At 56.2% G+C, this 57671-nt stretch carries 46 protein-coding genes and 1 tRNA gene (2 of these 47 running past the window's edge); 21 read left to right on the plus strand and 26 right to left on the minus strand.

Going from position 1 to position 57671, the window contains the following annotated elements:
- The 19 genes from EQG79_RS03805 to EQG79_RS03895 all read right to left on the minus strand — a co-directional run.
- On the minus strand, positions 1–740 hold the 5' portion of the coding sequence (locus EQG79_RS03805; protein WP_240699260.1) for an APC family permease. 691 nt of this gene lie to the left of the window's left edge; the window shows 740 of its 1431 coding nt (coding positions 1–740); it begins with the start codon at positions 738–740; the stop codon falls past the left edge of the window.
- A gap of 35 nt (positions 741–775) precedes the next feature.
- Positions 776–1981 carry a sulfite dehydrogenase gene (gene soxC, locus EQG79_RS03810; protein WP_129600027.1) on the minus strand — a complete coding sequence of 402 codons (1206 nt, stop codon included), beginning with the start codon at positions 1979–1981 and terminating at the stop codon, positions 776–778.
- A gap of 35 nt (positions 1982–2016) precedes the next feature.
- Positions 2017–2631 (minus strand): c-type cytochrome, encoded by a 615-nt coding sequence (locus tag EQG79_RS03815; protein ID WP_240699261.1) that lies wholly within the window; start codon positions 2629–2631, stop codon positions 2017–2019.
- The gene (locus tag EQG79_RS03820) at positions 2624–4300 is read right to left on the minus strand and encodes a hypothetical protein (RefSeq protein ID WP_240699262.1); all 1677 of its coding nucleotides are present in this window, start codon (positions 4298–4300) and stop codon (positions 2624–2626) included. Before EQG79_RS03820 ends, EQG79_RS03815 begins: the two co-directional genes overlap by 8 nt.
- Positions 4301–4346: 46 nt before the next feature.
- The gene (locus EQG79_RS03825; RefSeq protein WP_240699263.1) at positions 4347–5768 is read right to left on the minus strand and encodes a DoxX family protein; all 1422 of its coding nucleotides are present in this window, start codon (positions 5766–5768) and stop codon (positions 4347–4349) included.
- Between the two features lie 9 nt (positions 5769–5777).
- The gene (locus EQG79_RS03830) at positions 5778–6674 is read right to left on the minus strand and encodes a cyanophycinase (protein ID WP_129600029.1); all 897 of its coding nucleotides are present in this window, start codon (positions 6672–6674) and stop codon (positions 5778–5780) included.
- Between the two features lie 26 nt (positions 6675–6700).
- Entirely contained in the window at positions 6701–8053 is a 1353-nt protein-coding gene (locus EQG79_RS03835) for a RagB/SusD family nutrient uptake outer membrane protein (RefSeq protein WP_129600031.1), read from the minus strand.
- 18 nt (positions 8054–8071) lie between these two features.
- Positions 8072–11074, minus strand: a complete 3003-nt coding sequence (locus tag EQG79_RS03840; protein WP_129600033.1) for a SusC/RagA family TonB-linked outer membrane protein — start codon at positions 11072–11074, stop codon at positions 8072–8074.
- A gap of 294 nt (positions 11075–11368) precedes the next feature.
- Complete coding sequence (locus EQG79_RS03845; protein WP_077920366.1) at positions 11369–12187, minus strand: phytanoyl-CoA dioxygenase family protein; 819 nt, start codon at positions 12185–12187, stop codon at positions 11369–11371.
- Between the two features lie 13 nt (positions 12188–12200).
- Entirely contained in the window at positions 12201–12647 is a 447-nt protein-coding gene (locus EQG79_RS03850) for a DUF4395 domain-containing protein (protein ID WP_077920518.1), read from the minus strand.
- 63 nt (positions 12648–12710) lie between these two features.
- Positions 12711–13643 (minus strand): DUF1684 domain-containing protein, encoded by a 933-nt coding sequence (locus EQG79_RS03855; RefSeq protein WP_129600035.1) that lies wholly within the window; start codon positions 13641–13643, stop codon positions 12711–12713.
- 11 nt (positions 13644–13654) lie between these two features.
- A complete protein-coding gene (locus tag EQG79_RS03860; protein ID WP_129600037.1) occupies positions 13655–13918 on the minus strand; it encodes a hypothetical protein in 264 nt (87 codons plus the stop codon).
- 11 nt (positions 13919–13929) lie between these two features.
- Positions 13930–14565, minus strand: a complete 636-nt coding sequence (locus tag EQG79_RS03865) for a redoxin domain-containing protein (RefSeq protein WP_129600039.1) — start codon at positions 14563–14565, stop codon at positions 13930–13932.
- Positions 14566–14585: 20 nt separating this feature from the next.
- Positions 14586–15815: a sterol desaturase family protein gene (locus EQG79_RS03870; protein WP_077920369.1), complete on the minus strand. Its 1230-nt coding sequence runs from the start codon at positions 15813–15815 to the stop codon at positions 14586–14588.
- A 482-nt stretch (positions 15816–16297) separates the two neighbouring features.
- Positions 16298–17332, minus strand: coding sequence for an L-rhamnose/proton symporter RhaT (gene rhaT, locus EQG79_RS03875; RefSeq protein ID WP_129600041.1), 1035 nt, complete (start codon positions 17330–17332; stop codon positions 16298–16300).
- 131 nt (positions 17333–17463) lie between these two features.
- Positions 17464–18888 (minus strand): FGGY-family carbohydrate kinase, encoded by a 1425-nt coding sequence (locus tag EQG79_RS03880; protein WP_077920371.1) that lies wholly within the window; start codon positions 18886–18888, stop codon positions 17464–17466.
- Between the two features lie 91 nt (positions 18889–18979).
- Entirely contained in the window at positions 18980–20254 is a 1275-nt protein-coding gene (locus EQG79_RS03885) for a sugar isomerase (protein ID WP_129600043.1), read from the minus strand.
- A 29-nt stretch (positions 20255–20283) separates the two neighbouring features.
- A complete protein-coding gene (locus EQG79_RS03890; RefSeq protein ID WP_129600046.1) occupies positions 20284–22413 on the minus strand; it encodes a bifunctional aldolase/short-chain dehydrogenase in 2130 nt (709 codons plus the stop codon).
- Positions 22414–22535: 122 nt separating this feature from the next.
- On the minus strand, positions 22536–23576 hold the full coding sequence (locus EQG79_RS03895) for a GntR family transcriptional regulator (protein WP_240699264.1): 1041 nt from the start codon (positions 23574–23576) through the stop codon (positions 22536–22538).
- Positions 23577–23687: 111 nt separating this feature from the next.
- Here EQG79_RS03895 and EQG79_RS03900 point away from each other — a divergent pair, with 111 nt between their 5' ends.
- The gene (locus tag EQG79_RS03900; protein ID WP_129600049.1) at positions 23688–26435 is read left to right on the plus strand and encodes a glycoside hydrolase family 78 protein; all 2748 of its coding nucleotides are present in this window, start codon (positions 23688–23690) and stop codon (positions 26433–26435) included.
- Between the two features lie 186 nt (positions 26436–26621).
- Here the strand turns inward: EQG79_RS03900 and EQG79_RS03905 are convergent, their stop codons facing one another.
- Both EQG79_RS03905 and EQG79_RS03910 read right to left on the minus strand, forming a co-directional pair.
- A complete protein-coding gene (locus EQG79_RS03905; RefSeq protein ID WP_129600052.1) occupies positions 26622–27647 on the minus strand; it encodes an SPASM domain-containing protein in 1026 nt (341 codons plus the stop codon).
- A gap of 47 nt (positions 27648–27694) precedes the next feature.
- On the minus strand, positions 27695–29683 hold the full coding sequence (locus EQG79_RS03910) for an alpha-amylase family protein (RefSeq protein WP_129600056.1): 1989 nt from the start codon (positions 29681–29683) through the stop codon (positions 27695–27697).
- A gap of 60 nt (positions 29684–29743) precedes the next feature.
- Here EQG79_RS03910 and EQG79_RS03915 point away from each other — a divergent pair, with 60 nt between their 5' ends.
- The 7 genes from EQG79_RS03915 (at position 29744) to EQG79_RS03945 (ending at position 35840) form a co-directional block, all read left to right on the plus strand.
- On the plus strand, positions 29744–30859 hold the full coding sequence (locus EQG79_RS03915) for an NAD(P)/FAD-dependent oxidoreductase (protein ID WP_240699313.1): 1116 nt from the start codon (positions 29744–29746) through the stop codon (positions 30857–30859).
- Positions 30860–31000: 141 nt separating this feature from the next.
- Positions 31001–31417, plus strand: coding sequence for a hypothetical protein (locus tag EQG79_RS03920; RefSeq protein ID WP_077920378.1), 417 nt, complete (start codon positions 31001–31003; stop codon positions 31415–31417).
- A 130-nt stretch (positions 31418–31547) separates the two neighbouring features.
- On the plus strand, positions 31548–32150 hold the full coding sequence (locus EQG79_RS03925) for a hypothetical protein (protein WP_129600062.1): 603 nt from the start codon (positions 31548–31550) through the stop codon (positions 32148–32150).
- An 18-nt stretch (positions 32151–32168) separates the two neighbouring features.
- Positions 32169–33314, plus strand: a complete 1146-nt coding sequence (locus tag EQG79_RS03930; RefSeq protein WP_129600065.1) for a serine hydrolase domain-containing protein — start codon at positions 32169–32171, stop codon at positions 33312–33314.
- Positions 33311–34003 (plus strand): hypothetical protein, encoded by a 693-nt coding sequence (locus EQG79_RS03935; protein ID WP_129600068.1) that lies wholly within the window; start codon positions 33311–33313, stop codon positions 34001–34003. Before EQG79_RS03930 ends, EQG79_RS03935 begins: the two co-directional genes overlap by 4 nt.
- Before the next feature lie 8 nt (positions 34004–34011).
- A complete protein-coding gene (locus EQG79_RS03940) occupies positions 34012–35055 on the plus strand; it encodes a sensor histidine kinase (RefSeq protein WP_129600071.1) in 1044 nt (347 codons plus the stop codon).
- Between the two features lie 8 nt (positions 35056–35063).
- Positions 35064–35840, plus strand: a complete 777-nt coding sequence (locus EQG79_RS03945) for a LytR/AlgR family response regulator transcription factor (RefSeq protein WP_129600074.1) — start codon at positions 35064–35066, stop codon at positions 35838–35840.
- 12 nt (positions 35841–35852) lie between these two features.
- Here EQG79_RS03945 and EQG79_RS03950 read toward each other — a convergent pair whose 3' ends face one another.
- Positions 35853–40544: a translocation/assembly module TamB domain-containing protein gene (locus EQG79_RS03950; RefSeq protein ID WP_129600077.1), complete on the minus strand. Its 4692-nt coding sequence runs from the start codon at positions 40542–40544 to the stop codon at positions 35853–35855.
- 130 nt (positions 40545–40674) lie between these two features.
- On the opposite strand from EQG79_RS03950, the gene tsaD reads away from it, so the two are divergent.
- From tsaD to EQG79_RS03965, 3 genes are all read left to right on the plus strand, one after another.
- Entirely contained in the window at positions 40675–41673 is a 999-nt protein-coding gene (tsaD, locus tag EQG79_RS03955; protein WP_077920385.1) for a tRNA (adenosine(37)-N6)-threonylcarbamoyltransferase complex transferase subunit TsaD, read from the plus strand.
- Between the two features lie 63 nt (positions 41674–41736).
- A complete protein-coding gene (locus tag EQG79_RS03960; RefSeq protein ID WP_129600079.1) occupies positions 41737–42636 on the plus strand; it encodes an MOSC domain-containing protein in 900 nt (299 codons plus the stop codon).
- A gap of 33 nt (positions 42637–42669) precedes the next feature.
- Positions 42670–43497, plus strand: a complete 828-nt coding sequence (locus EQG79_RS03965; RefSeq protein WP_129600081.1) for a UbiA prenyltransferase family protein — start codon at positions 42670–42672, stop codon at positions 43495–43497.
- On the opposite strand, the gene EQG79_RS03970 is transcribed toward EQG79_RS03965, so the two are convergent.
- Positions 43486–44511, minus strand: coding sequence for an alpha/beta fold hydrolase (locus EQG79_RS03970; protein ID WP_129600083.1), 1026 nt, complete (start codon positions 44509–44511; stop codon positions 43486–43488). The genes EQG79_RS03965 and EQG79_RS03970 overlap by 12 nt on opposite strands.
- A 128-nt stretch (positions 44512–44639) precedes the next feature.
- On the opposite strand from EQG79_RS03970, the gene EQG79_RS03975 reads away from it, so the two are divergent.
- The gene (locus tag EQG79_RS03975) at positions 44640–44828 is read left to right on the plus strand and encodes a hypothetical protein (RefSeq protein ID WP_077920388.1); all 189 of its coding nucleotides are present in this window, start codon (positions 44640–44642) and stop codon (positions 44826–44828) included.
- 127 nt (positions 44829–44955) lie between these two features.
- On the opposite strand, the gene EQG79_RS03980 is transcribed toward EQG79_RS03975, so the two are convergent.
- Positions 44956–45498, minus strand: coding sequence for a PAS domain-containing protein (locus EQG79_RS03980; protein ID WP_077920522.1), 543 nt, complete (start codon positions 45496–45498; stop codon positions 44956–44958).
- A 256-nt stretch (positions 45499–45754) separates the two neighbouring features.
- On the opposite strand from EQG79_RS03980, the gene EQG79_RS03985 reads away from it, so the two are divergent.
- The 3 genes from EQG79_RS03985 to EQG79_RS03995 all read left to right on the plus strand — a co-directional run bounded on the left by EQG79_RS03985 (position 45755) and on the right by EQG79_RS03995 (position 48787).
- Positions 45755–45828 (plus strand) — tRNA-Asp (locus tag EQG79_RS03985).
- 212 nt (positions 45829–46040) lie between these two features.
- Positions 46041–47189, plus strand: a complete 1149-nt coding sequence (locus EQG79_RS03990) for a cysteine desulfurase family protein (RefSeq protein ID WP_129600085.1) — start codon at positions 46041–46043, stop codon at positions 47187–47189.
- Entirely contained in the window at positions 47186–48787 is a 1602-nt protein-coding gene (locus EQG79_RS03995; protein ID WP_129600088.1) for a DEAD/DEAH box helicase, read from the plus strand. Before EQG79_RS03990 ends, EQG79_RS03995 begins: the two co-directional genes overlap by 4 nt.
- A gap of 594 nt (positions 48788–49381) precedes the next feature.
- Here the strand turns inward: EQG79_RS03995 and EQG79_RS04005 are convergent.
- Positions 49382–50281 (minus strand): DUF4007 family protein, encoded by a 900-nt coding sequence (locus EQG79_RS04005; protein ID WP_240699265.1) that lies wholly within the window; start codon positions 50279–50281, stop codon positions 49382–49384.
- Between the two features lie 948 nt (positions 50282–51229).
- Between EQG79_RS04005 and EQG79_RS04010 the strand changes: the two genes are divergently transcribed.
- From EQG79_RS04010 to EQG79_RS04035, 6 genes are all read left to right on the plus strand, one after another.
- Complete coding sequence (locus EQG79_RS04010) at positions 51230–51778, plus strand: helix-turn-helix domain-containing protein (RefSeq protein ID WP_236648674.1); 549 nt, start codon at positions 51230–51232, stop codon at positions 51776–51778.
- An 85-nt stretch (positions 51779–51863) separates the two neighbouring features.
- Positions 51864–53096, plus strand: a complete 1233-nt coding sequence (locus EQG79_RS04015; protein WP_129600091.1) for an ice-binding family protein — start codon at positions 51864–51866, stop codon at positions 53094–53096.
- A gap of 281 nt (positions 53097–53377) precedes the next feature.
- The gene (locus tag EQG79_RS04020; protein ID WP_077920473.1) at positions 53378–53665 is read left to right on the plus strand and encodes a PqqD family peptide modification chaperone; all 288 of its coding nucleotides are present in this window, start codon (positions 53378–53380) and stop codon (positions 53663–53665) included.
- A complete protein-coding gene (locus EQG79_RS04025) occupies positions 53637–54083 on the plus strand; it encodes a lasso peptide biosynthesis B2 protein (RefSeq protein ID WP_129600093.1) in 447 nt (148 codons plus the stop codon). The genes EQG79_RS04020 and EQG79_RS04025 overlap by 29 nt, the downstream gene beginning before the upstream one ends.
- A gap of 131 nt (positions 54084–54214) precedes the next feature.
- Positions 54215–54997, plus strand: a complete 783-nt coding sequence (locus EQG79_RS04030) for a serine kinase (RefSeq protein WP_240699266.1) — start codon at positions 54215–54217, stop codon at positions 54995–54997.
- 1 nt (position 54998) lies between these two features.
- Positions 54999–56147, plus strand: coding sequence for a nucleotidyltransferase domain-containing protein (locus EQG79_RS04035; protein ID WP_129600097.1), 1149 nt, complete (start codon positions 54999–55001; stop codon positions 56145–56147).
- Positions 56148–56180: 33 nt separating this feature from the next.
- Here the strand turns inward: EQG79_RS04035 and EQG79_RS04040 are convergent, their stop codons facing one another.
- Positions 56181–57671 carry the 3' portion of an asparagine synthase-related protein gene (locus tag EQG79_RS04040; protein ID WP_240699267.1) on the minus strand. 405 nt of this gene lie beyond the right edge of the window, so the window shows 1491 of its 1896 coding nt (coding positions 406–1896); its start codon lies off the right edge, out of view — the gene reads right to left on this strand; it ends in the stop codon at positions 56181–56183.

Consider the following 57671-nt stretch of genomic DNA (forward strand, 5'->3'; position numbering starts at 1 on the left):
GCGGCATTCCAGCCGGTATAGGCGTAGGTTACATACAGCAGCGATACGGCAAAGCCCGACGTAAACACCTCGTCCGACACCCCCGCCCCGAACCGCAGCGCATTGGGCTCCGACGGCGCTACGGCAAACCCAACGGCCAGCAATACCGCTACAAACGCTATTTTCAGCAAGGTCGTGGCGTTCTGAAATACGCTGCTATGGCGCAGACTGACCGAGTGCATCAGCCCGATCAGCAGCACGAGGGCCACGGTGAGCCAGCGGCTGTTGGCCGTTCCGAGCCAGGTCTGATCGAACGGGCTCAGGTAGGCTTCCATGGCTTTGCCGGCAATGGCTACCGGAGCCGCGAATCCACCCACCAGCGATACCCAGGCCGACAGGTAACCCAGAAACGGATGCAGCCCGCGCGAAATAAAGATGTAGTCGCCCCCGTTCTCGCTGCGGTAGTGGGTACCGAGTTCGGCCATGGTAAAGGCGCCGATCAGCGCCAGCCCTCCGCCCAGCACCCATAGCAGCACGATCGACCAGGTGTTCTGCACCGTGGCCAGCTGAAAGCCCAGACTCGTGAACACACCCGTACCGACCATGTTGGCAATGACCAGTGAGGTGGCCGTTCGCCAGCCTATTTTATGAATTTCGCTCATAATCGCGCCAAAAATGCTGAACGAGCCGGTAGGCCAGCCCTCCCCGCAAGTTAGCCGTTCGCCCGTAAACACCGATGTTCTCGTATAGCAAATACTCATTTTCAGATGCACAACCTGTTTGACTCAACTGCCCATCAGCGACCGTAGTCGGGTTGATAGAGCACCCGCCCGTCGGGTTTGATCAGCCAGGCCGTAACCGGGTTCATGTGGTAGCCGCCCGTATCGGGGCCGCGCGCGTCGAGGAGTTGCTTCAACGTAGGTTGCACATAGCCCGTCTCGTCAACCACACGACTCGTAATTAGCGTCTCGCTACCCTCCCATCGCCAGAGGTGGCGAAAAACGGTATGGGCCTTGTCGAGGACCGGCGCCTGCAGCTCGGCCACCTGCCAGTGTTTACCGGCGTCGGTGCTGACTTCGACCCGGCTTACCTTTCCGCGGCCACTCCAGGCCAGCCCCCGAACCTCGACCCAACCGCGCTCAATCTGGGCTGGGTACGTCGGAAACGTAATGATGCTCCGGGCGTCGATGTCGAAACTGAACTGCCGGATGCGGCCATCCTTAATAGTTTCGGTGTATTTCGATGTTTCTTCGCGGGTGTGCCAGGGCGCGTCGCCAAGTTCGATCCGACGAAGCCATTTCACGCTGGTGTTACCTTCCCAGCCCGGCAGAAACAGCCGAACCGGATAACCCTGCTCCGGCCGGATGGCCTCGCCGTTCTGCGCATAGGCCACGATGGCGTCGTCCCAGCCTTTACGAACGGGGATGCTCCGCGTCATCAGGGCCGCGTCGCCCCCTTCGGCCAAAAACCAGCTGGCTTTCTCCCGCACGCCCACCTCCCGGAACAAGGTCGACAGCCGAACACCGGACCATTCACTCTGGCTGGTCAGGCCGCAAATATCCTGGGGCGTCATGGTCTCTTTGCCCGTCCGAAAATTACCCGAACACTCCAGAAACGCGATGCGCGACACCGACGGAAAACGTTTCAGATCGGCCAGCGTAAACACAGTTGGCCGATCAACCAGCCCATGAATCGTGAGGCTGTATGTAGCCGGATCGATCGTCGGCACGCCGTTGTGGTGCCGCTCGAAATGCAGGTCCGAGGGAGTGATCATGCCCTTGAAATCCTGCAACGGCGACCGCGACGATATGTCCGAGGGTGCTTTCGCCAGCGTCTCGAACCGCGACCGCGACCCCAGCTTTCCGGGTGGAGTGCCCATCTGTTTGGTCGGGTCGTCGGGCAAACCGACCTGTAGTCCGTTGGCCAGCGCAGTTTGCATGACCGTCGCGGCCATCGCTCCACCCAGCAGACTACGCCGGGTAATATTGGGGTTATTATTCATGGGGCTTGGATCAGGACAGGGGTATACCGGCTAGCTCAGCGGATTTCCGGACCACCGGTTCGGTCGTCGGGGACGTAACTGGCTTGAGCAGGCATACGGACAGCGGGTACTGTTTTCGCGTTCATGACCGTTTTTTCGTCGATGAGTTTGTTGCGGTGCAGCAGAAAAGCCGTCAGCGCATACACCTCGTCGTTCGTCAGCGAACCTGGCTCGTTAAAAGGCATGGCTCTGCGGATGTAATCAAATACAGTTGTCGCGTAAGGCCAGTAGTTACCGATGACTTTGGCAGGCCGCTTTCCGGGGGTCGCATCCGTGATGACCAGTGCGCCGTTGGGGCCACCCGTACCGCCAGCCCCATGACAAGCCGAGCATTTAGCCGCGAAAATTACCGCGCCGGTCGCTACCGTTCCCGAACCGGCAGGCAGCCCCGTACCGTCCGGTCTGACGTCGATGTCAAGGGTCGCCACCTGCGCGGGTTCGGCTGGCCTGCCGAACCCAAACGCCCCCGGCCCAAACCGCTCGGGCAGGGTATCGGTTTTGACAGCACTGGCCCCGGTGGGCGCTTCGGCTCTAAACCAATGCATCGATACGGCTTCCCAGCCATACCAATGCATCAGAAACACGGGTATCAGCCACCAGGGGTTAGTCATATCGACCGGCTTTGAGGGTGCTTTCGGTCAGAGCATAGGGCCGCGTAATCCGGTCCAGCACCACGTAGATGGAATCTTTCCGCTCGTCGATACCCGTCAGCACCACGCGCTGCCCGTCGGTGGTCTGGTAGCGAAGTATCATCCGTTTCCGCTCGGCGGGCTTGCTTTCTTCGACCAGTCCCCGCCGGCGCCGGGTAGTCTGTACCAGCGGGTGCACCTTCGTAAACTCATCGCCGATGGTAGCCCGCGCCGGCGCCGGAATCCACTGCTTCTCCGAAATCGCGTTAGGATTTTTTGCTCTTTCTTTCCGTCGCGTTCCACTCTCGCCGGGATTGCCCGCACCGGGTGCATCGTCGCGGGGGCCGTTCAGGCGCACTTTATCCTGCAAATAGAGCGTCTGGTTCAGCGTATCGGCATCGTAGTAGAACACGCGCTGTCCGCCCGCTACGCCCGTTACCTCGAACGTTCGGTTCAGGTCGCGCATGGGGGCTCCTCCCCCATTGCTAAGGTCCAGCCGCGCGGGTCGGTTGACTTTAAAGGTCAGGGTGCTCCAGTTTTCGAAAGTGGCCTCCTGCCAGCGCGTGGAGTCGGTCAGGCTGTAGGGTATGGGCTGGCCGTTCAGCCGGAAATCCGTTACGGCGTAGTTGCCCCGCAAGGCCCGGATACCGCGCTGGGCAGGTTGCTTATACGGATCATAGATGAAGTTGACAACCTGTAAATAGAAGAGCACTCCAATAAACAGGAACAGGGTAATCGCTTTGAGGCCGTAGCGGGTCCAGCGCTGCCAGACTTTGGAGAGATCAGGGTAATGGTAAACGGGCACCGTAAAGCGTTCGCGTACGAACAGGTTCCAGGCAAACGGCACATCGTACCACAGCAGAAAAGCCGACAGCAGCACGAAATACGAACTGTATACATGCACGCCCCCGTCGTAGGCCAGGTTGACATAGACGATGTCGGCCAGGGCACCGAACAGCAGGGCTGCGCCCAGAAACGTTGTTTTTCGGAAAAACAGCAGCGCCCCGGCCACCACTTCGACCACGCCCGTAAAGACTTCGTACCAGGGAACGATACCGATGGACAACCAGTAGAGCTTCTGCCCGGTCAGATCGCCGAAGTTGGTGTTCATCAGTCCCAGCGACGGATAGGGCAACTGCGTCGGCAGCAGTTTGGTGAAGCCAAATCCGATGATGCCGATCCCCGCCCGGTATCGCACCACCACGCGCAGCCAGTAATAGAGTAAGTTGTAATCAGCCGGATCGGCTTTCCGGAGTCGAACCAGGGCGGTCCAGACCAGCCCCCCGGCGCAGGCTACCAGCAGGGTGATGATCCAGGGAGCGTAACCGAGCAGCGAACTGCCAAACAGCGTATTCCCGAAAAATGTCAGCCCCGATCCGAACCGCGCAATGTCATACACATCCCGGTAGTGCAGATTTGTCCAGTCGAGGGCCAGCACATCGCGGTACCAGCCCAGGTTGTTGGGCAGCGACATGGCCAGGAAGAAAATAAACGCGATCCGAAACGCGATCTTCTGGGTCTGTGTCCAGTTTCTCGACCGGAACGACTTTGGATGGGGCCGCTCTGGATGGGGCCGCTGCGGCCGAAGCGACTCCGTCCGGGGCGACGAGTCTACCCGGTTCAGCCCGCCCGAGGGTTGGTTGCTAATCATAAGCGAATGTTGTTAGTAGTCATCAGGGCGAAGGGTACTCTCGGTTTTATAAGGTTAATCCTTTCCGCCGACCCACTCTGGCGGCTTCGTACAGCAGGTATTTCTTGTCGACACGTTCCAGCACGGCATAGACCGAGTCGCGCCGGGCGTTGATACCCGCCAGCACCAGCGTGCTGGAGTCCGGGCGTTCGTAGCGAAGCTGAAAGGTGTCGTCGGGGCGCTGCGGATTCCGGAGCTGTACGATCGGCACCGTCTGCCCCGGTGGGCTGGCTACGGGTTCGTAGCGGTAATAATGCCGGCCGATCTGCCCCGACCACTCGAAATGGCGCGCTGAATCGGGCCCGGCGATGTCTTCTGCGTTATGGCGGGTTAGCGGGGCCGCCCCCGGCCGACGGATGCTGATGGTGTTCCATTTCTCGACCACGACGTTATGCCAGCGTACCGAATCGGTCGGAGAAGGCGGCAGGCGCTGCCCGTTCAGGCTAAACTCGCGCACCGTATACAGCCCGGCCGCATCGGACAAACGGGCCCTTTCGGTCAGGCTCGGATACTGATGCCCACCCTGTCGCAGCGCTCCGTAGGCCGACAGCCCATACGCGCCAACCACCAGCACGACCAGTGCCTTGCCGGCCAGCCGGACCGACTGCTGCCAGCCCGGGTCGAACCGGAGCCGGTACCGGGCGGGTGCCGTGGGTTTGCCCAGCACCAGCAGGGTATAGAACCGCCACCCATCGTACGCGAGCAGATACAGCGCCAGTGTGATCAGAAACAGGCTGTACACGTATTCGCCCCCCCCGTAAGCGATATTCGACATGAAGACGTTACCCGTGAAAAAGATCGTGATGAACGCACCGATGGTAGCGGACCGGCGCGTGAGCAGCAGCAGCCCGGCAACGGTCTCGACCAGACCCAGAAAGGCCTGATACGAGGGCACTACGCCCAGCGTGAGCGCGAATAATTTCCACTCGGTCAGTTCGCCGTAGGGCGTGTTCAGATGGCTCAACGAAGGCTCCGGCGCCTGCAGGGGAAAGAGCTTGATAAGCCCAAATGCCAGCAGACCAGCCGCCAGCCGGTAGCGAATCAGAATCCGCAGCCAGGCGTTCAGCCGATCGTAATCAGGCAGTGCCCGACCCGAAACGATCCGTTGCCGCTCCCAAATCGACCAGCCCACCGCGCCCAGGCCAGCCAGTGCGGCTGCGATCCCCCAGTTCAGAAGCGAATCGGTATCTCCTACGAAGCGGGGTGTATACCTGGCCAGCTGAAACAGCGGCTGGTACAAACTGGACTGCCAGTCGGCGGTAACCAGCGTGCGCCAGAAAGACGGGCCTAGCGGTACGATCTGAATCAGAAAATAGAGCGACAGGAACCGGAACAGCCATTTTTCGTAGGGTCGCCATTCAGTTGTCGCGGGCAATCCAAACCGCCGGTCTTCCCAGGCCGGATGGGGTTCGTCCTGAAAGGGTGTCATAGGCATGGGTTATTTAGCGGGTTCGTTGGGTCGGGGCGCGGGCTGGTTGATCACCTTCCGGGCCTGCAGATCGAACTGCTGCCCCTTACCGAGAAAGTAAAACGGCCCACCCGTACTGTTCTGTCCCGAGGGGTATTTCTGGCTGCTGTTGATCTGGTTGATGTCGTAGATACCCACGAATGAGTTTCCCACAACCTCGAAGCTGTTCTTCCGCACCACAACGGCCGTACTTTCGTCGATGCCGATGCCGAGCAGATCAGGCCGGGCTTTGATGACGTCGATCAGGTCGAACTGACGATTCCGGCGCAGCACGTGCTGATCGATGGTCAGGTTACGCGCAAAGGCCAGCCCTTCGGTATGATCGCCGACCATGATGCTGTTTCCTTTGGTATCGCCCCGTACCATGAACGACCCCAGAATCGTGGCCCCCGCCGATGTTCCGCCGATGACCCCGCCCCGGTTCAGCAGAGCGTTAAACTCGTTATGCGCCAGTGTATTCAGGTACGAATCGGCCAGCCGCCAGTGCCGCCCGCCTTCAAACCAGACCGCCGTTGCCGTTTTGAGGGGCGCTACGAACGACGCCTGGTTGGCCTGTTTCGGATCGCGGGTGTGTAGCAGGGTCACGTTGGCAACGCCCAGCTCGGTAAGCCGTTTCTGGGTGCGCTGCCCGCTGGCGTTGAGCGTCGAGTCGTCGCCCGCCGTCGGGATCACCACGATCCGGGCGTTGGCCGCGCCCCCCGCCAGGTCGATAAAGCGGCTCCAGATATCGGGTGGAATGGCTCCCCCTCCCACAATAACCAGCGCCCCTTTGTCGGGACCGGTGGTTTGGGCAGCCGCCGTCTGGGTCAGGCTCCAGCTGGTCATAACGGCCAGCAACAGGGCCGTAAGTACTTGTTTCGTGTTCATGACGGATACGTTTGGGTGATGGGTGGTTAATAGCCCTGGTTTTGTGTCAGCGACTTATCGGCCAGTATTTCGCTGGTCGGGATGGGCAGTACGTATTTGTTGGGATCGGTGATACCCAGCACCGGCGCCACCCGACCCGTACGGATCAGGTCGAACCAGCGGTCGGTCTCGAAGGCAAACTCCAGTCGGCGTTCGTTTTCGATAGCCAGCAGTATAGCTTCGGTGGTAGGCGTCGTGGCTGTGGTCAGCGCAGCCAGATCGGCGCGGCTCCGCACAGCGTTCAGATCGGCCAGAGCGTCAGCGGGTTTGTTCAGCCGGGCGCGCGCTTCGGCCCGGATCAGGTACAGCTCGGCAATACGGATCAGGTAGGCCGGGTCGGTGCCGGTGGGCGTCCGGTAATAGAGCCGCCCGTACCAGAGGTTGCCCGGCGGGGCCGTCTGCGCAATCACCGCCGACCGATTACCGCCGATGGCCGGGTTATTCAGCAGCGATACCAGTTGGGCATTAGGTGCCCATTCACGCCGGCCGCTGAGCGCGGGTGGCAGCCACCAGTTGAAGTGACCGTTTTTGAACGAGTTCGAATACGCCAGTTCAAATACCGACTCGGTGGTATTAACGGCATTGTTGGCGAAGAACGCACTGTAGGGCTTCACCAGCCGGTAGTTGGTTGCATCGTCGATCAGCCGGGTCGCGTAGGATTCGGCCTCGGCCCACTCCTGCCGGTAGAGGTGGTAACGCGCCCGCAGGGCCCATACCGTTTTGCGGGTTACGCGGTTGCGGTTGGTTGTAGCCGCCAGCAGGGGCTCAGCGGCCGTCAGGTCTTTCAGCACCTGGGCGTAGGTATCGGCGGCACTGCTGCGCTGAATACCGGTATTGTCGCTGGGCGTACGGGTCGGCTTCAGGATGAGCTGCACCCCACCCCAGCCCCGCGCCAGGTCGAAGTACGACAAGGCCCGAATGGCCAGGGCCTCCCCCCGGATCTGATTCTTGCGGGCTTCGGTCAGTTGCGGATCTGTCAGCGCCGGTACCGTTTCGAGCAGGTAGTTGGCCGCCAGGATGGTCCGGTAGATAGCGCCCCAGGCCGAGCCTACGTAGCCGTTGTCGGCTGTCAGTTTGCGGGCCGTAATCTCCTGCGGAGCCCCCTGCGAACCAGTCCACTGGATATCGCCCCCGGAGAGGTAAGACAGAGCCGAAAAGTTGGACCCGTAATAGCCATCGTTGCCCAGCCGGTTGTAGAGGCCGTTCAGGGCTACTTCTGCCGTGGCTGCATTGGTAATGGCGCGTTGTTCATCGACCTGGAGTTCAGGCTGTACCTCCAGAAATTGGCTGCATCCCGAGAGCAGGACCAGCAGGGGTAGTATCAGTTTCAGCTTATTCATACTATCAGATGTCGTTGCTTATAAGGTTAGGTTCAGCCCAAACTGAGCGGTTCTCGGGATGGGGGGCGTACCCAGGTCCTGCGCCTGGGTACTCTGGTTGGCCGTTACGTTTACCTCCGGATCGGGACCCTGATAGTTGCTCAGCAGCCACAGGTTCGATCCGTTATAGTACACCCGCGCCGAGCTGATACCCACCCGACGCAACAGCGATTTGGGCAGCGTATAGCCAACCACCAGACTGCTGAGCCGCACAAACGACCCGTCTTCGAGGAAGCGGCTGCTGGGGTTCAGGTTGTAGTTATTGCCCAGGGTGGTGATACGTGGCACATCAGTGATGTCGCCGGGTTTCTGCCAGCGGTTGAGCTGGTTTTTGTTGATGGCCCGACGGTCGTCGCGGGTGCCCCCCGACTCGTGGAAGAACCGGTTGTTGTTGTTGACCAGATTACCCGAGGTGAAGTTGAGAAACACCGACAGGTCAAAGCCCCGGTAGGTGACGGTGTTGTTCAGCCCCCCCACGAACCGCGGCAGGGCCGTTCCGACGTACTGCCGGTCGGCCGCCGTGATAGCCCCGTCTTTATTAAAATCGTCGTAGATCGCATCACCGGTTTCGGGATTCACACCCAGCTGCCTGTATACGAAGTAGGCATGGTAGGGGTAGCCCTGCACCAGCCGCTGTACGTTGTAGCTGGCGTCGACCGGAATCGATAGTTTCTCGATGCGGTTGCGGTTAGAGGAAATGTTGAAGCTCGTATTCCAGGTCAGATTTTTGGTCTGTATGTTGATGGTATTCAGCCCAAACTCCAGCCCGCGGTTGCTGATCTCGCCGTCGTTACGGAAGATGCTCGAAAAGCCGGTACTCTGGGCCAGCGGCACCTGAATCAACAGATCATAGGTGTACTTCTCGTAGGCGTTGATCTCCAGACCGATGCGGTTGTTGTACAGCCCGATGTTCAGCCCGGCGTTGATCTGGCGAGTCGTTTCCCATTTCAGATCTGGATTGGCCAGCTGCGTCGGGAACGAGCCGGGGTTGTCCTGGTAGTTGAACCCACCGCCCCACAGGCCCCGCGACGCAAAATCGTTGATGCCGTTCTGGTTACCGGTCCAGCCTATGCTGGCGCGCAGTTTGAGGTCGCTGATAGCGCCTACATCCTGCAGGAAACGCTCCTGCTTGATCTGCCAGGCCACCCCCGCCGATGGAAAATACCCCCAGCGATTATTGGCCCCGAACCGGCTCGATGCGTCGGCCCGCAGGCTGGCTTCGATGAAATACTTGCGCGCAAAGTTGTAGTCGACCCGCCCGAAGAACGACGTCAGCCGGTTCTGGCTCCGGTTCGACGACGAGGTAGTCACCGAGGCCGAGGCAATCTGTTTGAAGTCGTCGGAGGGGAAGTTGGTACCCTGCGCCAGCGTCTGCTTGGTCACGTTCCCCTGCACGCTGTTTCCGAGCAGGGCGCCAAACGAGTGCTGACTGCCGAACGTTTTGCGGTATTGCAGGGTCTGTTCGTTAATCCAGACGGTGTTCTGGCTGATGCTCGATGTGGCCAGCCCTTTGTTGGCAATGCCCCGGTTGGTCAGGGTGTTCCAGTATTCGTATTCGTCATAGAGGTTATAATCGAGGCTCCAGCTGCTACGAAGTTTCAGGCCGGGCAGGATGTCGTACTCCCCGTAGAGGTTACCGATGTAGCGCGTACTGACCGATTGCATATCGGTGTTGTTGATCAGCACATCGAGGTTGTCGAAGCCCGCCCATTTGGCGTAGGTGCCGTCGGTATTGAACTTAGGCAGGTAGGTGGGCGTATGCAGAGCCGCCTGCAGGATACCGCCCTGGGGCCCGTCGCCGACGCGGGCGTTGGTCCGGTTCGACTGCGAGAAGATGTTGCTGGTTCCGATCCGGATCCGGTCGGTCAGCTCATGGTCGAGGTTGAGTTTGAAGCTGGCCCGCGCAAAGTCGTTGGTGCGCAGGGTAGCCTGCTGGCTGGTATACCCGCCACCCAGGTAAAAGCGGGTTTGCTGATTGCCGCCCGACACGTTGAGGTCGTAGTTCTGAAGGGCGCCTGTCCGGAAAATATCGCCCAGCCGGTCGTAGGTCTGCTGTTCTTCGGGCAGGCCCCGCCCGCCTTCGGCAACGGGCCGGAAAGGGCGGGTGGCAACCGGCTTACCGTCGTTTACCCAGGCTTCGTTGATGATGGTAGCGTGCTCGGGTCCGGTCACCAGATCCCAGAGTTTGGGCGCCCAGGCCTGCCCCACCGAGGTGTTCAGCGACACTTTGGTTTTCGCGTTGTATGAACCCCGCTTGGTTGTGATCACCACCACCCCGTTGGCGGCCCGCGCGCCGTAAATAGCCGTGGCTTCGGCATCTTTCAAAATCGAAATAGACTCGATATCGGCGGGGTTGATGTCAGCCAGCGGGTTGTTAGCCTGCCCCTGGGTCGTAATCTTCTGGAGGCTGTTGTTATTGATGAATACGCCGTCGACCACATAGAGTGGGTCGTTGCTGGCGTTGATGGAGGTGCTGCCCCGAATCCGGAAATACAGCCCGTCGCCCGGTACGCCCGTGTTGGCCGACACCTGTACCCCCGCCACACGCCCCTGTAGCTGCTGCTCGAAACTGGCAACGGGGCGGGTTTTTATCTCGTCGGCGTTGATCTGGGTTACGGCACCGATCAGGTTTTTACGTTCCTGAGTGCCGTAACCCACTACGACTACTTCGCCCAGTTGGGCAGGAGCCTCCTGTAGCGTAACGTCAAGCCGGGTGGAGCCGCCCACGTCAGGGACGCGCACTTCTGTGGTTTTGTAGCCGATGGCCGAGATGACCAGCACCTGGCCGGCTCCCGCCTGGATGGAGTAGCGCCCCGTCCCATCGGTGCTGGCGCCTTTGTTCTGTCCCTTCAGCACGACGTTCGCACCGGGGAGCGGTTCCTGGTTGTCGGAACGCACGGTTCCGGAGATAGTAGCCGTTTGTGCCAGCAAACGACTACCAAGTAGCAGATAGACTACTACCAGTCCAATAAATTTTTGCATTATTGTAGTGGTTACGTGAAAATGAGGTCTGCCAGGACCTTGTTGTGTACCGACCGGGACGGTTGCCGCCGTTCCGGTTTTTTTATACCCCCACCCTGGTTGCCGCCAGTTGGGTGCCTGCCTTCGCCATCAATCGACAGCGGGGCCTCCGCTTGCTACCCTTTTGGTATCGACTCGCCCAGGTCCGGTCTGGCGCGGGCGGGTGGACGCTGTTTATTCGTTTTTGTCATCGTGTGTGTATATGAGAGTTGGGAGACTGAGCCTGACTGAACGTAAGTAGCGGAGGTTGCCTTATTAGTCCTGAAACCGTTTGGCAAAACGGTGGTAGAAGGGCGTCTTACTGGCTGCGTGCTTGGGCAGATAATCGCCGGTAATGATAGGGATGTACATGACCCGCCGACGGCTGGCAGCGCCCATATGGGGCGACTGCTCGACCCGGTGCCACAAGCTGCCGTTATGAATCGTCAGGTCACCGGCTTCAATGTCGAACCCAACTTCGCGCGGGTCGGGCCGGTGATCGACAAACTGTCGTTTCCGGAACAGCGTCAACAACGTATTCTGCCGGTGCGTACCGGGCAGCACGCGCAGGCCCCCGTTCTGCTGCGGGCAGTCGTCCAGGTGTAACCCTACGTTCAGCATCGGCCGGATACGGTGGCCCAGAAACAGATCGCGTGGGCTGTCGGTATGCCAGCCCATGCGCGAAAAATTGCTTTGGGGAGTTCTGACATAGTGATTTACGACCAGACCGTCTTTTTCTTCGGGGCTGATACGGCCTTCGTAAGGAGCCAGGAGCTGGGTTAACTCCTGTAACCGCGCGTCGGTCAAAAACTGTTGCAGTACTGGACTAAAGGCCGACGTAAACGCAAAGCGCTGCACAATGCGCCGTCCGTTTTCATCGTGTCCGAACTTGATAGGTGTTCCATTGACTTTGTCTACTTTTTCGGCAAACCAAAGCGATTCGATGCGCTGGATCTCGTACAGAAATGTCTGGATAGTGGCTCGGTCTACGAAATGCTTCAGCTGGATAAAGCCGTTTTGATGAAAGAAATTGGTTTGTTCAGCCGTCAGTACGGGGGCGTTTTGAACAGGTATGTCGTTAGCAGGTGTTGGCATTGGATACTCTCGGTTAAGCTGCCTTCGGAAACAGGCGAACGTAATACGTATAAACCAGGCAACCCGCGCAGAATCCGGCTACGGATTCGAGGGTTGCGAAAACGGCCAGCACAGCAGCCGGAATCAGGGTCGGAATCCCCAGCAGCTGGAGAATCGAGATAAGCAGGCCGAAAGCCAGACCAATCCGGGCGGCAAACCGCTTGGGTGCCTGGTCGGTTCCTTTATACGGCAAGCGCCCCAGCTTAACCAGTTGGTCGGCCAGGTTGCCCAGGGGACTGTATCTGCCCCGGTCGAAGCCGCGCAGGCCAAAGTCAGCCGCCAGCAGCAACGGCAGCGCCAGCCAGCCCGTAATCAGATAAAGCGCCGTTACCTGCAGGACAAGGCCCGCTACCAGCCGGACTTTCGTTTCGTTGATTTGCACGCCATCGGTCGGGCAGATCAGGTCATTGGTGAGTGCCATATTCGTTATGGTTTCAGTGCACAGCCCCGGCAAGCTACCTGGGCACTGGGCTGCCTACGTATGTTAATGGTCGCCGTAGCGCTTCTCTCCCGCCGGGATGGCTATTGCCAGTTTGTTCTGCTTTGGTGGCAGCGGACAGGTGGCGTAGGGAGTGAATGCACAGGGAGGATTGATACTTTTATTAAAATCGAGGGTTGTCAGTCCGTCGGCACCGGGCATATCGGCGTACAGAAAACGGCCCGATCCGTAGGTGTCATGGCTGTTGGTTTCGTCGCCGAAGAGCAGAAAGAGCCTGCCGCCTTCCCCCACCGCATCGAGCCGATGCGTTTTGCCCTCGAGCTCAAACACCAGCGTACCGATCAGTGGCTGCTGGTTGGTCTGCCCCGTAATATCCAGAATAGGAATGGTTCGTGGTTTGTCGGGGCGCTCGACCCGGGCCTTAACCCGATACGCTTCGTTGACCGGAAAGCGCTCGATGCCCGTAAACTCTTTCAGAAACGGACTCTCCAGATCGCGAAGCCGAATGGCGTAACGGTTTCCCCGTTTGATCACGAACCAGCGCAGCGAGCCATGGCTCAGCACAACCGGTTTCGTCTGGCTGGCGGCAAAAATTGTCTTTGTCGCCAGTACGGGCTGCCCGTCGACCTGCACCACCTGGCCCGGTGCGGCCTCAAAGGTAACCTCGCCCCCGGTTAGGCGGAACGTACCGAGCTGATCGGGCGCTTTACCACCCGGAAACATCAGGTCGTTGCCCGGATCGGCACCGACGGCGTTGACTCCTTCTTTCAACCAGTACAGACCCGCCAGGTTCAGCCAGCCGTTTTCGCTCCGGAGCGACTCGAGCCGCTGCTGGTGCCACTCTTCGATCTGCTCCCGGTAGGTGGGTTCTTTAGCCAGCCGAAACCCCGACGCGATCACCACCGCCAGCAGCCAGAGCAGCATGAACCAGCGGGCATAGGGATTCAGCGGTTCATTGATCGATTCATTCCTTGTCATGATCTGTCTCATTACAATACAGTGTCGATTCGTACGATTCCTTTTACCGACTGCAACTGCTGATCGATGCGCCCGGTCGAGCAGGCCATCGGCAATCGCAGGGCCAGTTCGCCAACGGCGCGGATTCCATCGGCTTCGAAGTGTACACTCACCAGCTGGCAGGTCTCCGTCTGCGGTACGGCCTGAAGCACGTCGCTCACAAAACACGGCCGGTCAAAACCAACGATCCGATAGTTGATTTCCTGCCATCCTGGGTTCTTCGCTGATGCTGCCATGGTTCGTTCAGTTAAGCAAACTGGACCTGCTGACGGGGATACGGCAGTGCCTCTACCGCGTCGACAACCGCTTTCCGGTTAAACGGTCCGTTGAAATCCTCGTCCAGGAAGTGATAAGACACCCGCCGGTCAGCGCCCACCACGTACAAGGCTGGCGTGAACACTTCTTCCGAAATGCCCGACACCCGATCCCAGATTGGATTCTCTTCCGAATAGACGCCGAACGTACGCGCTACCGAGAAATCGGCGTCGTAGACAACGGTAAAGTCGATGGGTCCGATCTGACGCGCCAGGGAGGGCGACGACTCATTTGAGAAAACGACCAGATCGGCACCAGCGGCCCGCAGCTCACCGGCCAGCGCCACCAGCGCATCGAGGTACGGCCGCGCGTAGGCTCCCCAGCAGGGGCAGTAGAAACTGATCACCAGCGGCCGCTGCTCAACGAGTTCGAGCACCGAGGTAGTCTGGCCAGCCGCCGAGCGGTTTGACGTAACGGCCTGCCAGCCCTGCAGCGCGCCCCCCACGCTGAAGAAAGGAACGGTATCGCCGGTTTGTAAGGGCCGCACATAACTGATTCGTGGCGAGAAACGCTCTTTCACCGTTAGCGGACGGATTTCACCGTGTTCATTCACAAATTCAAGTGTCATCGTACTGGTTGTTTAGGTGATTATTTGATGCCGTAGATAAGTTGATAATAATGCCGTTTCACCGTGGCGAAATAGGCCCAGAGCGACAGTGAGCCGATGTAGGCCAATACGATAAGCAGTTTGTAGCCCGACAGCGCGTACAGCGTCATCCATAACACCCCCACCCGGGCTATTTCCAGGTAAAGCACCCACTGCCGCTGTTCCAGGACCGCCCCCATGTTCACGACCGTCAGGAGGATGAAGCCCGCTGCCAGCCACTGGTATACGGCCGGGATGTGCTGTTCATACAAGAGCAGCCCGAAGAGCAGCGCCAGCGTCAGCACCATCTGCCCGACCACGTAGCCCCGGAAGCGGTAAGTACTGGCCGTCGAGGTGCGGGACCGGGTTGGGGCATCGGCCCAAAGAAAGCGGTCTTCGAGCCGATCGCGCCAAATCGGATCAACCGCGTCGGGCCGGCCGAACAGCAGCCGCAGTTTAGCCCGAAAGCCGGGCGTCTGCCGAACCGACACCAACAGCTCCAGCAGGAAATGAAAATGCTGCCACAGAAAACTATGGCTGTTGAGCGGTTTGGTCAGGCCGTATACCGGCTCTTCGTCTTCTTCAGCGAACGTACCAAAGAGCTTATCCCAGATGATGAGCACATCGCCGTAGTTTTTGTCGAGATAGGCCGGATTGCTGGCGTGGTGGACGCGGTGGTGCGAGGGAGTTACGAGCACGTATTCCAGCCAGCCCAGTTTGCCGATAGTACGCGTATGAATGAAGAATGGGTACAGCCCATGCAGCAACAGCAGACTCGTGATCATCTCGGCCGGGAAGCCTACGATGGGCAGCACCGACCAGAACCCGGTTCGCAGGATGGCCTGAAAAATGGTGATCCGGGCCGACACGGTATAGTTGAACTCATCGCTCTGGTGATGTACGATATGAGCGGCCCAGAACAGGTTGATCTCGTGCGCCAGCCGGTGATACCAGTACCAGACAAAATCCGTAGCCAGAAAAAGAACAATCCAGGTCCAGATGCCTGGTTGTACATCGAACAGGGCGTAGTGCCGATGCAACGAATCGTAAACGAAATAAAAGGCCCCAACGGTAAAACTATCCAGCAGCCGCTCAATGATCCCCACGTTGAGATTGGCCACCGAGCTGCTGAACGTAAAGTAATCTTTACGCTGCCAGCGGCTCACGAGGTACTCCAGCCCCATGAGCAGGAGAAAAAACGGAACCGCAAATGCTAGCCAATTGATTTCCATAACAAAACCTGACAATCGTTTCGGGCTTTATCAGCCTGGTTGACTCTTTCCTTTTGTACTTATATCCTATAGATATTATAGGATAATATAGTTTACGTTGATGCCAGGTTGTAGCTGGCTTGGTAGCAACCGGCCTGAATCGGGTATCCGACGAGACGGGTTGCAGAAAATGGGTTAGTTAGGGTAACGTGAGGAAGACCTGTTCAACAACAGCACATTCGCATACACAGCAGAGCCGGGAGCGGGTTCTGTGCGTGAGGTAAACCGGTATATAAAGCAACTGGAGCTTTCATAACAGGAGCGTGCCGCTAAGGATCTTGTAGATTGGTAGGCAAAGGTGAAATACCAATTTTAAAAATCCAAGCAATACGCTAAAAATTTGATAGACAAGTTGTTATGAAATAGTCTATCGGTTTTAGGGAGTAATAAATTTCCTATTCGCTACCTCGTAGCGCCGACCCGTTGTAGACGCCTGATTTTCATCAGGCTAGGTAATTGCCGATGCCCACAATAACCGACGACAGCACGACCGTCAGTATGCCCAGCTTGATGGTTCGCAGGGTCGACTGATTGGCTCCGCGCCACTCGTGCAGGTATAAGCCCCACAAACTGCTGAAGGCGATGATGAACGCCATATGGAGTGTCCAGCCCGAAAAGCGGTACTCGCCCATCTGGCTGTCGCCCATGCCGTAGAAGAAGAACTGGAAGTACCAGGTAACCCCGGCCATGGCGCAAAAAAGGATATTCCGCAGAATGGGAGCCGACAGGTTGGTGTAGTCAGAAAAGGTTTGGTTTCGCCAGTTGAGGTAGATCGTCCAGACAGCGTTGGTCGTCAGGCCACCGAGCAGAATAATCACCAGGGCTGCGTTGTTCATGTAGAGCGGATCGGCTCCGTAGCGGACGGCCCGTTCGGCAATGGACTGCCCGGCCGTTAAACCGAATGAGAAACAGGCGCTCATCACGCCGGAAAATACCGCAACCAGAAAGCCTTTGCGCAGATCGAACTCGGCAATGGCCGCTTTCTTCTCGGCTTCGGGCTGCGATTTTTCTTTCATCATCCCCGCTACACCACAAATGCTGATCCCGACTACGCATACCGCCAGCCCCAGCACGATTACCTGGCCGGAGGTGGTGTTGATCAGACCGGCAAACTGCCCTCCCCAGATCGGTGGCACGAGCGTACCGAACACGGCACAGAGGCCCAGCACCACCGCCATACCGAGCGAGAGCCCCAGGTAGCGCATGGCGAGGCCGAAGGTTAGTCCGCCGAATCCCCAGAGTACGCCCCAGAAATAGGTCCAGAACAGCGTTTCAGAATCGGTCTCCTGCAATACCTGCAACAGGTTCGGTACGGTGAGCAGCCCCAGCACCCAGGGCGCAATCAGCCAGGAGAACAGCCCGCCCACGAGCCAGTAGCTTTCCCAGGCCCACCCCTGTACGCGCTTGTATGGTAGATAAAAACTCCCCGAAGCAAACCCGCCGAGTGCGTGCAGAACAACTCCCCAAATAACCGCCATAGTGCCAGTGACTGATAATAGATGATCAGCAAAAGAAAGACGCAGGCCATACCGAACTTACCTACACACTCCTACCAAATAGCAGTTTTCGGCCAAAAAATTGATTTATGTCGAGCAGCGCATCGCCGATACTACACCGCTCCGCTCACGGACGCGCCCGGCCAGCAGCGTTTGAGCGCTATCAGGTTTGTTGGGATAGGCTGCGGGTTCCAGTGCGGATGAATAGCCAGGGCAGCCCCCAGCGCGGTAGCCTGCGCCACCGATGCGGCCCATACTTCAACCCGTGGAAACGCTTCGGCCAGCAACCCCATGTAGATCGGGTTGTGGCTGAACCCGCCATCGACAAAAAGTCGGCGAACGGGCGGTCGATTGCCCGGCCGCTGATGCAGCACCAGTTCGGTCGAGATCAGCTGCTGGGCCACGATGTCGAGCATGAGCTGATGATACGCCAGCTCATAGGTGGGGAATAGCGTCAGATCCCGGTCGGCAAAGGTGATGGGATTCATCGACACCTGCGGCCGGGTGCCGGATCGGGGTTGGCGGGTGGGCAACGGGTCGGCCTGCAACTGCCGGATCAGGTCCGGATCGTACGCGACCCGCCTGTAGATGTCGGTCGCTACGCCGAAGTGAGCGGCTAGTCGGCGTACCTGCTGCTCGTGTTCGTGGCCGGCAAACAGGCGCGACGCTTTTACGGGTTTTCCCTGGTAAGTCAGGTAGCACAGACAGTCATATTGCAATTCTTCGGCCGTGAGCGGATCGGTGTTGAACGGGTTCAGGCTGATACACCAGGTGCCGGTCGAGATCAACACAAACGGTTCGTCAAAACTGGCCAGGTACGGAATCAGAGCCGCCGACGAGTCGTGCAGGCCCGTGCCGACGTACAGCGCGGCATCGCCCCGGTTTACCCGACTCACCGTATCGGCCGTTACAATGGGGGCCTGCAGTTCATCCAGTTTTTCCTGAACGACCCAGCCATGGTAACGCTGCTGCCGGAAATCCCACAAGAGCGTATGACAGCCAAGGCTGGTCAGGTCGGCCCGGGGCTGGCCGGTAATCAGGTAGCTCAGGTACTGGGGCAGGTGAAGGGCGTAGCGAATCTGGGCATACAGGGTCGGCTTATCGTATTTGACCCGGTATAGCATCAGCCCCACGTTCAGGCTGCCGAGGGCTGGCGAGGCCGTCTGCACCGACAGCTCATCCGGGGGGCCATATCGCTCATAAAATTGCTTTTTTATTGGGTCGGGCAGCGATTTAAGGTAGTTATAAAGACAACCCACCGGTTTGCTGTCGGCTCCGATATACACATAACTGGCCCCGTAAGCCGAGAAGTTTACGGCCTGCACCTCAAACTGCGGTAAAGCCAGCACCTCCGCCAGCGCCGTTTCCAGCCAGCGACTCAGGTGGTCGAGGTCTTCGCAGGGGTCGCCGTCGTCGTCCGTTGCTTCGTCGAACCGCTCCGTCCGCTCCCAAACGACCGCATACTGCCGATCGAACAGGAACAGCTTCTTGTTCGTCTTCCCCACGTCGAAAATGGCAACAACCGGCGTCTTATTCATGGAGTGAATTAGTGATGGCGTGATTTGTGGCTGAGTGACGACTCTTCATAGGCGTTGCATTTACCGCTCAATCACTCAATCACCAATTCTCTTAGAGTCCCGTGGCTACGGTTTTGAGGCCGCGTTCGCGGATGAGCTGGGTCCGGGTGTCGAGACTGCGGTACAGGGTGAGCGGTTGCAGGGCCCCGCCCGCCCGGAGCCGGGCTTCGGCCACGATGGGGCGAACGTCGGTCCGGAAAGCGTCCTGCAGAATCTCCTGCGCCCGGACCACGTCGTTTGCTTCGCGCGCTTCTTCGAGCGCTGTCCGATCAACGAGCAGGGCCTGCGCATAGGCGATCTGGATGGCCTCTACGCTCTGGAGGAGATCTTCGAGCGGGTCTTTCACGTTATGACTGGCATCGATCATCCAGCCCAGATCGGTGGCGTGGTTCATGCCGCGAGCGTCCATCCCATCAACGAGTTCGTTGAAGATCAGAAAGAGCTGGTACGGTTTGATGCTCCCCGCCGTCAGGTCGTCGTCGCCGTATTTGGAGTCGTTGAAGTGGAAGCCACCCAGTTTCTCTTCCATGAGCAGCGTAGCCACGATCTGTTCGATGTTAGCGTTGGGCAGGTGATGGCCCAGGTCGACCAGGGTATAGGCCTGCGGGCCGAGTTTGCTGGCGTAGAGGAAGCTGCTGCCCCAGTCGCCAACGGTCATCGAATAAAAGTTGGGCTCGAAGGCTTTGTACTCGACAAACAGTTTCCAGTCCGAAGGCAGGGCTGCGTAGATGTCCTGAAGGCTCTCCAGCGTGCGCGAAAACGCCTTGCGGAAGTTCAGCTGGCCCGGAAAACACGACCCGTCCGACAACCAGACCGTCAGCGCCTTCGACCCCAGCGCCACACCGTGCCGGATCACCTCAATGTTATGCTCGATAGCCTGCCGGCGCACCGCCGGATCGACGTGTTGCAGCGACCCGAATTTATAGCTCAGCGCCTGATCTGGCTGGTCCTGAAACGTATTGGAGTTGACCGCATCGAAGCGCAGCCCGTAGTGGGCCGCCGTTTGGCGGGTGGCGTCGGCGTCCTGCGGAATGTCCCACGGTATGTGCAGCGAGATAGCCCCGCTGGCCCGGTTGAGCGCGTGCAGCAAACCAACATCGGCCATTTTCTCGTCGAGGGTACGGGGTTCGCCCCCACCCCCGAACCGCCCGAAGCGCGTGCCGCCCGTACCCAGCGCCCAGCTCGGAATAGCGATCTGAAAGTCGATCAGTTTCTGAATAATCCGCTCGGCGTCGGCTACGGCATCGGTCCAGTAGGCGAGTTTTCGGCGATGAGCGTCGAGCAGCCGCTGGTTGTGATCGGCGAGTTGAAACGATTCAAGGTTCATAGGGTTCAGGAGATTAATCCGTGATCGGTCTAGCGGACAAACGCCATGGCGACACCACCATCTACATTCAGCACGTTGCCGGTCGATTTGTTGAGCAGCCCGCCCACAAAGGCGAAACACGCATTGGCAATATCGTCGGGCAGGATGATTTCATTGAGCAGCGTCCGTTTGGCATAATAGGCGGGCAGCTCCTCGACCGGCACGCCATAGGCTTTGGCGCGTCCCTCGGCCCAGGCACCGGCCCATATTTTACTATCGGCAATGACGGCATCCGGATTGACCACGTTCACCCGAATATGGTCTTTACCCAGCTCGGCCGCGTTCAGCCGACTCAGGTGCAGCTGGGCCGCTTTAGCCGATCCGTAGCCGGCATTGTTAGGGCCAGACACCAGCGCATTTTTCGAGACTATGTTCAGCACGTCGCCCCCAATGCCCTGCTGGCGCATGATGTCGACCCCGGCCTGGGTAACCAGGAACTGCCCTTTTACGAGAATGTCGTACAGCAGGTCCCAGTCTTTCTCCGTATGTTCTTCGATGGGTTTGGAGATGGAGATACCGGCGCAGTTGACAACGATATCGACGCCCCCGAACGCCAGGCTGGCGGTATCGAAGGCATCACGGATAGTAGACGCCACCGTTACGTCCAGAAGGGCCCGGGCGTGGGTGTCGCGACCGTACTGGCTGCTGAACTCGGCGTCGGCACCGGCCAGCCGGTCGGCATCGTTATCGTTCAGCACCACGCAGGCTCCCTCGTCGGCAAAGCGTTTGGCAATCGCCTTCCCGATACCGCCCGCACTGCCCGTAATCAGCGCCACCCGGCCCGTCAGCGGTCTAGGCTTGGGCATCCGCTGCAGCTTGGCTTCTTCCAGCAGCCAGTATTCGATGTTGAAGGCTTCCTGCCGGGGCAGTGAGGTGTACGACGAGATGGCTTCTGCCCCCCGCATTACGTTGATGGCGTTGATGTAAAATTCAGCCGCCACCCGAGCCGTCTGTTTGTCTTTGGCGAAGGTGAACATACCCACCCCCGGTAGCAGAATCACCACCGGGTTCCGGTCACGAATGGCCGGACTGTCGGGATGTTTACAGGCTTCGTAATAGGCAGTATAATCGGCGCGGTACTGCTCGAACTGACCGGTCAGATAGGTACGTAGGTCATCGGCCGGGCGCTGCGACAATGATTCGACCGCTTCCAGCACCAGCGGCTTGATCTTGGTCCGCAGAAAATGGTCGGGGCAGCTGGTTCCCATCGGCGCCAGCCGGGCCAGATCGGTCGAGTTGATGAACGTCAGCACCCGCTCATCGTCGGTGAAGTGCCCCACCATGGGGCGTTCAGTCGAGCACAGCCCCCGCAGCAACGGAGCCAGCTGAGCCGCCTGCTGCTGACGCTGATCGGCAGGCAGTGACTCACGAATGGCCCCGCCAAAAGCGGGTCTGGTACTTTTTTCGTCCAGGTAGTTGGCACAGCGCTCGATGATCTCGAGCGTGTTGACATAACTGTCGTAAGCCGTGTCGCCCCAGGTAAACAGGCCATGTGACCCCAGCATGATGCCGCGCAGGTTCGGATTTTCGGCTACGCAGGCCGCCAGTTTCAGCCCCAGATCGAAGCCCGGACGCTGCCAGTCGACCCAGCCGATTTCCCCGTTGAACAGTTCCTGAGTAATGGCTCGACCGTCGGCCGCGGCCGCAATGGCAATGGCTGCGTCGGGGTGCAGGTGGTCGATGTGGTTGAAAGGCAGAAAAGCGTGCAGGGGCGTATCGATCGATGGCGCTTTCGACGCCAGGTCGTAGATACAGTGGTTGAACAGCTCAACCATCTCGTCTTCATGAGCCAGGCCGCGGTATATCGTTTTCAGGGCATGGAGCCGATGCATATACAGAGCCGCCAGCCCGCTTTTCTTCAGCGTGCCGATGTCGCCCCCCGACCCTTTCACCCACATCACCTCCGTCGACTGGCCGGTCAGCGGATCGGGGGCCATGGCTTTGCAGGATGTGTTCCCTCCGCCGTAGTTGGTCAGCCGCAGGTCGGCCCCCAGCAGGTTAGAGCGATAAATGAGCAGCGCCACTTCCCGGTCGGGCTGGGGTAACGCATCGAACTGAGCGGCCCTGGTCTCATCCCAGAGGTAACTGACGTGGCGAAATGTATTCGGGGTTGCAATCATGAGTTCAATAAGTTGGCCCGACAAAGTAGCTGGGTTCGGGCGGGGTCACTTTCCTATACATGCCTACCACCTGACAAAGCAGGCCGGGTTCTTTAGACAGCCTCAACGGAGGGCTTACTTCCCTATAGCGACTGACGAACAATAAGCTGAAACGGGTTCTCGACCTGACGGCAGCTGTTCTCCAGAATCAGCTGGGCGGCTGTTCGGCCCATCTGCGCAAAATCAGTAGACATTACGGTGATACCGTCCAGCAGGATTTCTTTCAGGGGCGTTTCGTTATACGAAAGAATACCGACCTCCTGCCCTACCGAATACGAGGTAGCCTTTATTTTCTTGATCAGCGTGACCAGATCATCTTCCATGATGTTGATATAGGCATTTCCACCCGTAATAACTTCGTTATCAATATCGTGTATGACGTGGGCCGTAAAGTCATGTTCGTAACAGAACCGGTAAAAACCGTTCAGGATGGCGCGCGGGTGGTAACTCTGGGCCGGAAACAGCAGGTTCAGCGTCGTGTATTTACGCAGCAGCGGCAAGGCTTCGGTCAGCGCCTGCATGAGGTCTTTCTCAAAATTCTGCACCACGGCGGCATACTGACCCGATATCCCTTCGATATGCTTATCGAGCACCAGCAGTTTATGCTTCGGTAACTGGTCGATAAGCAGCCGGGCCTGTTCGTCGCCGTTGAAAAAATGGCCGATGATGACATAATGCGTATGCCGGGCACCTTCTTTCTCGAGCAGGGCTTTGAAAAGCCGGAAGTCGTTGTTATAAATGTAAAAGTCGATGGTAACGTCGGGCCCGACGGTCTCCACGAACGAATCGTAGATAATCTTCTTGTGAGCGCTTAACTTATTGAACAGCAGGAATATTTTCAGATTACGACCCACCGGCGAGTGGTTGATGTAATAACCTTTCCCCTTTACGGCCACAATGATTTCCTGCTCTTTCAGCCGGTCGTAGGCCCGCTCAACGGTTCGCTTGGCCACGTTGAACTCGGCGCTGATTTCGTGAATCGACGGCAGCTTATCGCCCGGCCGACTGTCGCCATGCTCGATGCCTTCCACCACCGATTCATAGATCTGCTGGTATTTGGGGGTACTCGACTGGTCGTTGATCCGGATAAGCGATACGGTATTCATGGCGCTAAATTTACTCATTCCAACAAAAAGTTTGGTTTTTATAGGAATGAGTAGGTAAGTTGACCGGCAGCAGCCCTACACATTTGGTCCGACTGCTACCGATCTGTAAACGATTGACTTTACGTACTTATGAGACCTGCTGTATTGCTTATTGTGCTTAGTTTATGGCTTCATTCGCCCGTTCGGGCGCAACTCAGCCCCGTTGCTTTAACCTGCGAGCACCGCACCAATCCGCTGGGCCTCGACGAGGCAAAGCCCCGCCTGAGCTGGCAGCTGACCGGTAACGGACGCAACCTACGCCAAACCGCGTATCAAATCCAGACCTCGGACACGCCGACCTTCAAAAAACTGGGCTGGGACTCCGGCAAGATACCATCCGATGCCTCGGTACTCCTTCCCTACGAAGGTCCGGCCCTGCGCTCGGGCCAGCGGGTCTACTGGCGAGTACGCGCCTACGACCAGGCTGGGAAAACAGGTCCGTGGAGTTCGGCTGCCTACTGGGAAATGGGGCTGCTAGCCTCTACCGACTGGCGGGCTACCTGGATCGAGCCCAATGATACCGTTAAAACGGGTGCCCCGGCCATTATGCTCCGAAAGCCGTTTTCGATCACAAAAAAAGTAGCGTCGGCCCGCGCCTACGCTACCGCCCATGGCATGTACGAACTCCGGCTCAACGGCCAGCGCGTCAGCGATGAACTGCTGGCGCCGGGCTGGACGGTTTATCCCAAACGGCTTCAGTATCAGGTATACGACATAACCAGCCAACTCCGCACCGGCGCCAATGTGGTGGGAGCGCAGATTGGCGAAGGCTGGTATGCCGGCGTGATCGGGTTTACGAATAACGCGAAGTACTACGGCAACAGACTCGGCTTACTGGCTCAGCTGGTTATCCGGTATACCGATGGCACCACCGACGTGATCGGCACCGATGGCAGCTGGCAGTACAGCACCAACGGCCCCATCCGGCAGTCGGAACTGTACGACGGTGAAACCTACGACGCCCGCCTGAGCCGGGCAGGCTGGGATGCACCGGGAACAGGTTCGGGAGGGGCTGACTGGTCGGCGGTGCGCGTTGCCAGCTATCCGCTTACCAACCTGCGGGCTACCGTCAGCGAGCCCGTTCGGCGGCAGGAAGAGCTGAAACCCCAGCGTATTTTCCGGACACCATCGGGCACACTAGTGGCAGACTTTGGCCAGAACATGACCGGCTGGATTCGGTTGCGGGTGAGCGGCCCGGCGGGCACAACGGTACGCATCCGCCATGCCGAAGTGCTCGACAAGAAAGGAGAGTTTTACACCACTAACCTGCGCGAGGCCAAACAGGAACTGGCCTACACCCTCAGCGGCAGCGGCAACGAAGTCTACGAGCCTCATTTTACCTTTATGGGATTCCGGTACGTAGCCGTCGACGGATTCCCGGGCGAGCTGAAACCGGAGCACCTGACCGGCGTCGTGATCCATACCGACATGCCACTCACGGGCCGGTTCGAGTGCTCCAGTGCGCTGATCAATCAGCTGCAACGCAATATCGAATGGGGACAGAAAGGCAACTTCGTCGACGTACCGACGGACTGTCCGCAGCGCGACGAACGACTCGGCTGGACCGGCGATGCGCAGGCTTTCTGCCGCACGGCGGGATTCAACCGGGGGGTGGCGGCTCTGTTTACCCGCTGGCTGGCCGACGTGGCCGCCGATCAAAGTGCCGAAGGCGCCGTGCCGTTTGTGGTGCCCGACATCCTGAGCCGGGTCGATCCGAAGACGGGCAACCGCGAGGTAGCCACCTCGGCAGGCTGGGGCGACATCGCCACCATTGGCCCCTGGACCATGTACAACCTCTACGGCGACCGGCGGCTGCTCGAAACCCAGTACCCCAGCATGAAAGCGTATGTCGACTACATCCGGAAGAAAGCCGGGGTCGCCAACATCTGGAAGAGCGGCAGCGTCTTCGGCGACTGGCTGTTCTACAAACCACACATGTACAGTCATACCGAACCCGACGGCTATACCAATGGCGACATGATTGCCACCGCGTTCTATGCCTACTCGACCGATCTGCTCCGCAAGGCGGCTACGGTACTGGGCAAGACCGACGATGCCCGGCAGTATGGCGACCTGTTCGAGTCGATCAAAGCTACCTTTCAGCGGGAGTACGTCACGCCCTCGGGTCGTATCGCGTCAGACTCGCAAACGGCTTACGTGCTGGCGCTTAACTTCAACCTGCTGGCCGACGAGCTGCGGCCGCTGGCCACCCAGCACCTCGTCAACGACATCAAAAGCCGCAAAAATCACCTCTCGACCGGCTTCCTGGGTACGCCCTATCTCTGCCACGTTCTGTCGGACAATGGGTTTACCGATGTGGGCTACGATCTACTGCTGCAGGAAACCTATCCTTCCTGGCTGTATCCCGTTCGGATGGGGGCAACAACGATCTGGGAGCGCTGGGACGGCATCAAACCCGACAGCACCTTTCAGGATGAGGGCATGAACTCGTTCAACCACTACGCCTACGGTGCTATCGGCGACTGGATGTACCGCGTTGTGACGGGGATCGAACTTGGCCAGCCGGGTTATAAGCAAATCCGGATTCAGCCACAGCCAACCGACCGGCTGACCTTTGCCAAAGCGGCCATGAAGAGTTCTTACGGCGACATCGAGTCGGGCTGGGAGCGGAAAGACGGTCAGCTGGTGATTCGGATCAGGGTACCGGCCAACACGACAGCCCTGATCCGGCTACCCCGCGCCGAAGCCGCCACCGTTACCGAGAGTGGCAAACCGCTCGCCCAGGTTCCCGACTGCCGAAACGTCACGCCCGACAAAGGGTCGCTGGCGATGGAAGTCGGATCGGGTGAGTACACGTTCACCTATCCCGAGAAATAACCCATCCGGTGCTGTAGGTGTGGTATGTATAGCAACATTGATGCGTAACATCGTCAAGCGCCGTAGGTGCGGCATGGGTATGGATGTGCATCGACGCGGTTATGAACATGCCGCACCTACCGCGCCGGGCTGGCATGTGGAGCTGCCGGGCGCGGCTAATACAATGCCTTGACTGCGTAACTGCTGCTAATCGGCCCAGACCTTTGTTCCTTCGGTGCAATTGCGGCACATCTCGATGTCGGAACGGGACCGGAGCAGCGTTTGCCGGAAATCGTGGTAGGCCGGACCGTGCCAGAGATCGGCAAACGATTCGATTTGGAGATCACCCAGCCGGTGGTGCGCATCTTTATCGAAGCAACAGGGTACCACCAGCCCATCCCAGGTGATGACGCACGAATGCCACATCTTCCAGCAATGGTCGCCAAAGCCGTTTTTGATGCGGTACGTTCCGTCGGCCTGTGCCGCATACCGGCTGTACTGGTCCAGCGTCGGAATCAGGTCCGACCCATGTTCGTAGTCGTAGATCTGCGCGGTTTTGAGGCCCACCTCGTCGACGCCCAGTTCGCGGGCCAGCTTCTTCACCTCCGCAATCTGGTGCTCGTTGGGCTTCACAACCAGGAACTGGAATACGACATGGGGCGTGCGAGACTTCAGCTCTTTCTTCCAGCGCAGGATATTCTTCGTGCCTTCGAGTACCTTTTCCAGCCGGCCGCCCACCCGATACTGCTGGTATACCTCCTGGGTTGTACCATCGATGCTGATGATCAGCCGATCCAGGCCCGACTCCACCGTTTTACGGGCGTTCGCGTCGGTCAGGTAGTGAGCATTGGTACTCGTAGCCGTGTAGATTTTACGGTCGGTAGCGTACCGGACCAGCTCCAGAAACTGCGGATGCAGATACGGCTCGCCCTGAAAATAGAAGATCAGATACAACAGCGTTTCATGCAGCTCGTCGATCGTTCGTTTATAGAGGTCCTCGCCGAGCATACCCGTAGGCCGCGTGAAAGAACGGAGGCCGCTGGGGCATTCGGGGCAGCGCAGGTTGCAGGAGGTAGTTGGCTCAAACGACACCGACATAGGCAGTCCTCTGTGTACAGACTGCCCCGTTTGCCGCGATCGGTAATAACTCGACACCACCTTCAGCGCGTTCGCTACGCGTTTGGGCGTCAGTTTGGACGCAAAATTAAGGCCGTCGAGTACGTTGCGATTCATCAGGTAAAGGTACGTGCTGAACGGTTCTTAACCCACCATTCTCCCGGCTATTCGCCCGCTTCAAGCCGCCAGACCCGGCAGCCGGCCTCGTCGAAAACAACATCACCGGGGGGCAGGCCCGTCAGATCCGTCTCCGTTAGCTGGCCGGTCATGCTGGCGGCAAAGGCATAGTCGCTATCCTCAACGTGCGTCCAGGCAATGTAAGACTGACCGTCAGCCGGCCCCACGAGCCAGCGCGTGTCCCGGCCCTGAATAGCCGGCCACACCTGTTCGGCAAACTGACGGATACGGGTAATGGCGGCAAACTGATCGGCATTTTCGCCCCAGACAAACGGGCCGTGTGTCACCTTATCGGGTTCGCGGTCATCCTCGATCCGGAACACGTAGAGCTTGGTATATTCTTCGTTGGCTCCGCGCTCGTCGTGCTGGTTACGCACTTCAAAACCCAGCCCCGTATAGCTAGGCCAGTCGGTCAGGAACAGCGCCGTAAAGTAGCGGAACAGATTGCCCGTCCGGTAAAATGCATCGAAGCGCGGGTCGTCCTTATCGGCGGTCATTACAGTAAAATTCGGCGCAAACCGGCGCACCTGACGGTACTGATCATACAAAGCAAACTGCCCCACGAACGCATCGGAACCAACGACCAGCGACTGAAGATCGCCCAGGGTCGAGTCGGCTTCGATGGCATCGAGGTGGTCGAGTTCGTCACCGTAGCCCATCACATCGGGCGGGGCCAGGAACGTTTCTGCGAAGAACGCGAAATACGGAACGCCGTTGCCCCGAACGTAGCGTTTGATGGACCGGAGCGGGTCGTAATAATGCCCGATCATGTCGGGTACGCCATCCGGCCGCATCTGCACATGGGCCATGTCGCCCCGCATGAAATCGAAGTTATAGGTTCGCTGGCAGTCGTGTACGCGCCGGCAGATGTAATCCCAGGCGGCATAGTTGGGCCGGTCGAAGTCAAGCTCCCATTTTTCGTTATTGTCTTTCGACTCGTAGAAGCGGTACCGGGCCAGCGGACCAAACACCCTCGACATCGGCTGCGGCCGATCGAACGCGTACTGGTACCAGCGCTGTCCGAAGTCATCGATTACGAAATCGATTGGGTCGATATGCAGGCCCCGATACGGCGGTCCCATGGTCATGGGCAGGGTTTCGTATCCCTGTGCGACCAGATGCCGGATCAGCGCCAGTCGGCGGTTCAGGCGCCCGCCATAGTCGGCCGGGTTACCAAACAGCATCCGCACCCGCTGCTCATCCGTCAGCAGCAGATGGGGTCCGTCGGGCCGGTTGGAAGCAAAGAACGCATCTTTGGCAAAGTTCAGCGGGCTACCATCAGCCGCTCCCTGATACCGCAGAAACTGCCAGATGGCTTCTTCCACGTAGCGGTACACGTTACTGGTATGGTCAACGATGCGCGCCTTGTCGCGGTGTACCCACTCGAACAGCGACGGGTGGGTCAGCACCATCTCCGAAAACCGGTCGGTATGCGGAATAACGTCCATCCCCACCGTGCGACCCGTAGCATGGAGGAGGTTGATGACAGCCTTCAGCTGCTTCTCTACCGTATTGAGCGCGGGCACATACTGGGCCAGGTCGGTATCGAAAAACTCCGGATTGATCTGCCAGCTGACCATGCCGTACAGGCTCCCGACCACGCCCGGCTCCCAGATCGGCAGCAGGTGGATACTGTCGTGGCAGGCGGGCAGGGTCAGGGTATACTGCACCGTTTTCCAGAAGGACCCGATCGTCCGGACGTTTACGCCCACCATATTGCTCTGTTTCAGCCAGCTGCCATCGGCTTCGCGGGCTACAGGGCTGGGTATGGTCTCGGCGGGGTCGAGCGCCCGACGCAGCAGGTCGGTGCCCAGCCGCTTGTGCAGCAGGTCAAGGGTCTGATAGACCGAAAACTGAACGGCGGTCTGGGGTAATAAACCGGGTATGAATGACGATCGGCCCGACAGGTAGGCGTCCGTATGGGTGGCATGTTGTTGTTGCCAGTCGGCTATCAGTTCGCTGAGGGTTGTAGGCATGGGGCAAATGTAAAACGGTTTTCACAAAACCAAATGTCAGCTTTGTTTGTCATGCTTAGTATGCAGGATGTTATCGTAATAGGCGGAGGGCTCGCCGGACTGGTCAGCGCACTGGAGCTGGCGCGGGCTGGCCATACCGTCACACTGATCGAACGAAAAACATATCCTTTCCACCGGGTTTGTGGTGAATACGTCTCCAACGAAGTCAGGGCCTACGTCGAATCGCTGGGCATCGATCTGGCGGGGCTGGGCGCGGCCGACATCCGGCGTTTCGAGATTTCGTCGCCCTCGGGTCGGCTACTCAGCAGTCCGCTCGATCTGGGCGGTTTCGGCATCAGCCGCTACACGCTCGACTATGAACTCTTCCTGCGGGCGCAGGCCGCCGGGGTAACCTTCCTGCTGGGCCAGTCAGTCGAGGACGTCTCGTTTCAGGACGATGTGTTCACCGTTACCCTCAGCCACGGACAGACCCTGTCAGGCCGGCTCGTGATCGGCGCCTTTGGCAAACGGTCGCGGCTCGACAAAACCCTCGACCGACCCTTCATGCACCAGCCTTCGCCGTATGTTGGGGTGAAATACCACGTTCGGATCGATCTGCCCACCGACGTCATTGCGCTGCACAACTTTTCGGACGGCTACTGCGGCATGTCGGCTATCGAAAACGATGCGTACTGCGTCTGCTATCTCACCACCCGCGCCAACCTGCGCCGGTACGGGAACATTCCGGCTATGGAGCGGGCGGTGCTTCATCAGAACCCGCACCTGAAAGCCGTATTCGACCGGGCTACGTTCCTGTACGCCAAACCCGAAGTGATCAACGAAATTTCATTCGCGCCCAAACTGGCGGTTGACCATCATCTGCTGATGGCGGGCGACTCGGCCGGGCTGATAACGCCCCTCTGCGGTAATGGCATGGCCATGGCCATTCACGGGGCCAAACTCGTCAGTGAATTGTCTGACGCTTATCTGCGCGGTCAGCTCAGTCGCCCGGCGCTGGAGCATCAATACCAGCAGGCCTGGTCAGCGCAGTTTGCCCGGCGTTTGTGGGTCGGCCGAACCGTGCAGAAACTATTTGGCCGCCCCTGGCTGACCGAAGCGGGAATCCGGGCTTTTGGCGCGTTCAAACCGGCCCTGCGTACGGTTATGCGGCAAACCCACGGCCAGGTCATTGCCTGATCGGCACGCTTCATACGGGCAATTCATCCGTTCAGAACCTCTTTTACGCACTTCGTATAACCCCTTCTTCTGCAGCGGTTTAGGCCACCCTACCTTTGTTGTGTTCAAATTAAACAACAACCAGAAACTACTGAACACAACATGAAAACTGTAGCCAAATCAATTCTGCTGGGCCTGCTTCTGCTAGGTTCATTCTGTGGGCTGATTGCCCTCACGGCCAGTGCCGCCCAGGCCGGCCCGACCGACGACCACCTCGTAAAATCCGCCGTTCGTCATCGTATGTATTCGTCACCTTCAGGAGAGGTGATTAACGTAAACGTAGAGAAGCCCGCTGGCCAACTGGTCCGCGTGTTCATCGCCGACGAGAGCGGTCGGGTGCTGGCTCACCAGACGATCGGGAAGAAAGGGGAAAAGTACCGGCTCCGCTTCAACGTGGCCGATCTGGAAGACGGCGCCTATAGCCTTCGTATCTCAGGCAAAAACACGCACGACCAGTATGACTTCAAACTAAGCACGCCTAAAGCTGAAAAGCCCGTTCGGTCGGTAAGTCTCCAATAAACTACCTATCAGCCCCCTACGGCTCGGGCGCTCTTTCAAACAACTCAGTTCACTTTACGAACCCTTCATACTTACCCCGGTCTGCTTCGGCAAGCCGGGGTTTAGTTTTGCTCCGTAACCAACAAAAACAATGACCATCAGACATACCCTGGCCCTGGCGGTACTCTCCGCTCAGGTCGCCCTCGCCCAGGACGATCCCATCCGTCCACCAGCCCGCCCACTAACGATCTCGCTCTTCTCCGAGTCGGTTAGCCTGCCCACCTTCAAAGGGTTTTTGCGCCGACCCAACCTCGGCGTTCGCATCGGCACGGAGTTTTATTACCGCAACCGGCCGGGTTCGCAGCTGATTCAGACGCTGAATGTCGGTTTTTACCACCACCGGGGCCTGCAAAGCGGCCTGTACCTGAATACCGAGCTGGGGTACCGTAAATTCATAGGTGGCTTCTTTGCCGAAGGCTTTATTGGCCTGGGCGCGCTGGGACTGTCGCAGCAGCTCCGTCGATACGAACGAACCGAAACCGGCGATTTCAGGCTGGCGTCCCGCTGGATGCTGCGCGCCATGCCGTCGGTCAGCGCGGGTGTCGGCTACCAGTTCGGGCGGCAGACAACGATGCCGGTCACCCTCTTCACCCGCTACGAAGCCTTCGGCGAAACACCCTTCAGCAACCGGGGTATTCCGGTGCTTCCCCACTCAGCCCTGCACATAGGTACCCGATTTCCGGTCAATCCGTAACCCTTCCTCATCCCAATCATGAACTTATCTGCTTACTGGCCCGCTCTGCTGGGCCTGCTCATGGGCTGCGAGCCCCTGGCCGTTCCGCAACCCACCCCTCTCCCCTGCGACCTGTCGGCCTACGCCCGACACCCGCGCCACCAGACGTACCTGACCGAACTACAGCAGTACCGACAGCAATCGGTCGCGCCGGGCAGCATCCTGCTCATTCAAAAACCGGGCGAACCGCGCTGGATCGGCGCCGTCGGGAAAGCGAATCTGGAATACCAGACCGACATACTGCCCTGTAGCCAGTTCCGGGTTGGGAGTATCACCAAGATGTTTGTAGCCGTAGCGGTCCTGAAACTGGTGGAGCAGGGCAAACTCCGGCTCGACGACCGGCTGGCGACCCTGCTGCCCCATACCGCAGGCCATATCCCACAGGCCGACCAGATCACCCTGCGGCACCTGCTGTCGCATACGAGTGGTATCACCGACCCGCCCAACGAGAGCATCCGGTATCAGCTCCGCATTGTCGATAACGCGCCGGAACGGTTCAGCCTGACCACCGATCAGCTGTTGGCTACCTATGTATACGGAAAACCACTGCACTTCACGCCGGGAACCGGCTGGAGCTACAGCAATGCCAACTACTGGCTGCTGGGGAAACTGCTGGAGCAGCAAACTGGCAAACCCCTCCAAAGCGTACTGAACGACTGGATTTTCAACCCACTCGCACTCAACAACACCTACCTGGAAGTACGAGACGATAGCCAGCTGGTACGCGGCTATGCCGACCTCTACGGCGATGGACGCCTGTTCGACGTCAGCCACTGGGACCGGGCCGACAGCGATGGCGAAGCCGACGGCGGTATCATCTCGACAGCGGCCGACCTGGCTACGTTTGCCGAAGCGCTCTTTGGCGGTAAGCTGCTCAGCGACACCTGGCTGACGGAGATGCTCAAGCCCACCCGGCTCCCCAGCTGCCCCGACGGCGACTGCGAGTATGGGCTGGGCGTAGAACACTGGAAAACCGGGCTGGGACTGGCCTACGGCCATAACGGCGGCTCGGTAGGTATCGAAGCCAACCTGCTTTATTTTCCCCACAACCGGGGCGTATTTGTCCTGTACAAAAACAACGGCAACGGCTCCGACAAACGGCTCATGGACCGACTCATGAAATGACAGCATCCCGCTCATCGCTTCAGATCTACGCCGGTCTGATTGGCTTCTGCCTGATTACGCTCGGGCTGGGCCGCTACCTCGACAGCCAGGGCGTGGCGAATCTCCGGCAGTTTGGCTGGGATGGCGTCGGGCTGGTAGCCCTCGGCACGGTGGGCGTCTGGCTGGCACCCCGCACGGGCTTCGCCGACCTGCTCGATCGGCGCGTCACCAACTGGCAGCGCCTGGGTCGCCCCCTGGTCGTCGGGCTCCTCTTCGCGCTGGCCGATGTACTGGTTTTTGTCTGGGTTATCCATCCCGAACCGGTTACCGCGCTCCTGCCTTTCATGCAGCCATTTCCCTATTCGATACTGTTGTACGGATCGGGCGCGCTGTATGTCGACGTGCTGTACCGGCTCCTGCCCATTCCGGTTCTGATGTGGCTTATTGGCCGGTACGCGCTTACCAATCCCCGGCATACGGGCCTGTTCTGGCTACTGGCAGGCCTCTCGTCATTGGTTGAACCGCTGGAGCAGCTCATCACCGACTCACCGGCCCTGATCGCGTATAGTTTTGCCAGTGGGTATCTGATGAATCTGTTGCAGGCCTATTTTTTCAGGAAGTACGGGTTTCTGGCCGGGCTCATGATCCGGCTGGGGCATTATGCGCTCTGGCACGTCGGGTTTGGGCTGTGGGTTGAGCTGAGGTTATAAAACGAACCATGAACGAACTAAACGATAAGACCCTGCGTCTGGCCGGACCGCTCATTCTGTGGGCGGTGGCCACGGTATTCTTCAACCTGTCTACGCTGGTACACGCTACCGTAAGTCCCTGGCGATTTGTGCCGTACGGGATCGTAACGCTGTACATGACCTGGTTTACGGTACGGTGGCTGGTTATGCAGGCCCAGCGCCGATACGCGGGCCTGGAGCGCACCCGGCAACGGCTGATCTGGCTGGTACTGGCCGGCTTGCCCGTAACAGCCCTGCTGGTCGGCGCCCGGATTATGCTGGCGCGCTACTGGGTCTTCGCCAACCAACCGGACTGGGATACCGGCGACGTTCCGTTCATGTTCGGCATCGGCCTGTTCAATCTGGCCATTATCGTATCGATCTATGAATCGCGCTACTTTTTCAGGCAGTGGCTTCGTACCAAGCGGGAGGCCGAAGAGCTACAGCGGGCGCAGCTCGAAATGCAGCTCAGCTCGCTCCGCAGCCAGGTGCAGCCGCATTTTCTGTTCAACAGCCTGAACACCCTGCAGGCGCTGGTGAAGGCCAACGAGAATCCGAAAGCGATGCAGTTCATCGGTGATCTGGCGCAGGTGTACCGCTACCTTCTCCAAAGCAACGACCAGCTCCTGATTTCGCTGGAGAGCGAGCTGGCCTTTACGCACGCCTACATCAACCTGCTCAAGACCCGTTTCGAAGACGGCCTCCAGCTCGATATTGCCATCAATCCGGCCTATCGCCACTACCGACTGCCTCCGCTCACCCTGCAGCTTCTGGTCGAGAATACCGTAAAGCACAATGTCGTCAGCACAACCCAGCCCCTCACGATCCGGATTTACGATAGCGACGAAGCGTTTCTGGTCGTCGAAAATAACCTGCAGCGTCGGCCCCGCTCCGATGTGGCGTCGGACAAGAAAGGGTTGCTGACCATCAGTCAGAAGTACCGGCTGCTCAACCAGCCCGATGTGGAAATTCACGAAAATGCAACCACCTTCGAGGTAAAAGTGCCGCTGATCAAGCCTCTCCAGACCCCCTGACCCAGCCCATGAACGTACTGATTATTGAAGATGAGCCACTGGCCGCCCGGCAGCTCCGGACCATGATTCAGGACTTCGATGCCGCCATCAGCGTGCTTGCCGTACTCGACAGCGTGGTCGGCGCGACCCAGTGGTTCCAGACGCACCCGCAGCCCGATCTGTTACTGGCCGACATTGAGCTGGTTGACGGGCAAAGCTTCGAGATTTTCGACCAGGTGGAAGTACGATGTCCGGTCATTTTTACGACGGCTTACGATGCCTTTGCCCTCCGGGCTTTTCAGGTGCATAGCGTCGATTACCTGCTGAAACCCATCGACGAAACTGCCCTGCGCCGGAGCCTGGAGAAGTTCCGCGACATGCAGCGGCTCTTCGGGGCGGCCCGCGCCAGCACCGACCTGCGCGAACTGATCGCTAGCCTGCGCCCCGAACCGACAGCCCAGCCCGATTACCGCGACCGGTTTTTGCTCAAACAGGGATCACGGCTGCTGCCGGTCGATGTGGCCGAGATGGCTTATTTTTCGACCCGCGAGCGGCTCACGTTCGTACATACCTGGGATCAGCGCGCGCTGCTCATGGATTACACCCTCGATGAACTTGAAAACCGGCTCAACCCGAACCTGTTCTTCCGGGCGAACCGGCAGTTTATCCTGCATGCGCAGGTTATCCAGCGGGTGCATATCCACTTCAACGGCCGGCTAAAACTGGACCTCAAACTTCCCGTCGATGAAGCGATTTTTATCAGCCGCGACAAAGCCGGTGAGTTCAGAGCCTGGCTGGGCGAATAAGTCTCCGGCCTGCTAGAAAGCGCCCCGGCTCGTGAAGGTGGTGATGGAGCTGGGCGCCGTGGGGGCCGGCTCGCTGGGGGCGGGCGGGGCCGACTGTATGCCGGGCGTTGGCCGCCGAACGTTGAAGATCCGGTTGAACGAGCGGGTATAGAGCACGCTCAGTCCACCACCCGTGGTAATGGTGCTGTTGATACTCCCCTGCCCCAGTATACTTTGCTGATTGCGGTTGTACATCTTGGCGCGCAGTCGGCCATCAGACGTAATGAAGTACTCGAGGGTCCACTCGCCGAGCAGACTGGCCGCGTTGTACTGGCTCTGGCCGTAGGTAAACCCACCGTCGCGGCTGATCCGGAGCCGGTCGTTCAGGAGCCGGTACGAGAAGCGAAGTTGCAGGTTGTTGAGCAGGTTTTCGTTCTGCTGCGTACCGAAGCCCGTAAAGCCGCCAAACGACACCCCCACATCCAGGTTCTCGTCCAGGTTGGAGGCCAGTCGGCTGATCTGGTTGGAGAGCAGTTCGCTCACGCTATTGGCCACACCCGAGTTGACCTGGTTCTGATCGAACAGACTGGTGCCTTCGGGCAGCAGCTGGTTGAACAGGAGAACACTGCTGACCTGCCGGGTCAGTTCCTGCTCGTTGCTCTGCAGCCGCGACTCGAAGCTGGTCACCGCCTGCCGAAAATCCGACGAAGCCGGGTATTCTTTCACATCGAGGTCGTAGCTGATGGCGGGCGCACCCAGCTCGCCGTTTAGTTTGATGAGCAGATCGACCGGGTACCGGCGCGACTGATCAGCGGTTCGGTTGGTGGTGCTGCTGGAGCCATTCACCGCCAGCAGCGGGGCCAGCGAGGTGTATTGGGTGTAGGCCGCCGTTACGTCGAGCAGGGCACCGTAGGGATCGCCCGTCCAGGTGATCCGGCTGTTGGGCTGTATCTGGAATCGTTTGTTGATCACGTTCTGGAAGGTGAACGTATAATCCCCTTTCTGGATCTCGTAGCTGCCCGTCATGGTGAAGTCGCCTTTGGTATCGACTTTCATACCAAGCCGACCCTGGCCGTAGGCTTTGATGATGTCGCCCGTTTGCCGGTCCAGCTGAATTTCGCAATACGCATCGGGCGTAATGTCGAAGTTGAAATCCATCTGAATCCGCGACAGGTCAACGTCGCCCGAGGCTGGTGTGGCGTCGGTGGGTCTGGCAGGCTGGCCAGCCGTCAGCGCGTTCCGGTTCACGAACCGAATCCGATCGTCCGACGCGACCGACGTGGCTCCATCGAGCGGAATAAAAATACGCGTACCTTTATTACTGGTCGCGTTGGCCCGGATGGTGAGGTTGTTGAGCGGTCCGTAGAGTTCAGCTTTACCCGTCACGATAGCCTGACCGTAGAACAGATCGTTGTCTTTGGCCGTCGTGTTCAGGATTTTAAAGTTCCTGAAATCAGCATCGAATCCCAGGGTGAAATACCGGAATCCGTCGTGATACACCCCACCCCGCAGCTGAGCGGTATTGCCGTCGGTATCGCGCAGGGTCAGTCGGCGGGTAATGATCTCGTTCTCTCCGAAGTAGATAATATCGTCGAAGGTAAAGTCGGTTTTGAGGTAGTCGAAGCGGCCCCGGCCCCCTTTTACGGCCAGCTCTCCCTTGAAAACGGGTGCCGATGGCTGACCCGTAACGGCAATTTTACCGCTGGCCGTTCCGCCCAGGTTGGAGAAGAGGCCGGTCGTAAACGCTTCCAGCACGTGCAGATCGGCATCGTTCACACTAGCGCTGAGGGCCAGCGGACTGGCCTTCTGCTGGGGCGTGTAGTTACCCGTCAGGGTCAGCACACTGGCTCCGTTGCGGTTAACGTCGGCGTTGACGTTGAGCCGCTGGGCCGACTGATCCCAGGCCAGGCGCCCGTGTACGTCGCCGATCAGGGCGTTATCGTACGAGAGGGCGTTGACAGCCAGCTCGCTCTCGACAATGGGGGTTTCGTAGATGTCACGCAGCGACAGGCTACCGTTGAGGATCCCGCCCAGGCTGGTGAGCAGCACCGGATTCAGTGACGCCAGCCGGAAGTTCTGCGCCACCATGTCGAGATGCTGCGTGGTGTCGGGCGAAATCTGACCCGATACGCGGATGAGCTGATCCTGGTTCTGCACCGACACGTTGCGCAGGGTGTACTCGTCGCCCACCTTCCGGATCAGGCTGGCCGGATTCAGTACCCAGTCGCCGTTGAGTACGCGCAGCCGCGACGGGCGGAAGGTCAGGTCGATGGCATCGCCTTTGAACCGCAGCTCACCGTTCAGGTTGGCCCGGTTGGTGCTGCCGACCTGCTCGATACTGCTCGTAAACTCGATATGATCGACGTCCCACGAGGCTTCGGCCTGCAGCTGCCGGGTGGGCAGCAGCGAGCTAAACGTCTGCCGGTCTGAGCTTAGGACCGCCGAGGCCAGCACGGCCTGATCGTAGGTGTATTTGGAGCTGGTCAGGTCGAGTTCGCTCCGGCCAAAGGCCAGCGAGCCGAGCCGCATGGAATCCGTTTTGAGCGTAGCCGTCAGAAACGACAGGCTATCGACCGTAAACCGGCCTTCGAGCCGCGACGCGGGTGCCACGTGATAGGTCGGCGCCAGAAACGCCAGCAGCGGTCGGGTATCTTTGGCCGTAAACTGAAAATCGACGCCATAGCGCGACGCGGCAGCCTGGCCCAACCGGCGGGCGCGCAGCCGCTTCTGCTCGTAGTAGGTTTTCATCCCGGCGGCATCGCCCTCAAAATAAAGCTGGTATTCGCGCGCCAGCCGGGTCAGATCGTCGAACGTGTGCTGAAGCTGGAACGCCCCCTGCAGCCGGGCCGTCAGAAACTCCGAGTCCAGATCGAAATACCGCTGGTTGCTGACCGAATCGCGGCCGGGCAGCGCGGCTGGTGCGCTGGTCCGCTCAACCGTCGATTGCAGCGTCAGCGCGCCTACGCTCAGGTTGCGCCGGTTCAGGCTTAGTTCGGCATTCTGCAGGGCGATACTCCCGACCAGATCATCGAGCTTGTTTCCGGTCAGCTGCACATCCAGATCGGCCTGCACCACGAGCGAGTCGCTCAGATAGCCCAGTGCCCGCAGGTCGGCCTTTTTCACAGTGCCGTGCAGATCGAACCGATTGCGCGCGCCCTGCAGGTCAAACTCGCCATCAACGGCCAGTACCGCGTTGGGATCATTCAGGCCCAGCTGCCCGTGAAAAAACGCCTTTTGCAGATTGCCGCGCAGGGTCAGATTCCGGTACTCGTAGCGTTGCCAGCCGAAACGACCCAGCCGGGCGTCGACATCGACACTGGCCCGGGCCAGGTCGGTACCACGCCCTACGATGCGCCCTTCGCCGTCGAGCAGCCCAAACTGCTCGGGCTGGTCGATGAGCTGACCGAGGTTCAGCGCAGTCGCTTTCAGATTGGCGACATAGGTAGTCGGGTCGGCCTGTTTGCCGAGCTTCAGGGCCAGATCGCCCGTTACCTGACCCAGCGCCGTGCGGAAATCCCCTTTGGTTTTGAAGTCATCGAAGGCCCCCGCAAAGGTGGCGTTGAAGGCTACGGTTCCGAGCTTCTGTACGGTCTGGTTAAAAGCCGGGTCGGGGTAATACTGCCGGATGTCGGCCATGTTCACCACCGAGGGCGTGAAGGTAAAGGCCACCGTGGTGCGGTCAATATCGGGCAGTCCTTTCCAGGCCAGATCGCCCGCCAGGCGGCTCCGCCCCCCCGCTCCGAACCGCAGGTCGGTCCGGCTCAGCCGGAAATCCTCAACGGTCCCTTTAAACTGGCCCGAAAGCAGCCAGGTTTCTTCCAGGCCGCGCAGGTAATCGGAGAAAAAGCCCAGGTCTTTAGACCGCACCTGGCTGTTGCGGAAGTTGGCACGCATGGTCACCTGGCTGTTGAAATGCCCGAATGCCGACGGTTTTTTGTACTGAAAGACCAGTTCGTTGCGGATAATTGAATTGCCAATGTGTGCGTACAGCTGCGCCAGCTCCAGCTTGGTGTTGCAGTACAGAAGTTTGGTATCCAGCTGCCGGATCTTCAGCCGCGAGTCACGATCGACGCCCGACAGGCCCTTGATATCGAGCGCCACGGTATCGCCCAGAATGAGCAGGTTACTGACGTCGGCGTTGATATGCTGAATCGTGAAGTGATCGTAATCGAAGCGGTTCGGATTGTTGAGGAGCGGCTCGCGCGGGTCGTAGAGCGTATAGGACCCGTCGGCCAGCGTAACCCGGGCCACCGTGAACGGCACGTTCTGGTTCGGGATGCTGGGTTTGGTCGGGTCGGAGGTCAGCTCTTCGATGCGCGCAATGAAATCGTCCAGGTTGGTGTCTCCGTTGGCCGGGTTCTTGATCATCTGCACATTGGGGCGGTAAAGCACCACCTCATCCAGATGCAGATTATGCGCCGACGAGTCGATCAGGTTGCGGAGGTTGTAGTTGGCATCCAGTCGCCCGACCCGGATCATGGGCCGGTTCTGCAAATCGCGGATGCTGACATCTTCGAGGGTGATGGAGTCGAACCACTTGACCGATACGCCCCCGACGGTAACGGGAAACTTAAGTTTGTCGGACAGGTAGGTAGCGCCCTCCTGCGCCAGCCGGGTTTGTACGGCCGGAATCTGAAGCCCCAGTATAACGCCAGCCAGCAACCCTATCGCCGTGAGGAACAGATAGAGAAGTGTCTTGAGAAATATGACGAGAAACTGACGCATTCGGTCCGGAAATGCCTGATCGGGTAGTGTATGCGGGAAAAGCTATGCGTTAGACGTCTTTTTGAGGGAACGGTTTAGCCGCGACTTTCCTTATACAAGCTACAGAAAACATTATCCTTTTGTTTTTACGGTGAATATACTGGCAATTGAATCGTCCTGCGATGAAACATCGGCGGCTGTCCTATCCAACGGTCATCTTCTCTCAAACATTATTGCGACGCAGTTAATTCACGAGCAATATGGGGGTGTGGTACCTGAACTGGCCTCGCGGGCGCATCAGCAGCACATTATGCCAGTAGTGGAACGGGCCTTGCTCGACGCAAATATAGCGAAAACTGACCTGTCGGCGGTAGCGTTTACCCGGGGTCCGGGTTTGCTGGGGTCGCTCCTGGTCGGGGCTTCCTTTGCCAAGGCACTGGCGCTTGGCCTCAACATTCCGCTGATCGACGTCAACCACATGCAGGCGCACGTGCTGGCGCATTTCATCGAAGCCCCCCGGCCGCCGTTTCCGTTTCTGTGCCTGACCGTAAGCGGTGGACATACCCAGCTCGTACGCATCGACGGGCCGCTCAGCATGACCGTAATTGGGCAAACGCAGGACGATGCGGTGGGCGAAGCCTTCGACAAGTCGGCCAAGCTGCTGGGCCTGCCCTATCCTGGCGGGCCGCTTATCGATCGCTATGCCAAAGCTGGTAACCCGCTGGCGTTCCGGTTTCCGCTCGGCGAAATGCCGGGGCTCGACTATTCGTTCAGCGGCATCAAAACGGCTATTTTGTATTTCCTGCGCGACAACACGAAGACAAATCCTGATTTTATTCAGCAAAACCTCCCCGATATTTGCGCCAGTATTCAGCACACGCTGATCCAGATGCTGCTGACCAAGCTGAAACGGGCGGTTCGCGAAACGGGCATTCGGCACATCGCCATTGCCGGGGGCGTATCGGCCAACAGCGGCCTCCGGTCGGCGCTGACGCAGCTGGGCGATGAGCAGGGCTGGACGGTTTACATTCCGCGCTTCGAGTACTGTACCGACAATGCGGCCATGATTGCGATGGCTGCCCAGTTCAAGTACGAAGCCGGTATTTTTGCCGACCAGACCATCAGCCCCCTGCCGAGACTACACGTCTAGCCGGCCGTCATGGGTATGTTCCTGCTGACGTTCTGAGTACGTATCGATTAACTACCGCCCTCTATGCCAACGATTTCAGCGCTGTATCTGTACCCCATCAAATCGCTTGGCGGCATCGCCGTTCAGGAAGCAACCGTTACGCCCAGAGGCTTTCGGTACGACCGCCGGTTCATGCTGGTCGATACCCATGGCCTGTTCATCACCCAGCGGTCGAACCACCACATGGCGCTGATCGACGTCGCGATCCGCAACGACCAGCTGCTCGTCTGGCACCGCCACCGGCCCGACCAGGTACTCGAGCTGCCCCTGACGCCACCGGCCGACACCCTGATTCCGCTGCCGGTAACGATCTGGGACAGTGAGGATGTACCTGCCCTGGCCGTCAGTGACGAAGCCGACCGCTGGTTCACCAACGCGCTGGGGAAACCGTGTCGGCTGGTTTATATGCCCGACAGCACCCATCGGTCGGTAGAACCCGGCTATGCCCGCCCCGATGAAACCGGTCGGCTGCCCGCCGTTAGCTTTGCCGACGGTTACCCGTATCTGCTCATCGGGCAGGCTTCCCTCGACGAGCTGAACCGGCGGCTGCCGGAGCCGGTGACCATGCAGCGGTTTCGCCCCAATATCGTGGTAAGCGGTAGCGAGCCGTACGACGAAGACAGCTGGAGCCAGTTCCGGGTTGGTGAACTGGACTTCTACGGCGTCAAGCCCTGCGCCCGCTGCGTGCTGACCACCATCGACCCCGCTACCGGCGAAACCGGCAAAGAACCCCTCCGGACCCTGAGCACCTTCCGCCAGTGGAAACATAAAATTCTGTTCGGCCAGAATGTACTTACAGCTACTGACGACCTTTCCGCATCAGCGCAACTAAGCGTGGGGCAGGCCGTTGAGGTAACAAGCCGTACAACGCCCTGGCTGGCCGCTCCCGCACCCCTGTCATCATCTGAAAACCTGACCGCCTGAAATCTGTTTACTGGCTACTGACTACTGCCTGTTTTGATTACACCTATCCGCAACGCCTATTACCTGAGTTTCCCCGTCGTGATGGGGGCCGTTCTGTCGAACCGAATGGCCGCCCGCCTTTCCGATGTCGATCCCGTTCACTGGGCCACGCCGATCGTGCTGGCGCTGGTGGTGTTTATCATCTATACGACAGACCGGCTGCTCGATATCCAGAAGCCTGCGCAACCCATAACGCCCCGACACCGCTTTCATCAGCAATATGCCCCGCTGCTCTGGCGCGTGGTGGCGGGGTCGGCGGTGCTGGCCCTGATCCTGACGTTCTTTCTGCCCGCTCCGGTGGTCAAGTTTGGGATCGTGCTGGGGGGCGTGTGTGCGGCTTATGTGCTGGCGGTGTACCGGCTCCCGTCGGCCCACCCGGCCCTCCACCTGAAAGAGCCAATGATTGCGGTGCTGTACTCCGTCGGCATCTGGGGCAGCGTCTGGGCGCAGCGGCCCACCGTTCGCGGTATCGAACTGGCCGAGTTTGGTATGTTTCTGGGTATCGCCCTGCAGAACCTGCTCCTGTTCGATGTGATGGAACAGCGCGAAGGCACGGCCCGGCCCGAGTCATCGCTGGTTACCGTGCTGGGCGCGGCCCGCTGCGATACCCTGCTGCGCTGGCTGACCTTTGGTATTGTCGTGACCGGTTTTGTGGTATGTTTCTCTACCGACGATCGGTTTGCCCAGCGGTCGGCGCTGATTCTGGCGCTGATGAGCGTGGTGCTGTACGGCATCCAGCGGTATCCGGCTTATTTTCTACGCAACGAGCGGTACCGCTGGCTGGGCGACGGCGTATTCTGGATGCCGGCTTTAGTTCTGTGAGGCTACCGGAGCCAGGGTGGTCAGCATCCCGGCTTCACCCGCGGTTTTTGGCTTAGGAACATCCCCGGCTTTCCCCACCATCGATTTGGCCTTTACGGCTTCTTTTACATCGCGCCGGGTCAGGATGTCGAGCAGGATTTCAGTCATGTATTCGCGCTTGTTGAACACGATATCGTGCCGGTTTTCGGGCAGCAGAAACTGCTTGACCCGGGCGTTGACCAGCTTCTTCTGCGCAAAATCTACATTGGTCGGGTAAACCAGTTCGTCGCGCTGGCCGTGCAGCATCGTGATACTGGCCCGGATTCTGGCCCAGTCGGGCAGGATGGCTTCGAGTGCGCGCTGGTGAGCCAGCTTTTCATCGTTGGCCAGCCGCAGCAGCGTCGGTACGCACCAGCGAATGAGCGGACTATCGGCCAGGTAGCTGATCGGATAGGTACGCTCCAGCCCGGGCCCCAGCGCCGATGATACGAACACCACATGATCGACCAGGCCGGGGTTGTTCATCGCCAGCCGCGCCGATACCGACCCACCGTACGACGAGCCGACAATCATCAGATACGGGGCATTGCGGTATCGATCGATGAGCGGTTGCAGAAATTCAGCCTGCCGCACCACCGATGTTTCGACCCGGCCAAAGTCGGAAAAGCCATAGCCCGGCCGGTCGACCGCTACCAGCTGGGCGCGGTTCAGCAGCAGGGTGTCTTTAAAGAAAGCGTTGAAAAATGACAACGAACTTGGGGCGCCATGTACAAACAGAACCACCGGTTTTGCGACTGTATCTGACCGGTCGGCCCGGGCGGGTGTTTCCATAAACCGAATGGTTCGGGGTATACCGTTGGGGGTGTCGATCTGGTACCGGTGTACCGTTGGACGAATGCGCTGTTCCTGAAATTCGACGGCCAGTTCCTCATCAGACTGCCGGAAATCAACAAACCAGGCAACTGATAAGGTGCCAACTACCAGCAGCAAAAGGACAAGCAGAGACCAGCGAAAGACAATCAAAAAACGTTTCATAGCAGCAATATGTACAGTAATAACTGCAAATAATCGGCCAATAGTTTTGAAAAAACCGAAACCTGCCTGAGCGGTAAACATTTCGGCAGGGAGGCCGTTCTGCCAGTAAACCAAAACCACGAAACGCTATGAAAGAACGAGCCGACGCCCCGGCGCAGGTCAGCGAGACCGACCTGGACCGCCCTAACCCGCAAAATCCCGGCGATACCGACATCAGTTCATCGGCCACGCGCCCGGAGACCCAGCAGGCGCTACAGGCCAACGACGCCGAGAAAATGACGCCCGACGACGCCAACGAACTCGACGACTCGGATTAGACGTACACCGACAAACGAAACAGCCCGGCCCTTCGCTGCCTATAGCAAAAGGACCGGGCTGTTTCATGTATCGATTTACCTACCGCTTGTTTGACGGGCGATATGGGTGCATTCTGTCGGTGCCGGACTAGGCCGCCACTTCGCTCTCTACCGCCAGAAAGTGCGTCAGCTCGTTCTGATTGTTGTAGAGAGGGTCAATATGCACCCGGCAGATATACGGTTCTCCGTTTTTCCGGTAGTTGAGCAGATCAGCCTCTACCGAGTCGGCCCGGTCGAGCGAATCGCGCACCTGTTGCAGGGTATGAGCATCGGTACCTGGCCCCTGAAGCATTTTGGGAGTCCGGCCAAGGGCTTCGGTATGGGCATAGCCGGTCATGGTCAGAAAGTTTTTGCTTGTCCACAGAATTGTTCTGGACAAATCAGTCAGCACGAGGGTATGCCCGTTCTGTAGTTTCCGCAGGTAAGCGTTGCGTTTCCGGCGGGGCAGGTCCCAGTCGAAGATATCGGCCAGTTGCCTGAACAGAGCCGCTTCTTTGTTTTTAGCTCGTTGCTGCGCCTGGCTTAGCAGAAAAACTTCATAACAGGCAACGGGATAAGGCCGGCTTCCGTCCTGTTGAGACCGGCTGTATCCCCGGTTCACTAATTCGACGTACGATTCTGACGTGAGCATGGCCATTTGGGTTATCAGGATAAATGTACTACCTGCGTCTGGTCTTTGCAACCTTCGCCGGTTAACAAATGATGAAGAGGGGCTGGCTGTCGAAAAAATTTTTTAACAGAAACCAAACTGATTGTCAGCCAATAAATCGGCATTCTGATCAGCTCCGGCAAGTTTTTTTGGGAGCCCTCTTGTGTATAACACCAAAAGCCTCTACTTTTGTGCCACGATAAAGGAAAACGACAACGGTCGGCCCTTCATCGAAAATGGTTCGGTAGTTCAGTTGGTTAGAATACCTGCCTGTCACGCAGGGGGTCGCGGGTTCGAGCCCCGTCCGGACCGCTCAAAGTTTAAGTAAGCCTCTAATTCACAGCGAGTTGGAGGCTTTTTTTCTGCTTAGGTAAAATATAGGTAAAACATTTCATATACTTAGACATAAATCTCATTTCTTTGTAGACTTATAATAATCACAACTGATCTTGACAATGAAGGGTAGGTAGGGTAAGTGCAATCATCCCAATTGCAATCGCTCTACCCTTGAGTAGACGATTACGATGGATTATATTTATCTAGATAATAATGCTACCACCCGAATAGCTCCAGAGGTACTGGATGCTATGATTCCTTATCTGTCAAGTTATTACGCCAATGCCTCCAGTGCACACGGTTTCGGCAAAGAAATAAATAGTGCCGTTAAACAGGCTCGGAATCAAGTTGCTGGCCTCATTGATTGTGAACCGAATGAGATCGTGTTTACAGCTGGTGCTACCGAAGCCATTAACTTAGCTATAAAAGGCGTGGCTGAAAGCTATCAAAGCAAAGGCCGTCACATTGTGACTGTCCAGACCGAACATTCAGCCGTTCTGGATGTATGCCGCCACTTAGAAACGCGGGGTTATGAAGTAACTTATCTGCCTGTCTCGCGTGATGGATTAATTAACCTTTCTCAACTTCGATCTGTACTTCGCTCCGACACGATCTTAGTGGCTGTCATGACAGTGAATAACGAAACGGGTGTACAGCAACCAATTCGTCAAATAGCTGACTTAGCGCACGAAGTTGACGCTATATTTGTCTCTGATGCTACGCAGATTGTTGGTAAGCTCCCGCTGTCAGTTGAGGATTACGCGATTGATTTGATGCCATTTTCAGCCCATAAGTTTTATGGCCCTAAAGGCATTGGTGGCTTATTTGTCCGTCAACGGTTGCCCAGGCGCGTGAGATTGGAAGCAATGACGCACGGTGGAGGTCACGAACGCGGCTTACGCAGCGGTACACTTAACGTACCCGGTATTGTCGGCATGGGAAAGGCTTGTGAACTGGCGCAAGCAAGTATGGTCAACAATGCTACGCAAATCGGTTTATTACGAGACCAATTAGAGACTTCTTTGCTTGAGATAAATGGCGCGTTTGTGATAGGCAATCGAGCAGAGCGCTTATTTAACGTGACCAACATTAGCTTTCCTGGTACTGATGCTAACGTATTAATTGGTCAGTTAAAGAACATTGCTGTATCGAACGGTTCGGCCTGCTCGTCGGCGGTATTTGAGCCATCGCATGTACTCAAAGCGATGGGGCTGACTGATGAAGAAGCGTTGAGTGCTGTCCGTTTTTCGTTAAGCCATTACACTACTGGAGCCGAAATTGAGACAGTTGTACGACGATTCAAAACATTATTAGCTGGTCAATCACATCTACAATGAATTTTGAAAATTTCTTAACCAGGCTTAATGAAGAAGTCGTTCAGGTCATCCTTGGTCCACAAGTTATTCAAGCGCTTACTGTTTTAGATTCGGAGCTTACGCGTTTAAGTACCCTTAGAACTAAGCTACTAAATATTTATTCCCCGGCTGAGCTTTTGTTAGATAAAAGGCTACGCAATGAGTTGCTTGATTTACTTCGTCCCTATGAAGCAACGGATTTGGCTGATAAACTTGGTGTAGCTGTCGGGAGTGATATATTCAACTCTCTCAAAGGCGTACAATTTAATACGGATTTTCAGCGACATGTTTTGTTTAGATTCTTTGAGATTCCTGAGGAAGAATTAGACGAAGAACCTTTCGTATCAAACACACAAGCAAGTTGTCAGTATCCTTTATTCAAGCACCAGCGAAAAGCTGTAAGAGAGCTTAAACCGCTGCTTAGTAGCGTACCTAAAAAAGTAATGCTTCATATGCCAACCGGCTCCGGCAAGACGCGGACGGCTATGAATTTTATTGCAGAGCACCTACGGGCAAATGAGCCTACATTAGTTATCTGGTTGGCCCACACTGAAGAACTCTGCGAACAGGCAGCTCAAGAGTTCGAAAACGCCTGGCAGTGTATTGGAAATAGAAACTTACCAGTTATAAGGTACTGGTCAACTAGTAAGGAAGATATCAAAGGCCAACAAGATGCGTTCATCGTAGCTGGCTTAAATAAGCTTTATAGCCTCGTGAAGCGTGATGTGATCTACGTCAGCGCTATTGCGGCCAAGACTTCTTTAGTAGTAATGGACGAAGCCCATATGGCTATAGCACCAACTTACCAGCGAATCCTTGAGGTTTTCTTGTCATTTAATGTGGCCATGTTAGGGCTATCCGCGACGCCAGGTAGGACGTGGAATAATCCTGAAGAAGATGCTAAACTAGCTGATTTTTTCAATCATAAGAAAGTAATCTTGGAGGTAGATGGCTATATAAATCCAGTTAAGTACTTAGAAGACGAAAAATATTTAGCCAAAGTCAGGAACAATCCATTGCTCTGCCAAAGTGGTTTCAAGCTCACCCACAAAGACGAGAAGTACCTTCAAGAACATTTGCAGTTACCACCAGCTACGCTTAAACGGCTTTCTGAAGATCAGATAAGGAATGCCCTTATTGTCAGTAAGATTGAAGAGCTAACTACTCGGCATCAACGAATAATAGTGTTTGCCCTTACGGTAGAGCATGCGCATACATTTGCTGCAATTTTACAAGCAAGGGGTGTCAGCGCATTTACAATCACAAGTAAGACGAGTAGTTTGCAGCGAAAACGACTTATTGAACATTTCAAAAGTGATGTTGAAGAATCTTTAGTACTTTGCAATTACGGAATTTTGACAACGGGCTTTGATGCGCCACAAACAAGCTGTGCTGTCATTTCGCGACCCACTGACTCATTAGTTTTATACAGCCAAATGGTTGGTCGGGCAATCCGAGGTACAAGGGCTGGTGGTAATGATGAAGCCGAAATCGTAACGGTAGTTGACACAAATTTGCCAGGCTTTAACCACGTGGCAATGGCCTTTTTAAATTGGATATCCGATAAGGAGAAAGAATAAGCGTCGAAGTTTTGGTGGACTGTGGTGATTAGGCAGATATTGTAATCGGCATTATTAGCGAACTCCGTAAGTTGCTGAATAAAATACAGTTCCTTTTCTGGCTCGTGTTGGGCGGCAAACTCTAAAAACTTACCGAACTCGTCGATAACCAGCACCAGCAATGGGTTAACTCCTTTTATACCACGATAGTGATTGAAGATTTCGGATAAGATATACTGGGGTTGGTTTTGCTCAGCATTAAATTTCTCAGCAAATACTTGTGTAATAGAGCGGTACTCACCGATAAAGTTTATAACACCAACAGCAGGATCACTTACCAGGTTAACATCAAAATAACGCTTGCCATTAGGACGAAGGCTACGTTCCAACGCCCATAGAAACGAAGATTTTCCTGTGCCGTAGGAGCCGATTATATTGAAGGAACGAATCCCTCGCTTATAGTCATTAGCAATCTGATGAACAACTCGCTGAGCGTTTGGGGTCGGATGGTAGATCAATTCACGCTCAGCATCACGGATGATGTTTACTGATGGTGTGTATGTAATAGAAGCTTGTGCAATACCGGTTGGTACATATTCGCTTCCGTATTCAAGATTATCTTCCATAGTACTGCGCTAATACGGTGAATGGGTCGGGTTTAGTCTTGAATGATAGTTCACGTATACCGGCCTGGTCACTAAAGACAATATCGGCGTTATCAGCTATAATACTTTCAAGTTTAGCATACAGTCCGGTGGCATTAAGGGCAAACACACTGCCGACCTGGTCAGGCTCCGTTAGCAGCGTGTTAAAGTTAACTGAGTACTCGAACTGGCCGCTCGAAAGAATACCGTAGAGGACAATATCGTGAGGTAAGTCACGCCTATCGGTGTTCTCAATAACGTAGTATTCTTCTTTGTTACGGGTCCCCCACCTAACTAAGTCAAGTTCGGTCAAAAGCCCCGAAAAGCTTTCTTCCCGGTCTTTCGCCTGTGATTCAGATCGGATATACATTTTGACGAATACGCCGAAGTCGCTAAGAACAGTGCTGTCATTTACGGATACTCGACTGATTTCCGCTTTCCGCTTTACAGATGTGAGGAAGTTGTTCTTGGTAAATTCAATCCGATCGCGACGTAACTCGTTAAATAACAGATCATAAGTTGAAGCGCGTGCGACGGTGACTAAATGATAGTGTAATAGCCAAAGAGTGCCTTCATCCTCAAGATATGGGTCCCAGCCGTCGTCCGATAACAACCTATCAGCCAGAGGAGTAAGTTCTTCGGTAAGGGTTAGAAGACCAAACGATTTCATCCAGTACCGGATGGAACTTACCATATTTTTACCAACTCCCAAATCAACCACAGCGTCTTCACTATTGAAAGATCGCCCTGATTTGACAAAATCATAACCTTTCTTCAACCAAAGATTACGGCACTGGAAAGATTCGTGTCCTGAGAAGCTCAGCTTCTTGTTACGAAAAAACACTATTTGCTTATTATCAAGAACTTCCATAATCGAGCGTAATCGCTAAGAATTACCTGTACGTAAAGTAATGAAATATCTCCCACTTGCCGTTGTATATATTTGCCTCGCTGACCTTTTAGATGAAGAAATGTATAGATAGATCAAGTTCCCTTTAAAGCCATTAAAGCTTACCTATGAGCCTCCTCTATCTTTAGTTGTCATGGTATAACAAATGATAATAATATGTTATGTATTAAGAATGATTAACTACAACAGATAGAAATTCTATCTGTTGTAGTTAATCATTCTTAATACACATTGTACAATAATAAACCATGCTCAATATGATTTAAGCAGCCCCGTTCGGACCGCCAGCTAAGTCCTGACTCTTTCGAATCAGGACTTAGCTGGCGGTCCGAACGGGGCAAAGCGTTTTATATAGACCTCATGCCCATCTTCGGGCATTCAACCTCAAGCGACAACCTTCTCTGCTTCAAACTGGATCAGTCTTCCCAGAAGAGAGCAAACCGCTTTGGTCTGGGCAGTATCGGGCTAAAGTCAACGTAAAAACAGTAACTATTTATTTAAAATCATATATTCTCTTGTATTAACGTCTAAAAAACGCGTGATTACCGGTCACTTACGACTACTTATTTCACGCGTTGAGAAAGAGGGGCGGTAGGTACCATTGCTTTGCATTGTACGGTACCAGGTTTTTTTCACTACACCGTTCGTCGAATTTTTCCTATTCCTTTTACTGGCCTCGTCGCATCCGTATCAAATAGCCAGCCGGTCATACGCATTGACGGGCTGCTGTTGCCCACTTTATTATCCCACTTTTCGTATCAAAAAAATTTCCTGAAGACGCTATCTGTCCCGCAACGAGTTTGAACAAGCCCCTTCTGGCCACATAGACATATTCATATACCTATCTATTAATTCTAAAGAAACGATCATCATTAAACCGAAAATGCCTTGATACTACATATCAAATTCATGGTTAGTCTGTGTTGCAAAAAAATAGTTCAGGCTGTTTTTGATGAACACAACATAGCTTACAAATCGATTGAACTGGGGGAGGTAGATCTTAAAAATCCCATTACAACAGAACAACGGGAGCAGTTAAAAATAGCCTTGCTAAAATCTGGCCACGAACTGATGGCAGACAAGAGAGCCATATTAATAGAGCGAATCAAAACAGCTCTTATCTTCCTGGTTCGGGATGCAGAGCAACACCCCAAGATGAAACATTCGGACTATCTGGTTCAGCAGCTCGACTATGATTATACGTATCTGGCGAACCTATTTTCGGAAGTTACTGGTGTTACTGTAGAACATTTCATCATTGCTCACAGAATCGAACGTGTTAAGGAACTTCTGTTGTATGATGAACTTAATCTTACTCAAATTGCCGAAAGTCTTAATTACTCCAGCGTAGGACACCTTTCAAGCCAGTTCAAGAAAGTTACAGGCTTAACGCCAACCTATTATAAGAAACTTAAACACAAAAAACGTATTATTTTGGAAGATGTGGGAATAGTATAAATCATATATATAATTATATAACAATAACCGTCCAAAAGGCAGACAGATTTGTATAACTATTTATCAGTTATACAAACTTAATATTATGGAAAATAAAAATTTACGCATCCTGCTGTTATTTTTCTTGTCATTTGCCGCGAACAGGGGGCTTAGCCAAGCTTTAGTTCCTAGTTTAGGAACTACGACAAACTTCGCTTTATTCACGGCAAATGGAGCGTTTACAAATTCTGGGGTATCCCAGATAAACGGCGACATTGGAACCAATGTGGGTGCTTTAACCGGTTTTCCACCCGGACTAGTAACCGGGAACACGCGACTACCGGGTTCTTCTGAAGCCCAGCAGGCAGCCCTTGATGTAGTTACTGCTTACAATTATTTAAGTACTACTACGTGTGGAACCACGATCAGCGCAGACTTAACCGGGCAAACGCTTAGCCCAGGGGTGTCCTGCCAGCCTACTGCATCGCCCACTACGTTAAACGGTACGTTAACGCTAAGCGGATCTGGTATATTTATCATTAAGTTAAACAGCGCCCTGACAACCGGTACATCGTCAAACATTGTACTAACGAATGGAGCCCTGGCCAGCAATGTGTTCTTTCAGATCAATGGGGCTTTAGTGGCCGGAACCAGTTCAAGTCTGCAAGGCACTTTTCTGACCAATGGCGCGATCACCCTAAACACCGGTGCTACCCTGATTGGAAGAGGCTTGTCGATAACAGGGGCTATCGTCCTGAATTCCAATACCGTTACGAATGTAGCAGCCCCGCTCCCCGTTACGCTGGTATCCTTTGCTGCTACTGCCGCGCCTGCTACCCGTACCGTTGACATTCGCTGGACAACGTCACTGGAAACCAACAATAAAGGGTTTGTAGTGGAGCGAAGCAAAGACCTGAAAGGGTTTACCAAAGTAGGTGAGATCGCTGAACTGGCAGCCACGAGCAAAGCGCTGAAAAACTACACCCTGGTTGATCTGACTCCCTTCGCGGGTACTAGTTACTACCGTCTAAAGCAAATCGACCTGAACGGGAAAACAACAATTTTCCCGGCTGTTTCGGTGGTTCTGCGCGATGACACCTACGGGGTTTTTCCGAATCCGGTTCGGCACGATGGCCAGTTTTCGCTCCGTCTGGATGAGCCCGAAACAGCCACTGTTCGCTTCTACGGCACCGATGCGCGCTTGTTACCTATTCAGAAAACGAGCATTCAGTCTGGCAACCTCGTGCTAAAAACGGTAGGCAAACTATCGGCTGGTGTCTATGTACTCACGGTTGAGGAAAGGGGGCAAATGCGCCAACACCGTTTAGTTATCGAGTAGTTCGACAATAACTCTATCAACCTTTTTCATCCAATAGTACCTGGCTTATGAAAACAAAATCTAATCATACATCGGCTCCATCATCAAAAAAATCGTACACGACACCCAAAGTCAAGGTGTTGGGCAACGTAAAAAAACTCACCCTGAAAATTGGGTCCAACACAGACGGATTTGGAGGCAGTTTCACGAGTTAATTGATGTAACGAAAGAAGCCTGGCTCCTCAGAATTACGGATGGTGAGTCAGGCTTCTTTCGCATCCTACCTATATTCGCATACAGATATGGTATTTGAACCGACCACCTGCATTCAGCTGACCCGAGATCAGTCCTCTTCCGCTCTGGGTACAGAAACGATCGTGCTGAATTATAAAAAAGGAAATTATTATGAATTGAATGAAGTAGGCGGGTTTATCTGGTCACTATTACAAACTAGACAAGTGCTGTCTGTTCAAAAAATTAAAGACCAGGTACTGGACGAGTTTGACGTAGACGAATTTATCTGTCAGCAGGAACTATTGTTTTTCATAGGTAATCTATTCGATGAAAACCTTATCGAAACTACGGCTTAGATACGCAAAAATCAGCTCGCTGCGCTGGACCGAGAAAATACTGTTGATTTATGTACTTGCTGTACTGATTCTCGTTAAGGTACTGATCCTGCTGTTTCCAGTAAGCTGGTTTATCACGCCCCGATCTGCCCCAGCTTCCCATACCTCGAAACGAGGAATACCAACGGCCACTATGAACAAACGGGTGTGGGCGGTAAACGTCCTCAGCACGCACATTCCGCTTGGGTTCACCTGTCTGATTCAGGCGCTTGCTGCGAAATGGCTATTGAAAAATCAACCGCATGTTCGAGTTCACATTGGCGTACGCAGCAATACCGCCGACGGTTTTTCTGCCCACGCCTGGGTTACCTACCAGTCGGTAACCATACTCGGTGAGCAACCCAACCTGCTGTTCGAGCCAATTTTAGCCTGGACTTGATGCCCTATTTTTACAGAGCCTATGGGCTATCCATCTCGTCCGACTTCCGGCTCCCCCCCCTTCCGGAAAGAGCAGCCACGGCTTTAGTAGATCTAACGATCAGGTCCGGTCAACTGCCGGCAAAGCCACCCATGGTACCCTCGAAAGCCTGGCGGGCGGGCCTGCAGGCCCAGTTCGCTCAAACAGACCAACATCACCTTTGGCTGGACTGGCCTCCACTCATTACGTTTGTAGCCCGCCACGGCAACGAGCTGATTGTAGATACGGCTCAGACCGATGATCAGGTTCTCTCTCTGTTTACGCTCAGCGAAGCACTAGGTCTTATCCTGTTCCAGAAGGGCTACTTCCTGCTACACGGCAGCGCTGTTCGCCTTAGCGACGGAGGGGTTGTTTTTCTGGGAGAACCGGGGGCGGGCAAATCCACTACCGTTGCTGCTTTTGCCGCCAAAGGGGCTGGCGTCATCAGTGATGACATGGTTTGTATTCGACCAGGCCCGGCGGGCGATCATACGTTGATTCCTGCTTTTTCGCAGGTAAAAATCTGGCAAAACAGCGTAGACGGATTAGCCTTACCCCTGGATTCCATGACACCCGTACGGGAGGGGATAAACAAATTCTCGTGGCATGAATCGTTTCCATTCGACGAAGAACCCGTACCGTTAAAACAACTAGTGGTGCTGCTGCCTCCCAACACACCAGGCAGTATAACGACCCCCGTACTCAGTAGCCAGGTTCCCGTCGAATTGCTCCATCATTTTCCGTTACCCGATGCCCTCCTGAATGGCCTTGAACTAAAAAAATGCTTCGAGCAAAGTGTGGCTATTGCACGAACTACCCCCCTTTTCCGCATGAGCCGTCCTGCCACCTTTACCGATTTGTATTCATTTGTAGATCGCCTGAACGCTACACCTTGACATGAAATCGCGCCACTCGACCGAGATCACTCTTCTGCTCATGGCTTGCTCCTGGAAGCCATCGGCCACGCGAAACGAATCCATAGTATTGCTGCTGGAGCAATACACGCCAGACTGGGACCGGCTTCTTACCCTGGCTAACTACCACCGGCTCACCCCTTTTTTGTATCACGCCCTCAACGAAATTCCATCGGTGCCCGATGCTTTTAGGGCAAGCCTACGTCAGGAATGTCTGCATCGTACTACCGACAACCTGATAAAACTTCAGGAGTATCATCGACTAACGGCCCTGCTCGACAAACAGGCAATCGAGCATATCCCATTCAAAGGAATCTACCTGGCAGAACACAGCTATCCCGAACGTGGCCTGCGCCCTATTGGCGATATGGACATTCTGGTCGACAAAAAAGACGTTCAGCGGGTGATCGACATCCTGTCGCCAGACGGCTACCGGATCGGCGATAAACACAAACCTTATTTAGAACATCCGGCCGGTGTGATCTGGGACGAGCTGAGCGAGATCAGTTTATTCAAACCTTACTTCGACACCAGCCGCTTCGATATTGATCTACACTGGCGGGTCAACTCGCTGTTAAGAGAAATCGGCGAGTTTGAGGTAAGCGATTTCCGCTCGACTCCTGACCTCATCATCGAGAATCAGGTCATTCTGTTAGTTCTTCACCACGGAGTCAATAATTCCTGGGAACGTATTGGTTACATAAATGACCTGTATTTTTTGCTTCATCGACAGGATCTCAACTGGGAGTGGCTGCTGAAAACATTAGAGCAACGTCAACTGGAGCGTATTTTTTTCACGGGCCTGCACTGGTGCCAAACTATCTGGGAATTTCCGGTAACGGCCGAGGTTCAACAGCAGATGGATGTGTACAACCTGGCCAGGCTGACCGAAACCCGTGAAAAAAGGTGGGAAAACGAACGGCCGGCCCTGTTCAGAACACTGCTCGTCGATTTTGCCTCTACAAAGGTGGCGTTGATTGATAAATTAAAAGTTTATGGGCACTACAGCCGTAATTTTATGTTTCGATCTACAGTCATCACCATCAACAGCCGTCCGTTTTTCATTCCTAAACGATGGGGCTTTCTTACGGCTATGGTGCGGGTCTTTCTTTCTTTGGTACGCTCCCGGTAGGCAAACAGCCAATCACTGATACTACCAACGGGTTCAGCTCCTTTTTGGTAGTGCAGACAGCCAGAGAGAGAGGTAAATAATTCGACTCAATAACCAGTTGTAACGCGTTTTTTTCTGGATCGGTATTCGACCATTACATACGATGGTAAGGATCTCATTAAATACCGATCGGTCTATAATGTCCCAGATTTCGTGACTGGGTGATGCGATTTGCTCCCGAGTAGCCTGATAAAGTTGCTGCGCAGTCAGATTACCATATTCAACGAAGTTAGCCTTCGTAAGCCGGTTGCTGACGGCCAGGGGTAGTACGGTTTGCAGACCCTGACGAATCAGTCCACGGCCACGCCCCTGATCGAAGTTCACCCAGGCCGGAGTTGCCAACCCCACTTCAACAACCCGTTTGTCAAAGAAAGGAAACGTATACTGGTGGCCGTAATAGGCGCCCATATGCTCTAATTGCTCATTGCATAGCACATTCGTCGTATTGATGATCTGAATAAGGGGAACGGGGTTCTCCGCTGACAGGCAGGCGCTCAGGCCCTCGGTCGCAGACGTTGGCAAGGGGGCAGATAACCGCTGAAACGCCGGCGTAAACGCACTGTCTATCAAGGCTCTATGCACTATTTTGTCGCGGATACGCTGTATGCAATAGGTCATCATCGAAGCCGTGGATAGCTCGAATCGTTGCTGCTGCGCAACCAGCGTACGTAGAAACGTCAGGAACGGTCTGTGTTTGAATCGGCTGACAACTTCGGCACCAACCGTGTACAGCACATACGTTTCAAACTTTTCCCGTTCGCTCAAACTGAGCCACTTAGGGCTAACATGCGTCAGATTCTGGCCAGGCTGGCTGATCCTTTGCCGACAGGCCTGTTGCACCCCCTCCCAGTCCTCCTGATCGATCAACTGATCCAGGTAGTCAAATCCCGTGGTGATGACACTGTCGCCGTCGTGGCCCGTGAGGATGCTGTCACAACCGACCGAGCGGGCTTTTACCGAAACACTAAGATGAAAACTGGATGGCAGAATAAACTGCTCTGGCCGATCAAAAAGGCGATTGATTTCCAGGATAGAGGTAAGCACATCGGGGACGGGCTGTACGGTATGATGCACCGGTTTCCATTTTTCGACAACGGCCTGCACATACGTCGATTCGTCCGTTGAGGCCAGCCCCGTATCAATGGTAAACGTATGTAAAGAAGGACGATCCTGCGCCAGGAGCCGATGCTGGGCCACGCAGCTAACCGATGATGAATCCAGACCGCCACTTAAATGGGAGCCTACATGGCTCTTATTTCCCATTCGGATGTCGATAGCCTGCGTAAAATCTTCGCGGAACAAGGTGGCATAATCAGCGGCCTCTGTCAATCCACTCACCCGGCTCAGATCTGGTTTCCAGTAAGCCCCAACCTGGCTGTGGCTACTGGTCAGCTGAAGATAATGGCCGGGCAGAACGCTGTAAATGGTTTCGTAGAAGGTGTCTGCGCTATAAGGTACATAGGCCGTTGCCCAGGTCAGGTACTC

Origin of the sequence: Spirosoma sordidisoli, from assembly GCF_004138325.1 — a bacterium.
In the GTDB taxonomy this organism is placed as follows: Bacteria; Bacteroidota; Bacteroidia; order Cytophagales; family Spirosomataceae; genus Spirosoma; species Spirosoma sordidisoli.

Excerpts from the sequence above, each read along its gene's own strand:
- soxC (WP_129600027.1), bottom strand. The coding sequence starts at position 1,981 with ATGAATAATAACCCCAATATTACCCGGCGTAGTCTGCTGGGTGGAGCG.
- EQG79_RS03815 (WP_240699261.1), bottom strand. The coding sequence starts at position 2,631 with ATGACTAACCCCTGGTGGCTGATACCCGTGTTTCTGATGCATTGGTAT.
- EQG79_RS03820 (WP_240699262.1), bottom strand. The coding sequence starts at position 4,300 with ATGATTAGCAACCAACCCTCGGGCGGGCTGAACCGGGTAGACTCGTCG.
- EQG79_RS03825 (WP_240699263.1), bottom strand. The coding sequence starts at position 5,768 with ATGACACCCTTTCAGGACGAACCCCATCCGGCCTGGGAAGACCGGCGG.
- EQG79_RS03830 (WP_129600029.1), bottom strand. The coding sequence starts at position 6,674 with ATGAACACGAAACAAGTACTTACGGCCCTGTTGCTGGCCGTTATGACC.
- EQG79_RS03835 (WP_129600031.1), bottom strand. The coding sequence starts at position 8,053 with ATGAATAAGCTGAAACTGATACTACCCCTGCTGGTCCTGCTCTCGGGA.
- EQG79_RS03840 (WP_129600033.1), bottom strand. The coding sequence starts at position 11,074 with ATGCAAAAATTTATTGGACTGGTAGTAGTCTATCTGCTACTTGGTAGT.
- EQG79_RS03845 (WP_077920366.1), bottom strand. The coding sequence starts at position 12,187 with ATGCCAACACCTGCTAACGACATACCTGTTCAAAACGCCCCCGTACTG.
- EQG79_RS03850 (WP_077920518.1), bottom strand. The coding sequence starts at position 12,647 with ATGGCACTCACCAATGACCTGATCTGCCCGACCGATGGCGTGCAAATC.
- EQG79_RS03855 (WP_129600035.1), bottom strand. The coding sequence starts at position 13,643 with ATGACAAGGAATGAATCGATCAATGAACCGCTGAATCCCTATGCCCGC.
- EQG79_RS03860 (WP_129600037.1), bottom strand. The coding sequence starts at position 13,918 with ATGGCAGCATCAGCGAAGAACCCAGGATGGCAGGAAATCAACTATCGG.
- EQG79_RS03865 (WP_129600039.1), bottom strand. The coding sequence starts at position 14,565 with ATGACACTTGAATTTGTGAATGAACACGGTGAAATCCGTCCGCTAACG.
- EQG79_RS03870 (WP_077920369.1), bottom strand. The coding sequence starts at position 15,815 with ATGGAAATCAATTGGCTAGCATTTGCGGTTCCGTTTTTTCTCCTGCTC.
- rhaT (WP_129600041.1), bottom strand. The coding sequence starts at position 17,332 with ATGGCGGTTATTTGGGGAGTTGTTCTGCACGCACTCGGCGGGTTTGCT.
- EQG79_RS03880 (WP_077920371.1), bottom strand. The coding sequence starts at position 18,888 with ATGAATAAGACGCCGGTTGTTGCCATTTTCGACGTGGGGAAGACGAAC.
- EQG79_RS03885 (WP_129600043.1), bottom strand. The coding sequence starts at position 20,254 with ATGAACCTTGAATCGTTTCAACTCGCCGATCACAACCAGCGGCTGCTC.
- EQG79_RS03890 (WP_129600046.1), bottom strand. The coding sequence starts at position 22,413 with ATGATTGCAACCCCGAATACATTTCGCCACGTCAGTTACCTCTGGGAT.
- EQG79_RS03895 (WP_240699264.1), bottom strand. The coding sequence starts at position 23,576 with ATGAGTAAATTTAGCGCCATGAATACCGTATCGCTTATCCGGATCAAC.
- EQG79_RS03900 (WP_129600049.1), top strand. The coding sequence starts at position 23,688 with ATGAGACCTGCTGTATTGCTTATTGTGCTTAGTTTATGGCTTCATTCG.
- EQG79_RS03905 (WP_129600052.1), bottom strand. The coding sequence starts at position 27,647 with ATGAATCGCAACGTACTCGACGGCCTTAATTTTGCGTCCAAACTGACG.
- EQG79_RS03910 (WP_129600056.1), bottom strand. The coding sequence starts at position 29,683 with ATGCCTACAACCCTCAGCGAACTGATAGCCGACTGGCAACAACAACAT.
- EQG79_RS03915 (WP_240699313.1), top strand. The coding sequence starts at position 29,744 with ATGCAGGATGTTATCGTAATAGGCGGAGGGCTCGCCGGACTGGTCAGC.
- EQG79_RS03920 (WP_077920378.1), top strand. The coding sequence starts at position 31,001 with ATGAAAACTGTAGCCAAATCAATTCTGCTGGGCCTGCTTCTGCTAGGT.
- EQG79_RS03925 (WP_129600062.1), top strand. The coding sequence starts at position 31,548 with ATGACCATCAGACATACCCTGGCCCTGGCGGTACTCTCCGCTCAGGTC.
- EQG79_RS03930 (WP_129600065.1), top strand. The coding sequence starts at position 32,169 with ATGAACTTATCTGCTTACTGGCCCGCTCTGCTGGGCCTGCTCATGGGC.
- EQG79_RS03935 (WP_129600068.1), top strand. The coding sequence starts at position 33,311 with ATGACAGCATCCCGCTCATCGCTTCAGATCTACGCCGGTCTGATTGGC.
- EQG79_RS03940 (WP_129600071.1), top strand. The coding sequence starts at position 34,012 with ATGAACGAACTAAACGATAAGACCCTGCGTCTGGCCGGACCGCTCATT.
- EQG79_RS03945 (WP_129600074.1), top strand. The coding sequence starts at position 35,064 with ATGAACGTACTGATTATTGAAGATGAGCCACTGGCCGCCCGGCAGCTC.
- EQG79_RS03950 (WP_129600077.1), bottom strand. The coding sequence starts at position 40,544 with ATGCGTCAGTTTCTCGTCATATTTCTCAAGACACTTCTCTATCTGTTC.
- EQG79_RS03960 (WP_129600079.1), top strand. The coding sequence starts at position 41,737 with ATGCCAACGATTTCAGCGCTGTATCTGTACCCCATCAAATCGCTTGGC.
- EQG79_RS03970 (WP_129600083.1), bottom strand. The coding sequence starts at position 44,511 with ATGAAACGTTTTTTGATTGTCTTTCGCTGGTCTCTGCTTGTCCTTTTG.
- EQG79_RS03975 (WP_077920388.1), top strand. The coding sequence starts at position 44,640 with ATGAAAGAACGAGCCGACGCCCCGGCGCAGGTCAGCGAGACCGACCTG.
- EQG79_RS03980 (WP_077920522.1), bottom strand. The coding sequence starts at position 45,498 with ATGCTCACGTCAGAATCGTACGTCGAATTAGTGAACCGGGGATACAGC.
- EQG79_RS03990 (WP_129600085.1), top strand. The coding sequence starts at position 46,041 with ATGGATTATATTTATCTAGATAATAATGCTACCACCCGAATAGCTCCA.
- EQG79_RS03995 (WP_129600088.1), top strand. The coding sequence starts at position 47,186 with ATGAATTTTGAAAATTTCTTAACCAGGCTTAATGAAGAAGTCGTTCAG.
- EQG79_RS04005 (WP_240699265.1), bottom strand. The coding sequence starts at position 50,281 with ATGGAAGTTCTTGATAATAAGCAAATAGTGTTTTTTCGTAACAAGAAG.
- EQG79_RS04010 (WP_236648674.1), top strand. The coding sequence starts at position 51,230 with ATGGTTAGTCTGTGTTGCAAAAAAATAGTTCAGGCTGTTTTTGATGAA.
- EQG79_RS04015 (WP_129600091.1), top strand. The coding sequence starts at position 51,864 with ATGGAAAATAAAAATTTACGCATCCTGCTGTTATTTTTCTTGTCATTT.
- EQG79_RS04020 (WP_077920473.1), top strand. The coding sequence starts at position 53,378 with ATGGTATTTGAACCGACCACCTGCATTCAGCTGACCCGAGATCAGTCC.
- EQG79_RS04025 (WP_129600093.1), top strand. The coding sequence starts at position 53,637 with ATGAAAACCTTATCGAAACTACGGCTTAGATACGCAAAAATCAGCTCG.
- EQG79_RS04030 (WP_240699266.1), top strand. The coding sequence starts at position 54,215 with ATGGTACCCTCGAAAGCCTGGCGGGCGGGCCTGCAGGCCCAGTTCGCT.
- EQG79_RS04035 (WP_129600097.1), top strand. The coding sequence starts at position 54,999 with ATGAAATCGCGCCACTCGACCGAGATCACTCTTCTGCTCATGGCTTGC.